Source organism: Allobosea sp. CRIB-10 (genome assembly GCF_900112185.1).
Taxonomy (GTDB): domain Bacteria; phylum Pseudomonadota; class Alphaproteobacteria; order Rhizobiales; family Beijerinckiaceae; genus Allobosea.
Window position 1 is genome coordinate 111375 of sequence record NZ_FOKP01000012.1, and the last position, 55800, is coordinate 167174.

General features: G+C 64.7%; 55 protein-coding genes and 4 pseudogenes (2 of these 59 running past the window's edge). 27 read left to right on the forward strand and 32 right to left on the reverse strand.

Annotation, left to right across the window (positions count from 1 at the left end; all coding sequences use genetic code 11):
* The 20 genes and pseudogenes from BMZ69_RS16345 to napE all read right to left on the reverse strand — a co-directional run.
* Window positions 1-818, reverse strand: partial view of a hypothetical protein gene (locus BMZ69_RS16345; RefSeq protein WP_092158435.1) — the 5' portion only. 547 nt of this gene lie to the left of the window's left edge; 818 of the gene's 1365 nt are visible here — the first part of the coding sequence; it begins with the start codon at window positions 816-818; the stop codon falls past the left edge of the window.
* 11 nt (window positions 819-829) lie between these two features.
* Window positions 830-1077 (reverse strand): annotated as a pseudogene (locus BMZ69_RS16350) (IS3 family transposase); the annotation flags it as partial.
* A gap of 250 nt (window positions 1078-1327) precedes the next feature.
* The gene (locus BMZ69_RS16355; RefSeq protein ID WP_092158437.1) at window positions 1328-1756 is read right to left on the reverse strand and encodes an Rrf2 family transcriptional regulator; all 429 of its coding nucleotides are present in this window, start codon (window positions 1754-1756) and stop codon (window positions 1328-1330) included.
* Between the two features lie 679 nt (window positions 1757-2435).
* Complete coding sequence (locus tag BMZ69_RS16360; RefSeq protein ID WP_092158439.1) at window positions 2436-2768, reverse strand: cupin domain-containing protein; 333 nt, start codon at window positions 2766-2768, stop codon at window positions 2436-2438.
* Between the two features lie 411 nt (window positions 2769-3179).
* Window positions 3180-3431 (reverse strand): hypothetical protein, encoded by a 252-nt coding sequence (locus tag BMZ69_RS16370; RefSeq protein WP_092158441.1) that lies wholly within the window; start codon window positions 3429-3431, stop codon window positions 3180-3182.
* A gap of 239 nt (window positions 3432-3670) precedes the next feature.
* A pseudogene (gene ccoS / locus BMZ69_RS32130) lies at window positions 3671-3811 on the reverse strand (cbb3-type cytochrome oxidase assembly protein CcoS); the annotation flags it as partial.
* On the reverse strand, window positions 3808-6072 hold the full coding sequence (locus BMZ69_RS16380) for a cation-translocating P-type ATPase (protein WP_092158445.1): 2265 nt from the start codon (window positions 6070-6072) through the stop codon (window positions 3808-3810). The gene BMZ69_RS16380 and the pseudogene ccoS, both read right to left, overlap by 4 nt.
* Entirely contained in the window at window positions 6069-6854 is a 786-nt protein-coding gene (locus BMZ69_RS16385) for a DUF2189 domain-containing protein (protein ID WP_092158447.1), read from the reverse strand. The genes BMZ69_RS16380 and BMZ69_RS16385 overlap by 4 nt, the downstream gene beginning before the upstream one ends.
* Window positions 6855-6867: 13 nt before the next feature.
* A complete protein-coding gene (locus BMZ69_RS16390) occupies window positions 6868-7077 on the reverse strand; it encodes a hypothetical protein (RefSeq protein ID WP_092158449.1) in 210 nt (69 codons plus the stop codon).
* Entirely contained in the window at window positions 7074-7952 is an 879-nt protein-coding gene (ccoP, locus tag BMZ69_RS16395) for a cytochrome-c oxidase, cbb3-type subunit III (RefSeq protein WP_092158451.1), read from the reverse strand. The genes BMZ69_RS16390 and ccoP overlap by 4 nt, the downstream gene beginning before the upstream one ends.
* A gap of 3 nt (window positions 7953-7955) precedes the next feature.
* Complete coding sequence (locus BMZ69_RS16400; protein ID WP_092158453.1) at window positions 7956-8126, reverse strand: cbb3-type cytochrome c oxidase subunit 3; 171 nt, start codon at window positions 8124-8126, stop codon at window positions 7956-7958.
* Window positions 8127-8130: 4 nt separating this feature from the next.
* Complete coding sequence (gene ccoO, locus BMZ69_RS16405) at window positions 8131-8862, reverse strand: cytochrome-c oxidase, cbb3-type subunit II (protein ID WP_092158455.1); 732 nt, start codon at window positions 8860-8862, stop codon at window positions 8131-8133.
* 5 nt (window positions 8863-8867) lie between these two features.
* Window positions 8868-10517 (reverse strand): cytochrome-c oxidase, cbb3-type subunit I, encoded by a 1650-nt coding sequence (gene ccoN / locus BMZ69_RS16410; protein WP_092158457.1) that lies wholly within the window; start codon window positions 10515-10517, stop codon window positions 8868-8870.
* A 4-nt stretch (window positions 10518-10521) separates the two neighbouring features.
* Window positions 10522-11013, reverse strand: a complete 492-nt coding sequence (locus BMZ69_RS16415; protein ID WP_175506831.1) for a hypothetical protein — start codon at window positions 11011-11013, stop codon at window positions 10522-10524.
* A gap of 221 nt (window positions 11014-11234) precedes the next feature.
* The gene (locus tag BMZ69_RS16420; protein ID WP_092158546.1) at window positions 11235-11948 is read right to left on the reverse strand and encodes a cytochrome c3 family protein; all 714 of its coding nucleotides are present in this window, start codon (window positions 11946-11948) and stop codon (window positions 11235-11237) included.
* A 12-nt stretch (window positions 11949-11960) separates the two neighbouring features.
* Entirely contained in the window at window positions 11961-12464 is a 504-nt protein-coding gene (locus BMZ69_RS16425) for a nitrate reductase cytochrome c-type subunit (protein WP_092158459.1), read from the reverse strand.
* Window positions 12431-14932, reverse strand: a complete 2502-nt coding sequence (gene napA, locus BMZ69_RS16430) for a periplasmic nitrate reductase subunit alpha (RefSeq protein WP_092158461.1) — start codon at window positions 14930-14932, stop codon at window positions 12431-12433. The genes BMZ69_RS16425 and napA overlap by 34 nt, the downstream gene beginning before the upstream one ends.
* On the reverse strand, window positions 14929-15216 hold the full coding sequence (locus tag BMZ69_RS16435) for a chaperone NapD (RefSeq protein WP_092158463.1): 288 nt from the start codon (window positions 15214-15216) through the stop codon (window positions 14929-14931). The genes napA and BMZ69_RS16435 overlap by 4 nt, the downstream gene beginning before the upstream one ends.
* Entirely contained in the window at window positions 15209-15772 is a 564-nt protein-coding gene (gene napF, locus BMZ69_RS16440; protein ID WP_348272478.1) for a ferredoxin-type protein NapF, read from the reverse strand. The genes BMZ69_RS16435 and napF overlap by 8 nt, the downstream gene beginning before the upstream one ends.
* Window positions 15727-15921 (reverse strand): periplasmic nitrate reductase, NapE protein, encoded by a 195-nt coding sequence (gene napE, locus BMZ69_RS16445; RefSeq protein WP_092158467.1) that lies wholly within the window; start codon window positions 15919-15921, stop codon window positions 15727-15729. The genes napF and napE overlap by 46 nt, the downstream gene beginning before the upstream one ends.
* Before the next feature lie 241 nt (window positions 15922-16162).
* On the opposite strand from napE, the gene BMZ69_RS16450 reads away from it, so the two are divergent.
* The 16 genes and pseudogenes from BMZ69_RS16450 to BMZ69_RS32135 form a co-directional block, all read left to right on the forward strand.
* Complete coding sequence (locus BMZ69_RS16450; RefSeq protein ID WP_244543407.1) at window positions 16163-16864, forward strand: Crp/Fnr family transcriptional regulator; 702 nt, start codon at window positions 16163-16165, stop codon at window positions 16862-16864.
* A 137-nt stretch (window positions 16865-17001) separates the two neighbouring features.
* On the forward strand, window positions 17002-17454 hold the full coding sequence (locus BMZ69_RS16455; protein WP_092158469.1) for a c-type cytochrome: 453 nt from the start codon (window positions 17002-17004) through the stop codon (window positions 17452-17454).
* Window positions 17455-17476: 22 nt separating this feature from the next.
* Window positions 17477-18841: a cbb3-type cytochrome c oxidase subunit I gene (locus tag BMZ69_RS16460; protein ID WP_092158470.1), complete on the forward strand. Its 1365-nt coding sequence runs from the start codon at window positions 17477-17479 to the stop codon at window positions 18839-18841.
* 95 nt (window positions 18842-18936) lie between these two features.
* Window positions 18937-19731, forward strand: a complete 795-nt coding sequence (locus BMZ69_RS16465) for a CbbQ/NirQ/NorQ/GpvN family protein (protein WP_092158548.1) — start codon at window positions 18937-18939, stop codon at window positions 19729-19731.
* A gap of 10 nt (window positions 19732-19741) precedes the next feature.
* A complete protein-coding gene (locus BMZ69_RS16470) occupies window positions 19742-21634 on the forward strand; it encodes a nitric oxide reductase activation protein NorD (protein ID WP_092158471.1) in 1893 nt (630 codons plus the stop codon).
* A gap of 10 nt (window positions 21635-21644) precedes the next feature.
* Window positions 21645-21800: a hypothetical protein gene (locus tag BMZ69_RS31620; protein ID WP_092158472.1), complete on the forward strand. Its 156-nt coding sequence runs from the start codon at window positions 21645-21647 to the stop codon at window positions 21798-21800.
* Between the two features lie 104 nt (window positions 21801-21904).
* Complete coding sequence (locus tag BMZ69_RS16480; RefSeq protein WP_092158473.1) at window positions 21905-22213, forward strand: DUF2249 domain-containing protein; 309 nt, start codon at window positions 21905-21907, stop codon at window positions 22211-22213.
* Between the two features lie 26 nt (window positions 22214-22239).
* Entirely contained in the window at window positions 22240-23637 is a 1398-nt protein-coding gene (locus BMZ69_RS16485; RefSeq protein ID WP_092158474.1) for a hypothetical protein, read from the forward strand.
* The gene (locus tag BMZ69_RS16490; RefSeq protein ID WP_092158475.1) at window positions 23600-24139 is read left to right on the forward strand and encodes a DUF2249 domain-containing protein; all 540 of its coding nucleotides are present in this window, start codon (window positions 23600-23602) and stop codon (window positions 24137-24139) included. The genes BMZ69_RS16485 and BMZ69_RS16490 overlap by 38 nt, the downstream gene beginning before the upstream one ends.
* A 2-nt stretch (window positions 24140-24141) precedes the next feature.
* On the forward strand, window positions 24142-24426 hold the full coding sequence (locus BMZ69_RS16495) for a metal-sulfur cluster assembly factor (protein ID WP_092158477.1): 285 nt from the start codon (window positions 24142-24144) through the stop codon (window positions 24424-24426).
* Between the two features lie 108 nt (window positions 24427-24534).
* Window positions 24535-25662 carry a copper-containing nitrite reductase gene (nirK, locus tag BMZ69_RS16500; RefSeq protein ID WP_092158479.1) on the forward strand — a complete coding sequence of 376 codons (1128 nt, stop codon included), beginning with the start codon at window positions 24535-24537 and terminating at the stop codon, window positions 25660-25662.
* Window positions 25663-25724: 62 nt separating this feature from the next.
* Window positions 25725-26612, forward strand: coding sequence for an SUMF1/EgtB/PvdO family nonheme iron enzyme (locus BMZ69_RS16505; protein ID WP_244543401.1), 888 nt, complete (start codon window positions 25725-25727; stop codon window positions 26610-26612).
* Window positions 26609-27166, forward strand: coding sequence for a cytochrome c oxidase subunit 3 family protein (locus BMZ69_RS16510; RefSeq protein ID WP_139219075.1), 558 nt, complete (start codon window positions 26609-26611; stop codon window positions 27164-27166). Before BMZ69_RS16505 ends, BMZ69_RS16510 begins: the two co-directional genes overlap by 4 nt.
* 1 nt (window position 27167) lies before the next feature.
* Window positions 27168-27431 (forward strand): hypothetical protein, encoded by a 264-nt coding sequence (locus BMZ69_RS16515; RefSeq protein WP_092158483.1) that lies wholly within the window; start codon window positions 27168-27170, stop codon window positions 27429-27431.
* Between the two features lie 109 nt (window positions 27432-27540).
* The gene (locus BMZ69_RS16520; protein WP_348272479.1) at window positions 27541-28233 is read left to right on the forward strand and encodes a Crp/Fnr family transcriptional regulator; all 693 of its coding nucleotides are present in this window, start codon (window positions 27541-27543) and stop codon (window positions 28231-28233) included.
* Between the two features lie 12 nt (window positions 28234-28245).
* A pseudogene (locus tag BMZ69_RS32135) lies at window positions 28246-28453 on the forward strand (sulfite exporter TauE/SafE family protein); the annotation flags it as partial.
* A gap of 672 nt (window positions 28454-29125) precedes the next feature.
* Here the strand turns inward: BMZ69_RS32135 and BMZ69_RS16530 are convergent.
* The 6 genes from BMZ69_RS16530 to BMZ69_RS16565 all read right to left on the reverse strand — a co-directional run bounded on the left by BMZ69_RS16530 (window position 29126) and on the right by BMZ69_RS16565 (window position 36328).
* Complete coding sequence (locus tag BMZ69_RS16530) at window positions 29126-30274, reverse strand: HlyD family secretion protein (RefSeq protein WP_092158485.1); 1149 nt, start codon at window positions 30272-30274, stop codon at window positions 29126-29128.
* A gap of 30 nt (window positions 30275-30304) precedes the next feature.
* A complete protein-coding gene (locus BMZ69_RS16535; RefSeq protein WP_092158487.1) occupies window positions 30305-31567 on the reverse strand; it encodes a glycosyltransferase family 2 protein in 1263 nt (420 codons plus the stop codon).
* Between the two features lie 5 nt (window positions 31568-31572).
* Entirely contained in the window at window positions 31573-32877 is a 1305-nt protein-coding gene (locus BMZ69_RS16540) for a TackOD1 domain-containing metal-binding protein (RefSeq protein ID WP_139219076.1), read from the reverse strand.
* Window positions 32878-33645: 768 nt separating this feature from the next.
* Window positions 33646-34851, reverse strand: a complete 1206-nt coding sequence (locus BMZ69_RS16555) for an NnrS family protein (RefSeq protein WP_092158495.1) — start codon at window positions 34849-34851, stop codon at window positions 33646-33648.
* A gap of 60 nt (window positions 34852-34911) precedes the next feature.
* Entirely contained in the window at window positions 34912-35328 is a 417-nt protein-coding gene (locus tag BMZ69_RS16560) for a pseudoazurin (RefSeq protein WP_244543403.1), read from the reverse strand.
* Window positions 35329-35701: 373 nt separating this feature from the next.
* Entirely contained in the window at window positions 35702-36328 is a 627-nt protein-coding gene (locus BMZ69_RS16565) for a TetR/AcrR family transcriptional regulator (protein ID WP_092158499.1), read from the reverse strand.
* A gap of 151 nt (window positions 36329-36479) precedes the next feature.
* On the opposite strand from BMZ69_RS16565, the gene BMZ69_RS16570 reads away from it, so the two are divergent.
* The 8 genes from BMZ69_RS16570 to fabI all read left to right on the forward strand — a co-directional run bounded on the left by BMZ69_RS16570 (window position 36480) and on the right by fabI (window position 48502).
* Window positions 36480-37835: an IS1380-like element ISKpn23 family transposase gene (locus BMZ69_RS16570; RefSeq protein WP_003168745.1), complete on the forward strand. Its 1356-nt coding sequence runs from the start codon at window positions 36480-36482 to the stop codon at window positions 37833-37835.
* Between the two features lie 339 nt (window positions 37836-38174).
* A complete protein-coding gene (locus BMZ69_RS16575; RefSeq protein ID WP_092158501.1) occupies window positions 38175-40475 on the forward strand; it encodes a DUF3141 domain-containing protein in 2301 nt (766 codons plus the stop codon).
* A gap of 8 nt (window positions 40476-40483) precedes the next feature.
* On the forward strand, window positions 40484-41470 hold the full coding sequence (locus BMZ69_RS16580) for a phosphate acetyltransferase (protein WP_092158503.1): 987 nt from the start codon (window positions 40484-40486) through the stop codon (window positions 41468-41470).
* 3 nt (window positions 41471-41473) lie between these two features.
* Window positions 41474-42688: an acetate/propionate family kinase gene (locus tag BMZ69_RS16585; protein WP_092158505.1), complete on the forward strand. Its 1215-nt coding sequence runs from the start codon at window positions 41474-41476 to the stop codon at window positions 42686-42688.
* Between the two features lie 122 nt (window positions 42689-42810).
* Complete coding sequence (locus tag BMZ69_RS16590; protein ID WP_092158554.1) at window positions 42811-43791, forward strand: HlyD family secretion protein; 981 nt, start codon at window positions 42811-42813, stop codon at window positions 43789-43791.
* Window positions 43791-46529, forward strand: a complete 2739-nt coding sequence (gene rbbA / locus BMZ69_RS16595; protein WP_092158507.1) for a ribosome-associated ATPase/putative transporter RbbA — start codon at window positions 43791-43793, stop codon at window positions 46527-46529. The genes BMZ69_RS16590 and rbbA overlap by 1 nt, the downstream gene beginning before the upstream one ends.
* 1 nt (window position 46530) lies before the next feature.
* Complete coding sequence (locus BMZ69_RS16600) at window positions 46531-47721, forward strand: ABC transporter permease (protein WP_092158509.1); 1191 nt, start codon at window positions 46531-46533, stop codon at window positions 47719-47721.
* Window positions 47722-47725: 4 nt separating this feature from the next.
* Window positions 47726-48502: an enoyl-ACP reductase FabI gene (gene fabI, locus BMZ69_RS16605; protein ID WP_066479676.1), complete on the forward strand. Its 777-nt coding sequence runs from the start codon at window positions 47726-47728 to the stop codon at window positions 48500-48502.
* A gap of 56 nt (window positions 48503-48558) precedes the next feature.
* Here the strand turns inward: fabI and BMZ69_RS16610 are convergent.
* From BMZ69_RS16610 to BMZ69_RS16630, 5 genes and pseudogenes are all read right to left on the reverse strand, one after another.
* Window positions 48559-48885, reverse strand: a pseudogene (locus tag BMZ69_RS16610) (CTP synthetase); the annotation flags it as partial.
* Window positions 48886-49016: 131 nt separating this feature from the next.
* Complete coding sequence (locus BMZ69_RS16615; protein WP_244543404.1) at window positions 49017-49388, reverse strand: hypothetical protein; 372 nt, start codon at window positions 49386-49388, stop codon at window positions 49017-49019.
* 27 nt (window positions 49389-49415) lie between these two features.
* Complete coding sequence (locus BMZ69_RS16620; RefSeq protein WP_092158513.1) at window positions 49416-50333, reverse strand: ubiquinone anaerobic biosynthesis protein UbiV; 918 nt, start codon at window positions 50331-50333, stop codon at window positions 49416-49418.
* 29 nt (window positions 50334-50362) lie between these two features.
* A complete protein-coding gene (locus BMZ69_RS16625) occupies window positions 50363-51340 on the reverse strand; it encodes a ubiquinone anaerobic biosynthesis protein UbiU (protein WP_092158515.1) in 978 nt (325 codons plus the stop codon).
* Window positions 51331-51885: a ubiquinone anaerobic biosynthesis accessory factor UbiT gene (locus BMZ69_RS16630; RefSeq protein ID WP_244543405.1), complete on the reverse strand. Its 555-nt coding sequence runs from the start codon at window positions 51883-51885 to the stop codon at window positions 51331-51333. The genes BMZ69_RS16625 and BMZ69_RS16630 overlap by 10 nt, the downstream gene beginning before the upstream one ends.
* Before the next feature lie 117 nt (window positions 51886-52002).
* On the opposite strand from BMZ69_RS16630, the gene BMZ69_RS16635 reads away from it, so the two are divergent.
* The 3 genes from BMZ69_RS16635 to BMZ69_RS16645 are packed head-to-tail and all read left to right on the forward strand — an operon-like array spanning window position 52003 to window position 55258.
* Window positions 52003-53517 carry a UbiD family decarboxylase gene (locus BMZ69_RS16635; RefSeq protein WP_175506834.1) on the forward strand — a complete coding sequence of 505 codons (1515 nt, stop codon included), beginning with the start codon at window positions 52003-52005 and terminating at the stop codon, window positions 53515-53517.
* On the forward strand, window positions 53514-54083 hold the full coding sequence (locus BMZ69_RS16640) for a UbiX family flavin prenyltransferase (protein WP_092158519.1): 570 nt from the start codon (window positions 53514-53516) through the stop codon (window positions 54081-54083). Before BMZ69_RS16635 ends, BMZ69_RS16640 begins: the two co-directional genes overlap by 4 nt.
* Before the next feature lie 14 nt (window positions 54084-54097).
* Window positions 54098-55258: an NnrS family protein gene (locus BMZ69_RS16645; protein ID WP_092158521.1), complete on the forward strand. Its 1161-nt coding sequence runs from the start codon at window positions 54098-54100 to the stop codon at window positions 55256-55258.
* Here the strand turns inward: BMZ69_RS16645 and hemN are convergent.
* Window positions 55242-55800, reverse strand: partial view of an oxygen-independent coproporphyrinogen III oxidase gene (gene hemN / locus BMZ69_RS16650; protein ID WP_092158523.1) — the end only. 785 nt of this gene lie beyond the right edge of the window; only the last 559 of its 1344 coding nucleotides appear in the window; the start codon falls outside the window, past its right edge — the gene reads right to left on this strand; the stop codon is at window positions 55242-55244. The two genes, BMZ69_RS16645 and hemN, sit on opposite strands and share 17 nt — an antisense overlap.

Below are 55800 nucleotides of genomic sequence, written 5' to 3' on the forward strand. Positions count from 1 at the left end.
TCGGGCGTGAGGATTGGATAGACAAGCGACCGATCGCGCTGCCCGACGAGCGTTGAAAGGTCTGCGCAATCTGAGCACACCTCCAGCATCGCGGTGTGCCTGACGAATTTCTCATTGCTGAAATCCGCGTAAAGCGTCAGTCGGTTGGCGATCGCATCCTCGTCGCGCTCGTCGGTGAACACCTGGATTTCGCGGATGCTGCCGCTCCACTTCTTCGCATTGCTCATGCGCAGGATCTGGCGCTTCTGTCTTGCACATATCGGACAGGTCCAGTTGTCGGGAGCTGCAGCCCAGCGCTTCGTGGTTGGACTGACGTAGGAGCGGTATTCCTCATCGGTAGGTTCACGGACCGGCGCGGGCTTCTTTCCTACTGGTACCAGGCGCGCGGAATCTTTGCTCGTCGAGCGCGCCAAGAACTCTGCTCGGAAGCTGCTAAGCAGGCCTGCGCGCTGAGTGTCCTCCGTTGCTCGGTGGAATGCCTGCGAAAGGAGCCCGGCGGAATCCATCGCCGACATCACCGCGTTGGCGTCGGCCAGCCCCTTGTGGTTCCTGGCGATGAGTCCGGAACGGGCGCTCGTGAGCAACTGGTCGATCAGCGATAGTCGGTGCTCAAATCCGGGTCTTTGCTCGTGCCAGATGGTTCGCGCCCGCCCGAAATCGACGACATGTTGCGCGTTGGCCTTGCTCGTGACGAAACGCCCGATTTCGTCTGCAGTGAAGGTGAAGCGCGAGTCGATCTCGTCGCGCAGTTGGGCTTTGGCTGCTGCATCGGCGGTGTTACATTCGGAGCAGATCAAGGCGAACGAGAAACGCGTCACTAGCTCGCCCGCACCTTCACCCCGATCGCCTCGTCGTCTTGGCTGCGCTTGCTCGGCGTTCTGGCGAGCCAGGCATGAAAGCCCGAGCGCGACACATCCAGCGCTTCGCAGAGCCACGCCACCGGCCAGATCCCCCGGTGCTTCGCAATGAACGCGAACCTCATGTCACATCCTTCGCGAAGTAGGCTGCGGCCTTTTTTAGGATGTCACGCTCCGCCTTGAGCTTGGCGACCTCCCGCCGCAGCTTCTCGATCTCGAGCGCACAAGGCGCTGGGATACCGTTCACCCCGAGAGTTCATCGCAGACCGTTCAACTGCGGAGGACGTGTCCGGTCTTTGAGGGGCAACAACAAACCTGGTGTGGGCGCGCAGTCCCTCACTAAATGCTAAAATGACGTCGCGCAGGCTGTCCTGGTCGACGCAGAGGGCCCTGTCGAATACCAGTCGCGTCACCTCCAGGCTCTCCTTTCCGCTGCCGAGCTCTAGGAGCCACCGGGAGCGTTGATGGCGTCAGGCCGCTGGCCGGATGCCGAAGTCCTCGGGCCCCAGCATCAAGTCGGCCAGGGTGTAACGGTCGATCGTGCTGAGGAAAGCGGCGAGCGCCTCGTGGAGAATGCCCTTGAGCCGACAGCGCGACGTGATCCGACAGCCATTGCCGCTGCCGAAGCACTCGACCAGGGCGAAATCTGGCTCTGTCAGGCGCAAGACCTCTCCGATTCTGATCTCTGTCGGAATTCTAGCCAGGACGAGACCGCCAGAACGCCCGCGGACCGCTCTGAGGAACCCGGCATTAGTGAGCAGATTGGCAACCTTCATCAGATGCGCGCGGGAGATTCCATAGGCGAAGGCTGTTTCCTCGATCGTAATCAGTCGCTCGCCCTGGGCCGCCGCGTACATCAGGATTCTAAGGGAATAGTCGGAGAAGCTCGTCAATCGCATCGTTGATTCCGGCTTCTGGCCAGTGGCCTCAGTTGGCCGCTCGCTTCCCCGCAAGATGTATCGCGCGCAATTTTCGCAAGCACGCGTCCATTCCGTTACAGCCAGGCCGCGTAGAGGGAATCCGCTTTCCGGGTTGCTCTGACCGGCGAGTCCAATTCCGTGGCCCGCGTCGCAGCTCCCTCATTCAGCACGCTGCTCCCGCCAAAGCCGAATGGCGCGCTCGTGCTAGACGAAGACCATGACGAGGGTCATTCCAATGACAATGAGGACGAGGGCCCATATCAGCATGGGCACCAACGTGCTGTCGGGGTTGGGGACCTTGGATATGTTCTGAGGTTGGTTGACCATAACTGCACAGCCAAAGGAAGGATTTCTAGCAATCTCATTACGCTATAAAAGATACATTGTATATGCATGTTTTAGCCAATTCGACATTTTCCGGCCGACAATGATTGCGACTCCAGTGCGCCTCGACTCGGTCAAAACCGCCTATGGGGCAGTTACGCGCATGCTGCACGGGTCGACGTACCGGAACGGCTGCACCTCATTGAGGCGCTCGACTCGGCTCCATCGAGAGAAATCGACCTCAGACAGGAATGACCTCGGCAATACTCACCTACGATTCGCGCCGAACGGACAGCATGTCGCTTTGTCGTGGCTAAACCGGAATTCATCCGATCTAGCTGTGGTTAAGGAGGATCGTCAGAAGGAGAGAGGAATCCTCGATACCCTCCAAGGAGTGAATCTCGCCGCCGGCGAGATAAACCCATTCTCCGGCACTCAATAGGACCGGCCTATCTCTGAGGCCGAGCGAGATGCACCCTTCGAGGCAATGCAGCATGATATTGCCCGGCACCTTATGCGGCGGGATTTTCGTTCCGGCTAGGACGACCAGCCGGACGGCCTCAAAATGTTTGGACTTGATGATCGCCGCCGTTTTGGCGAATTTCAAATTGGTACCGAACGGCCGCAAATCGACGACCTCTCCCGGTTTCGCGTGCTGCAATGCCACGGTACCCTCGCTCTGTTGTTGTTCAAGACCGTCCCGTTTGCGACGATCGCGGCCGCCCGATGCTCTCGGAAGGCCAGATGAGCGACCATCAGGGCGCAAGCCTCATGCCCGCAGCCCTGCCGCCAACCAAGCCCCTCATCGCCGACCGCGGCTATGATAGCGCCGCGTTCCGCTAGGCGCTGGTCGTTAAAGGCATCGAACCCTGCATTCCATCGAGCAGAAGCCGGAAAATCCCCTTCGCTTACGACCAGGCACTCTATCGCCAGCGCCACAAGGTCGAGAACCTCTTCGCCAGGCTCAAGGGCTGGCGGCGCATCGGCACACGATACGACCGATACGCCCACACATTCTTCTCGGCCATCTGTATCGCAGCGACCGTCATCTTCTGGCTCTGATCAAGGACTCCTAAGCCTAGTCCGTAGCTAGGGACTCAATCTTCGATACAATAAGTTCGAAGGTTTTCCTCTCCTCCAGCAGAGCCATATCTATGTCTCCATTCTTTAGTCCTCGCAGCATTCCCGCTTTAAATCTTGCGGCGGCTTCGACGCCTTCATGAGAGGAAATGTGTTTCATGGAGTAGCCAATACAAAGATATAACGCGTTCAGTGCGATTTTGATCTGCTCCATATTTGTGTCCGTTACACTTTCAATTTCCTCAGCCATTTTCTGCTCCTTAAAGCTGCTGCTCAAGCGGGCGCGATCCAGCTCCCCGTAGATGGAAATCCAACTCCGAATTCAACCGCCGACCAGCGAGGCTGTTCCGAAAATTGCCCTTAAGCGCAGAAAACGCAGATCCGACCTAAGGAGGTCATCGCCATCAGAAGCTAGGTTGCTCCGGAACCTTCCGATCGGTGATCGTTCTCGCGGCCATTCGACGAGTTGCTCGCGCCGGCGATCAGGTCGTTCTCTTCGTCGAGCAGAACGCGTGCGGCCGCGCCTTCGAGATCGTCGTACTGGCCGCTCCGTAATGACCAGAGAAAGGCTGCCAGTGCGGCTCCGCCAAGGACAAGCGCCAGAGGCACGAGGAAAACGAGGCTGCTCATCCGCCTGCCCGTAAGGTCGGAGCGAGAGCAATCAAATCTGGCTGCGCATCGCGCGGTCGAGAGCGCCTGCCCGCGTCAAGGCGCAGTGCGTTCGCAACGACGAGGATCGAGGACAGCGACATTGCCAACGCGGCGATCAGGGGCGTGACGTGGCCCGCGATCGCGATCGGAAGCGCGATGGCGTTGTAGGTAATTGCGAGTGCGAAGTTCTGCCGGACCAGCCGGCCGGCGTGACGCGATACGGCAATCGCCATTGGGACCGCATCAAGCCCTTCGCGCAGGAAAACGAAATCCGCCGCATTGCGACTAAGGTCCGCTGCCGACGCTGGCGCCATCGAGACGTGGGCAGCGGCCAATGCGGGCACGTCATTTAGCCCGTCCCCGACCATCAGCACCTTCCGGCCCTCCGCGGTCAACGCAGCGAGCCGCTCGACCTTTTGCGCTGGCAGCAAACTCGCAGCGACAGAGTCGATCCCGAGCTTTCTCGCCATGGCCTGCACAGCGTCTGGGGCATCGCCGGAAAGCAAGCTGACGTCCAACCCTGCAGCGTGCAAGGCGCCGACGGCCGGCCTTGCCTGCGGTCGCATTGCCTCCTCAAATGCAAAACGGGCGAGGAAGTCGCCGTCGCAGCTCAGCACCGTGCCGCTCTCTGCAGTCTGTGTCGGGGCTATTTCTATTGAGAGCGCCCATTCAGCCCGCCCGAGCCGAAAAAGGCGATCCAGAAGCCTGGCTTCGATACCGAGCCCCGGGTATTCACTCACCTCCGATAAAACCAGATCGCCCGCCGGCACCGCATCGGCAATCGCCCGCGACAGGGGATGATTGGAGCGGCGTGCAACTTCCGCCGCAATCGCCAGCATGTCCGGCGCGACATCCTTGCCATTGACGAGACGCGGCTGGCCTAGGGTCAGAGTTCCGGTTTTGTCGAAGGCCACGGCATCGATCTCAGCCATGCGCTCGATCGCCGAACCGTCCTTGACCATGATGCCGTTCTCGAACAGCCGCCGCGATGCCACCACCTGCACGATCGGCACGGCGAGCCCGAGTGCGCAGGGGCAGGTTATGATCAGAACGGCGATGGCGACTGTGATCGCCTGGTGCCACTCCCCGACCAACGCCATCCAGCCGAGAAAGGTCAGGCAGGCGGTGGCGTGGACGACTGGCGAGTAAAGCGTTGCGGCGCGATCGGCGATGCGACGGTAGCGGGCGCGCCCGCCTTCAGCGGCTTCCATCAGCCTGACCATCTCGGCAAGGAAGGAGCTGTCCGCCCGTGCGGAGGCAATGATGACGAGTGCGCCGGAAAGATTGAGCGTACCGGCCTGCACCGCGGCGCCGAGTTCGACGCGGCGGGGCGCGCTCTCGCCGGTGACGATGGCGCAATCAAGCTCGGAAACCCCGTCCTCGACCACGCCATCGACGGGGACACGCTCGCCCGCAGTGAGCGCGATGCGCATGCCGGGTTCGATCTCGTTGACCGGAAGATAGTCGCGGCCGCCGTCGGCGCGCAGCACCGTGGCACCGCGCGGTGCCAGGCGCATGAGACCGCGCACGGCGGCGCGCGCCCTTTCCCGCATCACATGTTCGAGGGTGCGTCCGATCAGCAGAAAGAAGATCAGCGAGGTCGCGGCTTCGAAATAGGCATGCGGACCGTCATGGACCGTGTCGTAGAGGCTGAGGCCGAAGGCGAGGGTGATGCCGATCGAGATCGGTACGTCCATGTTGGTTCGGCCATGCCGCAGCGCCGACCAGGCCGAGGCGAAGAAGACCTGGCCTGAATAAAGCAGGCAGGGCAGCGCCAGCGCCGCCGAGATCCAGTGGAAGGCGGCGCGCGTCTCCGGCTCGGCGCCAGACCAGACCGAGACCGAGAGGATCATGATGTTCATCGAACAGAAGCCGGCGACCGCGAGGGCCCGGATCAGCCGTGAGAATTCCGGATCCCGGACATCGGCGTCGATCTCGAAGAGATGGGCCGGATAGCCGAGGTGGGCCATGGCGCCCAGCAGGTCGGGTGGCGCCTCGCCGCGCCACTTCACCGCCACCCGCCGGGTCGAGAGGTTGACCCGGACATGTGCGACGCCGGCAAGCTTTGCTAGCCCGCTCTCGATGGCGTGGATGCAAGCGGCGCAATGGACGCCGGGCGCCGCCAGATCGGTCTGAAGGAGGCCGTCGCCGAGATACCGGCTCGCGAGCCGCATCTCCTCGCGCGAAGCCGCCGCCACCGTCTCGGCGTCGGCCGGCAGCGGCGTGGCGCAGCAGCTCATTTGATGGCCCGGTAGCTGTGCCAGGTAGCGTGTCCCAGCAACGGGAAGACGACGATCAGGCCGATCAGCCCCGTCGCCATGCTCGCGAGGATCAGAGCCAGCACGATCGCGCCCCAGGCCAGCATCACGGGCAGGTTATTCCAGACCAGCGAGATGCTGGTTCCCATCGCCGTGAAGGCATCGACCCTTTCATCGAGCAGCATCGGGATAGCAAAGGTGCTGATGGCGAAGGAGAAGGCGGCGAAGATGCCGCCGGCCACCGTGCCGACCAGCAGCATGCCCCATCCGACCGGCGTCGTCAGCAGCATGGTGACGACTTCTCCGAACCCCGGAAACGGCCGCAGGCCGAAGAACAGTGCGTAGATGATCACCGCGGCGCGCATCCAGACCAGCATCAGCAGGCACAACAGCGCGCCCGTGAACCAGACCTGGGCGCCAGAGGCCGCGCGCACGAAGATCATGCCGGCAAGGCTCACGCGCCGGCCGGCTTCGAGGGCGCGGCTCTTCTGATAGAGGCCGATCGCGATAAGTGGGCCGACCACCAGGAAGCCGGCCAGGGCAGGAAACAGGATGTAGTCGAGTTCCAGCCGGAACAGACCCCAGACAATGAACAGCGAGACGGCGAAGATGGCGAAGCCGTAGATCAAGCTCGGCGCCGGGCTCGTCCACAGGTCTCGCCAGCCGCTCGCCAGCCAGTCGAACGCTGCGCGTGCCGGCAGGTTGCGGCGGCGCTGCAGGTAGAGAGGGAGTGGGATGTCCCCGTCGGATTCGGTCGTGCCCATGCCGTCACTCCCTTCAGCAGGCCGAGCGGGCGGCCCGGAACATACCGGAACCCGCTGCTTTCTCATGCGGCACGCAATCGGGCTGCGACCCGACGGCGACATAGACCAGATGTGCATTGGCGAGGAGGAGCAGCGCCACGACGCCGGTCGCCAGCAGCCAGGCGAGGAGCCGCCCCTTCCTCTTGTGACTGCTGCCGGGGGCGCGATCGGCCGGGGCGCTCATCGCGCACCCTCCTTGAGCGTGCCGACATAGAGCGCGAGCAGCTTAATCTCGGCCGCGGACAACCGGCCCTCCCAATGTGGCATGTGCCCCTGACGTCCCGAATGGATGCTGGCGTAGACGGACTGCGCGTCGCCGCCATAGGTCCAAACGGTGTCGGTCAGGTCGGGTGCGCCGAGATCGCGCATGCCCTTGCCCTCCGTTCCGTGGCAAGCGACGCAATTCGCGGCGAAGACCTCTTTGCCGGCCGGCAGGCGCGCCTGCTCGGCTTCCAACAGCGTTTGCCCCGAGAGCGAGCGGGCGTAGGCGGTAACAGCAAGCACCTGGGCGCGGTCGAGCACGCCGTCGCGCCCGAAGGCCAACATCTGCGCGGCGCGCGTATCCTTGCTCGTCGAATTGATGCCGACGCGGATCGTCTGCGCGATGGTTTCGGGGTCGCCGCCCCAGAGCCAGGCGCCGGAGGCGAGATTGGGATAGCCCGGCCCGCCCTTGCCGTCGGTGCCGTGGCAGACGCCGCAATTGTCAGCGAAGAGGGTGCGACCCGTGTCACGAACATGACGCATCAGCGCCGGATCGGCGGCGATCTCGGCGAAGGAGGTCTGCTCGATCCGGCTCGTCCAGCTCGCGCGCTCCGCCGCCGCCTCCTGCACCTGCTGCGTCACGACCTGACGCTGGTCGATGCCCAGCAGCCCCTTGGTGTAGGTCCAACCCAGTGGCCAGGCCGGCATCAGCAGCCAGTAGCCGATCGCGAACAGCGTCGCGGCCGCGAGGAAGAACAGGACTACGCGCGGGACCGGCGTGTCCAGCTCCTCGATTCCGTTCCATTCATGGCCGGTCGTCATCCGCCCCGTGACGGGATCGCGTTCAGCATGGTCCATCGCTCAATCCCCCGGTCTGTCGTCCTTGTCGAGAATGCTCTTCTTGGCGCGGTCGAAGCGCTTTCGATTCGAAGGCCAGAAGGCGTAGATCAGCACACCGATCGCGAGGGCGATCAGGTAGAACAGCCCCCAGCTCTTGGCGAAGGCGACCAGCGTCTGGTGATCGAGGCCCATCGGCTCATTTCCCCGTGGCGGCGGTCTGCTTGTGGGCGGCATCGGTCAGCTTGCCGAGCACCTGCAGATAGGCGACCAGCGCGTCCATCTCCGTCAGGCGCCCGGGCTCACCGTCGAAGGCGCGGACATTTGTCGCCTCGCCATAGCGCTCGCCGACGCCACCGGCATAGGGGCTGTCGGGACTGGCCTGGCCATAGGCGTCGGCACTGGCATTGGCGATCTGGGTTTCGGTATAGGGCACGCCGAGCTTGCGTTGAGCTGCGAGGTGCTGGCCAAGGTCGGCCGTGTTGAGCTCGGTGCGCATGAGCCAGCCATATTTCGGCATGACCGATTGCGGGACGACGGCGCGTGGATTGATCAGATGCGCGACATGCCATTGGTCGGAATACTTGCCGCCCACCCTGGCGAGGTCCGGGCCTGTGCGCTTGGAGCCCCACAGCATCGGCTTGTCGTATTGAGATTCGACCGCCAGTGAATAGGGCCCGTAGCGCTCGACCTCGTCGCGCAGGGTGCGGATCATCTGGCTATGGCAGGCATAGCAGCCTTCGCGAATGTAGATGTTACGTCCGGCCGTTTCGAGCGGCGTATAGACGCGCATGTCGGGCGCCTTCTCGACCGTCTCCTGGATGGTGAAGAGCGGGGCGATCTCGACGAAGCCGCCGATCGCGGAGACGCCGATGATAGCGAGCACGAAACCGATGGCGCTGCGTTCGAGCTTGCGGTGGAAATTCGGCATGGCGCTCACTCTCCCGGCTGCAGGGCTGTGCCGGCCGGTATGTCCGCCTCGGCGGCGTGCTCCGGGGCCTGCGAGCGCGCCATCCGGATCGTCATCCAGACATTGTAGGAGGCCACGATCGCGCCGATTAGGAACAACAGCCCGCCGACGGTGCGCGCGATGTAGTAGGGATGCATCGCGACAAGGCTGTCGATGAACGAATAGGCGAGGGTGCCGCTGTCGTTATAGGTGCGCCACATCAGGCCCTGGATGATGCCCGAGTTCCACATCGCGAAGACGTAGATGATGGTCCCCGACAGCGCGAGCCAGAAGTGGACCTCGACCAGCTTGGGCGAATAGATCTGCTTGACCTTCCACATCCACGGCACGAGCGCGTAGATCGAGCCGAAGGTGATCATCGCCACCCAGCCGAGCGCCCCGGCGTGGACATGGCCGACTGTCCAGTCGGTGTAGTGCGACAGCGAGTTGACGGCGCGGATCGCCATGAACGAACCCTCGAAGGTCGACAGGCCGTAGAAGACGGCGGCGACCATCATGAAGCGCAGCGTCGCATCGTCGCGGACCTTGTGCCAAGCGCCATTGAGCGTCGCGAGCGCGTTGCCGGCAGAGGCCCAGGACGGCACCAGCAGCACCACCGAGAAGGTCATGCCGAGTGTCTGCACCCATTGCGGCAGGGCCGTGTAGTGCAAGTGGTGCGAGCCCGCCCACATGTACATGAAGGTGATGCCCCAGAAGCTGATGATCGACAGCCTGTAGGAGAAGATCGGCCGCCCCGCCCGCTTTGGCAGGTAGTAGTACATCATCCCGAGGAAGCCGGCGGTCAGGAAGAAGGCGACGGCGTTGTGGCCGTACCACCACTGCACCATCGCATCCTGGACGCCGGAATAGACCGTGTAGCTCTTGGCGCTGCCGAGCGAGATCGGGAGGGCGAGGTTGTTGACGATGTGCAGCACCGCCACGACCAGGATGAAGGCCATGTAGTACCAGTTAGCGACGTAGATGTGCGGTTCCTTGCGCCGCTGCAGCGTGCGGATGTAGATCAGAAAATAGGTCACCCAAACAACGACCAGCCACAGGTCGGCGTACCATTCCGGCTCGGCATATTCTTTGGACTGGGTCAGTCCCATCAGATAGCCGCTGGCGGCGATCACGCAGAACAGGTTGTAGCCGATCAGCACGAACCACGGGCTGAACTGGTCGGGCAAGCGAGCCCGCGAGGTGCGCTGCAGGACATGGAAGGAGGTGGCGATCAGCGCATTGCCGCCGAAGCCGAAGATCACGCCCGAGGTATGGACCGGCCTGATCCTGCCGAAACTCGCCCAGCCCGCGTCGAAGGTCAGGTCCGGCCAGGCCAGCAGCGCCGCGACCCAGACGCCGAAGAACATGCCGACGACCGCCCAAGCAAGGGAGAGCACGATGCCGACCTTGGTCGGGTCGTCGTAATAGCGGGTCAGGCGCTCATCCGACGGCTCCGGCTCGAAATATTTCGACAGCACCAGGAATATGCCGCCAATCCCGAAGAGAAGGACGATGGCGCCGTGAACGCCCAGCAAGTCGTCGCGCCCGGCGATCGCCATCGCCAGGCCGCACAGGGCGAGCAGCAACGAGACTGCGATTGCGAGTTGGCGTTCCGCCAGGGTGAGCGCTGATATCATCTGGTCAATTCCCCTGGAAGCGGAGCGCCGCCGGATCGGACGGGAGTGAGGCGACAGATGCAGGAGCAGATCGGCCGCAACCGGCGTTTCGCCCAGAGAGGCTCCATAGCGCCTCGCCCGACAGTGTCAGCAGCGCCAGCGCCTTGGCAAGTTCCGCAACGACGTAAAGAAGGTGGTGGTTAGTGGGCGCCACCGCGCCCCCGGCGAGAATTGCGGCGACGCGCGCATCCAGCGCCGGCAGCAGCCAGAGCGCCTGGACGAGCAGGACCAGCGTCAACGCTCCAAAACAGGACCAGCGCAGCAGGCGCGGCGGCGGCGATAGCAGGATGGCGACTACGATAGTCGCGGTGAACAGCCATTCCACCTTGGCGAGTAGCGCGAAGGTGACGCGCCCGACATCGAGCGCTACCGGAAGAGCGAGCGAAACGGCCTCGAACTTGACCGGCGTCGCCAGAAACGAGACGCCGAGCAGCAGGCCGAGCCAGAGGATCGCCACAAATGGCAGGAAAAGCCTCTGAACGCCTCTGGCGGCCTCAATGCCTGGCTGAGGCACGGAACCGTCGTTCTGGAAGGGGCCACGGCTCGGCCCTAGGTTCCCATGCTGGTGACTCATGATGAGAGTATCGAGCCGGAGGCGCATTCAAACATTGATTTGGATCAGAGCCCGGTTGATCGAGCCGTGCCAGGCTTATGCGGAGCACCTTCTGTCATTCCCGGTCAGCGTGCCTCGATACTGGCGAGATAAGACTGCAAGGCTCGCTCCGGCCCGTGCCAGGATGCGCTGCCCTTGCCTTGCAGTTCTGGTGCCTCCTTCCAGCCCGGCTCGATCCCGGTCATGTTCGGCAGGAGATGGGCGATGCCCTTGTGGCAGTCGATGCAGGTCTTCTCGCCCGTGGTCAGGAAGCGGCTGTGAATATCGGCTGCCCGGCGCGTCTGCTTGGTGAAGTCCATCGCCACGGAAGAATGGCAGTTGCGGCATTCGAGCGAGTCGTTGGCCTTCAGCCTGGACCATTCGTGCTTGGCGAGCTCGAGCCGCATGTCGAGGAACTTCTCGCGCGTCGAGATCGTGCCGAAGATCTTGCCCCAGACCTCCTTCGACGCCTGCATTTTGCGGGCGATCTTGTCCGTCCAGTTGTGCGGCACATGGCAGTCCGGGCAGCTCGCGCGCACGCCCGAGCGGTTGGAGAAGTGCACCGTCTGCTGCAGCTCCTGATAGACGTTGTCGCGCATCTCGTGACAGGAGGTGCAGAACTTCTCGGTGTTGGTAACCTCGAGTGCAGTGTTGAAGCCGCCCCAGAAGAGCACGCCGCAGACGAAGCCGCCCAGCGTCAGGAAGCCGAGCGGCAGATAGGCGCTCGGCCGGCTGATGATGCGCCAGAAGCGCACGACGACGCCCCAGCACCACAGCACGAATGATTTGAGCCTGGCCATCATCTCGCCCCGCTACGGCTTCCGGCCGACATCTTTGGCGTCCTGGAACAGGTTCGGCACGAGCGGCGGCACGTCAGTTTGCTGGACATGGCAGGCAGTGCAGAAATAGCGCCGCGGCGTCACGTCGGAGAGCACCTGCCCGTCCCGGTCCTGGAAATGGGTGATGCTGATCATCGGCGCACCCGAGCCTTCAGTGAACTCGCGCTTGTGGCAATCCATGCAGCGATTGGTGTTGAGCGTCAGCTGATAGCCGTCGATCGCATGCGGAATGACCGGCGGCTGTTCCGGGTAGTTGCGCATGCGCCTGACATCGTCGACCACCGGCCGGCCGAGCGCCGGCACCCGCTCCAGCGTCATCGGCTGCGGCGTGCCGGTGAGCCGTGGCACATTCTTGACTGACGCGCCCTCTTGCGAGAGGGCTGCGCCGAAGGCGAGGACGAGGCAGGCCGCGAGCGCAGCCCCAAGGACGGTCGGCGCGCGCATCAGGCGGTGACCGAGAGGATCTTGACCGCGCATTTCTTGAAATCCGTCTGTTTGGAGATCGGATCGGTCGCGTCCAGCGTCGTCTTGTTGATCAGCTGGCTCGCGTCGAACCACGGGACGAAGACCACGCCCGGCGGCATGCGGTTGCGCCCGCGCGTCTCGACGCGGGTGCGCATCTCGCCACGCCGGGAGATGATGCGGACTTCGGCGCCCTGGTTGAGCCCGCGCTTGCGGGCATCCTCCGGATGCATGAAGCAGCGTGCGCCCGGAAACGCCTTGTAGAGCTCCGGCACCCGCATGGTCATCGAGCCGGAATGCCAGTGCTCCAGCACACGGCCCGTGACCAGCCAAAGATCGTATTCGCCGTCGGGGCTCTCAGCCGGCGGTTCGTAGGGCACCGCGATGATGCGGGCCTTGCCGTCCTTGTTGCCGTAGAACTCGACGCCCTTGCCGGGCTTCACATAGGGGTCGAGACCCTCGCGATAGCGCCAGAGCGTCTCCTTGCCATCGACCACCGGCCAGCGCAGCCCGCGCACCTCGTGGTAGAGATCATAGGGTCCGAGATCATGGCCGTGGCCGCGGCCGAAAGCGGCGTATTCCTCGAACAGACCCTTCTGCACATAGAAGCCGAACTGCTTGGCCTCGCGATTCTCGTAGCCCGGGTCCATCTCGGAAAGCCCAAAGCGGTCGACTTGCCCGTTGCGGTAGAGCACGTCGAACAGGCTCTTGCCGCGGAAGTTCGGATTGGCGTTCAGAATCTCGGCCGGCCAGACCTCGTCGGTGGTGAACCGCTTGGAGAATTCCATCAGTTGCCAGAGATCGGAACGCGCTTCGCCAGGTGCGTTGACGAGTTGGTGCCAGACATGGGTCCGCCGCTCGGCATTGCCATAGGCGCCCTCTTTCTCGACCCACATCGCCGCAGGCAGGATCAGGTCGGCCGCCATCGCAGTCACGGTCGGATAGGCGTCGGAGACGACGATGAAGTTGTCGGGGTTGCGATAGCCCGGATAGGCTTCGTTGCTGTTGTTGGGCGAGGCCTGCAGGTTGTTGTTGACCTGGATCCAGTAGAAATTGAGCTTGCCGTCCTTGAGCATCCGATCTTGCTCGACGGCATGATAGCCCGGCTTTTCCGGGATGATGCCGTGCGGGATGCGCCAGATCTCCTCGGCGTGCTTGCGGTGCTCGGGGTTGGTCACCGTCATGTCGGCGGGCAGGCGATGGGCGAAGGTGCCGACCTCGCGCGCCGTGCCGCAGGCCGAGGGCTGCCCGGTCAGCGAGAACGGGCTGTTGCCGGGCTCGGAGATTTTCCCGGTGAGCAGATGCAGATTGTAGACCATCTGGTTGGCCCAGACGCCCCGCACATGCTGGTTGAAGCCCATCGTCCAGAGCGACATCACCTTGCGCTTCGGGTCGGCGTAAAGCTCGGCGAGTTGCTCCAGGAAGCCGGTTTCGACTCCAGTCAGGGCCGAGACCTTCTCCAGCGTGTAATCCTTCACGAAGGCGGCGAAGGCCGCAAAATCGATCGGCGTCGTTGCGGTGACGTCGGCAGCCTTGCGTGCTTTTACCTCGCGCGGATCGTCCGGCCGCAGGCCGTAGCCGATCTCGGTCGCGCCTTTTACGAAGGTGGTGTGCTTGTCGACGAAGTCCTTGTTCACCCGCCCGGTCGTGATGATGTGGTTGGCGATGTAGTTCAGGATGGCCAGGTCCGTGCCCGGCTTGAACACGATCGGGATGTCGGCGAGGTCGGAACTGCGATGGGTGAAGGTCGAGAGCACAGCGACCTTCACATGCGGATGCCCAAGACGACGGTCGGTCAGCCGCGTCCAGAGGATCGGGTGCATCTCCGCCATGTTCGAGCCCCAGAGCACGAAGGCGTCGGCATGCTCGAAGTCGTCATAGCAGCCCATCGGCTCGTCCATGCCGAAGGTGCGCATGAAGGCGTAGGCGGCCGAGGCCATGCAGTGGCGGGCATTGGGGTCGAGATTGTTGGAGCGGAAGCCGGCTCGCATCAGCTTGGTCGCGGCATAGCCCTCGAAGATCGTCCACTGGCCGGAGCCAAACATGCCGAGCGCGGTTGGCCCCTTTGCCTTCAGCGTCTCCTTGGCTTTGGCGGCCATGGTGTCGAAGGCCTCCTCCCAGGAAACCGGCGTGAACTCGCCGTCCTTGGCGTAGGCGCCATTCTTCTTGCGTAGCAAAGGCTGGGTCAGCCGGTCGGCGCCGTACATGATCTTGGAGAGGAAATAGCCCTTGATGCAGTTGAGGCCGCGATTGACCTCGGCCTTCATGTCGCCATGGGTGGCAATGACCTTGCCCTCCTTGACGCCGACCATGACGCCGCAACCGGTCCCGCAGAAGCGGCACGGCGCCTTCGACCATTTGATCTGCAGAGCGTCGACGCCGCCGGAAACCGGCTGAGCCTCGGCCGGAACGCTCATATTGGCGGCGAGCGCGGCAACACCGGCCGCCTGCGCCTTCAGCATCTCGCGACGGGTCAGGGTCATGGCTCTACTCCAGGGTCGTCGAGGTCTGCGAGGTCTTCGATCTGCTCGAACACCATGTTGGCCGAGAGCACGCCGTCGATCAGGCCGATTGTGGCGAGCCGATCGCCGATTACGCCCGTGCTAGAACCTTCCAGCACGATCACGATCTTGCCGTTCTCGACCCGGTGCACCTCCGTCTCGGGCAGCTTGCGGATGCGGGCGAGCACGGCGTTGACCTGCGCCGGCAGGGCCGAGACGACGGCGCTCGAAATATGATGGAAGCGCTGGGCCGGTCGCTCAGCCATGGGCGGCCTCCGCGACGCGGGGGGAAACGGCAACGGCCTGCGCCGGGCAGGCGGCCATGCAAGCGCCACAACCAATGCAACGATCGGCTGCCAGCTCCGGCAAGGCAGGACCGCCGAGCCGCGAGCGGAAGCGGATCGCGCTTTCCGGGCAGGCATCGCCGCAGCTCTGGCAGACGATGCCGCGACTGGCGAAGCATGCCGGACCGATCGTCGCCACATGGTCGAAGGCGGCGATGGCGCGGTCAAAGACCGGCTCGGGGCAGGCATCGGCACAGGCGCCGCAGAAGCTGCACTCGTTCCCCGTGAAATCGAGGGCAGGCCGGCCGGACTCGTCGAGTGCGATGATGTGCTGCGGGCAGGCGGGCACACAAGCGCCGCACCCGCTACAAGCCGCAGCGATCGACCCGGCGCGGGACCACGGCGGGCGAACCCTGTCGGGCAATGAGAGGCGCCGGCCTGTCAGGAGGTTACGGCGGCCGCGATTGATAGCGGTGCGTTCCATGGCCGACCTCAATGTGGAGGCCCGGGCGGACCGAGAACGATCTGGCTCATCCATACCAGAAAGCCATAACCGCCCACGATGCCGACCGCGACGATGGGCCAGATCAGCACCGCCAAGGTTAGGAAAGCCAGGAACTCGGCTCGTCTCGTCGGCTTTTCCGAAGCGGTTTCCGGGCCCCTCGCTCCTGCAGTCTCGGTCGTCATCTCTCGTCCTTTCGCGCGCGGGGGCGTTTACGAATCGCGCCGTCGCCAGATTAGAGATCGAGAAAGGAAAATAGATTCCCGGCCGGGTTTGTCCACCCAAAGCCGAGCCACCGGCCTGCTTTTCTGCGCCATATTTGACGCAGTGCAAATAAGGCCGCGCGAACACCCGGTATTGGATGGCTCGACGTCGCCGCAGCAGCGGTGAGGGCGATCCGGATTTCTTGTGATCATGAATATGGCGATGCTCAGCCCTTTCCCGGCTTTCGCAACCCTCTCAGCCCAAGAAAGAAAACTAATCGCGACCGCATCGTCGCCAAAGATCGTGGCAGCGGGCCAGCCAGCCTTCTCAGAGGGAGACCCAACGAACCACTGCTTTCTTAGCCTCTCAGGGCACCTCAAGCTTGTGCGGACAGCCAGCAGTGGGGAAATCGTAATCTTGGGCTTCGTCGATCCCGGCGAGCCTTTCGGTCTCGGCGTGACGCATGAAATTCGTCGCCCGGCGTCTGCCATCGCCTTGCGCGAGAGCAAACTTGCCGTTTGGCCGATAGCGATCTGGCGAGAACTTCAAAATGAGATCCCGGGCTTAACCCTCAGTGTGAATCACATTCTCGAAAAACGACTCTTTGACCTACAGGAGCGTTTCGTGGAAATGGCCTGCCTCGACGTTCCTCGGCGGGTCGCGCTTGCAGTTCTTCGCCTTATCGACCGAGCCGGACGGCGGGAGGCAGACGGGGTGCGAATCGCATTTCCGGTTTCCCGGCACGACGTGGCTGCCCTTACTGGAACAACGCTTCATAGTGCGTCGCGCATTCTAGTGCGTTGGAAGAGGCAGGGTGTGATCGCCGGCGGCAGGCGAACGCTTCTGGTTCGCGACGTTCCTGCGCTAATCCGCCTGGCAACTGACCCAGAGGCCGACGTGAGCCCCTGGGGGCAACGGCGCTAGCGTGTCTTCACCCACTTTGCCAATTCGCAAAGAAGCGTTTCGAGCGCCCCGCTAACAGCGGGTTCCCTGCCTCGTCGGCGGGGATTCAAGCTGGGACACCGGCTTCGCCGCGAGCACTCGCAAGGGAGGGGAAACGTATGGTCGAACGTCTGACAAAGGCGGGAGCGCGAAATGTCTTCTACGGCGGATCGATCTTCTTCTTCGCCATCTTCGTGGGGCTCACCGCCCACAGCCACTGGTTCATGCGGACGAAATCCACCGACGAGTCGACGCTGACCCCAGCAGTGGCCCGCGGCAAACATGTCTGGGAGCGCAACTCCTGCATCAACTGCCACACGCTCCTCGGCGAAGGTGCCTATTTCGCGCCCGAACTCGGCAATGTCTGGAAGCGCTATGGCGGCGACAAGGACCCAGCTGGGGCACGCGAAAGTCTGAAGGCCTGGATGGCGGCCCAGCCGACCGGAATCGAAGGCCGGCGTCAGATGCCGCAATTCAACCTGACCGAGCAGGAACTCAAGGATCTGGCCGACTTCCTCGAATGGACAAGCCGGATCAAGACCCAAAACTGGCCGCCGAACGATGCCGGCTGAGACCTCGCGACAGGAGAGAGCCATGCCAGGCTACAATACAACGAGATACCAGACCCAGAACGTCGCGATGCTCTACTTCTACGGGGCGCTCGCCCTGTTCATGGCGCAGGTCGCCTTCGGGCTGGTGGCGGGGTTGATCTATGTGCTGCCCAACACGCTGTCGGAGCTTCTGCCCTTCAACATCGTGCGTATGATCCACACCAATGCGCTAGTGGTGTGGCTGCTGCTCGGCTTCATGGGCGCGACCTACTATCTGCTTCCGGAGGAGGCGCAGACCGAACTCTACAGCCGCCGGCTCGCGGTCATCCAGTTCTGGCTGTTCTTTATCGCGGCTGCCGTCGCTGTCGCCGGTTACCTCTTTCGCATCCATGAGGGGCGGGAATTCCTTGAGCAACCGTTCGCGATCAAGGTTGGCATCGTCGTCGTCGCCCTGATCTTCCTGTTCAATATCACCATGACCTCTCTCAAGGGTCGCAAGACCACGGTCACGAACGTCCTCCTCTTCGGTCTGTGGGGGCTGGCGATCTTCTTCCTCTTCGCCTTCTACAACCCGGCCAACCTGGCGCTAGACAAGATGTATTGGTGGTACGTCATCCATCTCTGGGTGGAGGGCGTTTGGGAGCTGATCATGGCCTCGGTGCTGGCCTTCCTGATGATCAAGCTGAACGGCGTCGACCGCGAAGTCGTCGAGAAGTGGCTCTACGTCATCGTCGGACTCGCCCTGTTCTCCGGCATCCTCGGCACTGGCCACCACTATTACTGGATCGGCGCGCCGGGATACTGGCAGTGGATCGGCTCGCTGTTCTCGACGCTGGAGGTCGCTCCCTTCTTCTCGATGATCCTCTTCACCGTCCATTTGACCAGGAAGGCTGGGCGCAACCATCCCAACCGTGCTGCACTGCTGTGGTCAGTCGGCTGCTCGGTCATGGCATTCATCGGCGCCGGCGTCTGGGGCTTCCTGAACACGCTGTCCTTCGTCAACTACTATTCGCACGGCACGCAGCTCACCGCCGCGCATGGCCACCTAGCCTTCTTCGGCGCCTATGTGATGCTGAACTTGGCGGTCATGGCCTATGCCATTCCCGAGCTGAAGGGCCGCGCGCCGTACAACCAGTGGCTGTCGATCGCTAGCTTCTGGATTATGTGCTCGGCAATGATCGTGATGACCTTCGCCCTCACATTTGCGGGCGTGATCCAGATCCACCTTCAGCGCGTGATGGGCCAGTCCTACATGGACGTGCAGGAGCACCTCGCCCTGTTCTACTGGATCAGGCTCGGGTCGGGAATCGCGGTGGTGATCTCGGCGCTGATGTTCATCTGGGCTGTGCTGGTGCCCAGCCGTGAACGCCGGGCCGAACAGGTCGCGCTCGCCCTGCCGGCGGAATGACGCCCTTGGGCCCGGCGGCTTCGGCCGGCGGGCTGCCGCTCGCATCTGTGTCAAGGACGTTCCAGATGAACATGATTCCGCGCCTACCCGTCGAAATGCCCTCGGCCGACTTGGTCGACATCCCGGCCTACACCGCCTCCGGCAATGAGCGCTTCCTGTTCGAGAAGGCGTGGGAGCGGCGCCTGCCGCTGCTGCTCAAGGGGCCGACCGGCTCAGGCAAGACCCGCTTCATCACCCATATGGCGGCGCAATTGGGCCTGCCGCTCTTCACTGTCGCTTGCCACGACGATCTCTCAGCCGCCGACCTGACCGGCCGCCATCTGCTCAAGGGTGGCGACACCGTCTGGGTCGACGGACCGCTGACGCGGGCCGTGCGCGAAGGCGGACTGTGCTACCTCGACGAGATCGTCGAGGCCCGCAAAGACGTCGCGGTGGTGCTGCACCCGCTGACCGACGACCGACGCATCCTGCCGTTGGAGCGCACCGGCGAGCTGCTCACCGCGCCGCCCTCCTTTATGATCGCGGTTTCCTACAATCCCGGCTACCAGAACCTGCTCAAGAACCTGAAGCCGTCGACCCGCCAGCGCTTCGTCTCGATCAGCTTCGACTTCCTGCCTCGCGAGGCGGAGATCGCCGTGGTGGCGCAGGAAAGCGGGCTCGACGAGGCCGCTGTCGCTCCGCTGGTCGACCTCGCCCGGCGGCTGCGCACGCTCAAGGGGCAGGATATCGAGGAAGGCGTCTCGACCCGCCTCGTCGTCTATGCCGCGAGCCTGATCGCGGCCGGCCTGCCTCGGCAGGAGGCCGTGATCGCTGCGATCATCGAACCCCTGACCGACGAGCCGGAGGTTCGAGCCGGACTGGTCGAGGTCGCCCGCGCGGTCCTCGCCTAGGAGGCTTGCGATGCTGGACTTTCTTGAGCTGGAAGAGACGGTCGGGCGCTTCTGGCACCGGCTGGTCGGCGACACCGCGAGCCTGCCGCATCATCCGCAGGCGGCGGTGACGCTGGCGAGCATGGCGACGACGCTCGCGGTCTGCTTCCGCGGCTTCGGCGGCGAGGCCGGTGTCAGGATCGTCCCGGCGCGCGAGCGCGCTGCCGGGCACCGGCTCAACCTGCGCCAGCGCGTCGGCCTCGGCGAGGAAAGATTGTCGCAGGCACTGCGCACGCCGGACAGCCTGCAGCTTCCGGCGCAGATCTCATTGTTCCCGGAGACCGGCCTCAACCGCGATCTCTATGTCTGGCTCGCCGCGTGCATGGCCGCGATGCCGCCCCGGCCGGTGACGGAGAACGACCCTCTGCAGCGCGACCTCGCGCTCATTGGAGCTGCGCAGCAGCTGATCTCGAGGGTCCTCGCCGCCTTTCCTGGCCTCGTCCCGGTCTATCGCCGACTGGCCGCGGCTTTGCTCGCGAGCCGTCATCGCAAGGGGCTGCCCGCGACTGAAGCCAGGGTGGAAGCCATGATCCGCACGCTGTTAGGCGGCGGGGCCGCCGACATCGCCGCCGGAGATTGGATAACCAAGGCACCCCCTGGCTATCTGCCTGCTCTCGGCGTTCCGCTCTGGCCGCTGGCCAGCGCGGCCACTCCCGCCCGCAAGCGCCGGCGTGACGACGACCAGCCGCCGCCGGCCTTGGCGAAGGTCGAGGAGCAGATGAAAGCCTATGCGGCGAGCCGCGACGAGACGGCCGAAGAGTGGCGGGAGCGCAGCCCCTTTATCCTCAATCGTTTCGAGAAGATCCTGGCGATGTCGGAGATGGTGGCGGTCGACCGCCCCTCCGACGACAGCGAGGAGCACGATCCTGAGGCAGCCGACGAGCTCGATGACATGGTGCTGAGCGAGCGCAAGGGCCGCCCGGCCTCGCGCTTCCGCTTCGATCTGGACCTGCCGCCGGAAGCGATGGACGAAACGACACTCACCGGCGCACTGACCTACCCGGAATGGGATTTCCGCAGCGCCTGCTACCGCGAAGACCATTGCCGCGTCCTTGCCGCCACGGCCCGGCAGGAGCTCGACCCTCCGGCGCAGGACGCCGCGACGCGCGCGCTGGTGCGCCATGTTCGCCGCCAGTTCGAAGCGCTGCGCCCGCAGCGCGAACCGCAGCGCGGTCAGATCGACGGCCCCGATCTCGACCTCGACGCGGTGGTGCGCCGCCAGGCCGACCTCGCCGCCGGCGGTTCCGGCAGCGACCGCATCCATCTTGCGTCACGGCCGCAGGCGCACGACCTTGCAGTGACGACGCTGATGGACGTCTCGCTTTCGACCGATTCCTGGTTCGATGATTTGCGCGTCCTCGATGTCGAGAAACAGGCATTGACGGTCTTCGCCCACGGGCTAGCCGCCTGTGGCGACCATCATGAGATCATGACCTTCACCTCGCGCCGGCGCGACTGGGTTCGGATCGAAACGGTCAAACGCTTCGACGAGGTGATGGGACCGGCGGTGGAGGCGCGCATCGCTGCGCTTAAGCCCGGCCACTACACCCGCATCGGCGCCGCCATCCGCCACGCTGCGGCAGGGCTCAAGGCGAGGCCGGACCGCCGCAAACTCCTGCTCGTGCTGACCGACGGCAAGCCGAACGACATCGACCACTACGAAGGCCGCTTCGCCATGGAGGACACGCGCATGGCGGTGATCGAGGCGCGCCGTGCCGGCATCTGCGTCTTCGCCGTCACGGTCGACCGCGAGTCGCGCGCCTACATCCCGCACCTCTTCGGCCGCAACGGCCATGCCGTGGTGTCCCGGCTCGACCGCCTACCGGCCGCGCTGCCGGCGATCTATCGCGTGCTGGCTGCCTGAGGAGATCGTCATGACCGATGCTCAGATGGGCCTTGCCGTCGCCACGCCCGCCATCATCGTGATGGCGCTGCTGCTCTATCGTATGGGCGTTCTGCAGAAGGGCGGCGTCGCCGCAGCCGTGCTGATGTCGCTCGCCATCGCGGTCATCCTTTTCCTGGAACAATGAGGCGGACAGCGGCGCGCTGTTTGCGCTTCGGCAAATTGCCGCCAGAGCGCGTCCGCTAGGCTGGACATCAGCCCGCAGCAGGGTCGCAACCGGAGCCGAAAGCCATGACCATCCAGCCTCTCGAACCACTCGACGTGCGCGCGATCCCGCCGGTCGTACGCCATGCCACGATCTTCGGCATCCTGGAGCGGCTGGCTCCAGGCGACGCCTTCAGCATCGTCAACGATCATGACCCCGCTCCGCTGCGGCGTCAGATGGAGGCGCGCTATCCCGGCACTTATTCCTGGACCTACGTCGTGCAGGGGCCCGAGATCTGGCAGGTCGAGATCGGCCGCAACGACGCCGATGCACAGGCCGATACTGCCGATTGCGGTGGCCACGACGAAGGCCATTCCTGCACCTGCGGCCACTGAAGCCGCCACACCGGGAGACCGCAGCCATGCTACTGGCATCGCTGTCCCGCTGGACGATGAGCTATTTCGCGGCAGCGCTCGCCTTCCTGATCGCGGCCGAAGTCCTAGCCGTCGCCGGGCTTGGCTATCCTGCCGCCGGCCTCACCGAGCCTGCAACGCTCATCCTCGTCCATCTCGTGGCGATCGGCTGGCTCAGCCTCGCCATGGCGGGGGCCCTGCTCCAGTTCGTCCCTGTTCTGGTCTCGCGCCCCCTTGCTTTCCCGCACCTTGCGCTGCCCGCACTCGCGGCCCTCGTCGCCGGGCTGTTCCTGCTCTGCTCGGGATTCGCCGTGCTCGCCGGTTGGTTCGACGGGCCGCTGGACCTGCTACCACTGGCGGCGGCAACCCTGCTCATCGGCTTTGCCCTGCTTGGGCTGATGCTGCTCGCGACGCTCCTGAGTGCGCGACCGGTCGGGCTCTTTTCCCGCTTCATCCTCATCGGCCTCGCCTGCCTCGCCGCCACGGCGCTGAGCGGCTCGGCCTTCGCCGCGATCCTATCCGGTCGCGGGGGCTGGTTGGACGCGCTGTCCCTGCTGCCGGACGGCCTGCCCTTCCATGCACTTCTCGGCTTCGGCGGCTGGCTCGGGCTCATCGCCTTCGGCACAAGCTATCGGCTCTTGGTGATGTTCATGCTGGCTCCGGATCCGGCGCCACACCGGGTCCGCACGGTGCTCGTCTCCGCCGGGTTGGCGCTCGGGCTTGGATTCTCCGGGCTTGTCGCCCCGCTTGCCGGTTTGCAGCCCGGGGGCGCCTTCATCACGACGGCGCTCAGCGTACTGGCGCTCGCGAGCGCCTTCTATGGCCGGGACATACTCGCTCTTTATCGCACGCGCCGGCGCAAGGCGCTCGAAATCAACATGCTCGCCAGCATTCCGGCCTTCGCCTCGCTCGGGCTCGGCATCGCGCTGCTACCGGTCGCCATCGCGGCCGGTGCGGGGGAAGGCATCGTCGCGGCGCTCGCCTTCCTGCTGGCTTTCGGCTGGCTCGGCGGCCTGACGCTCGCCCAGCTCGTGAAGATCGTATCCTTCATGACCTGGCTCGGAACCTATGCGTCGCGGCTCGGGCGTGGCCCGGCACCACGAGTCGGGGATCTGGTGGCGATGCCGCGCACCGGCTGGTGGTTCCTGTTCTACTATGCCGGGGTCGCACTGGGTGTGACCATGCTTGCTGGCGGTTTTGCCACGGGCTTCCGATGGGCCATGTTGTCCTGCCTGGTGGGAACCGCCGGGATCGTCACCGAACTGGTCCGCGTGCGCCTGCTATCCGAGATCAGGGTCGGCGACCGCCCGCCAGTGCATGAACGCCCGCGGCTGCTGCTGGCCCGAGCCGATGAAAGGAGTTCCTCCCATGCCGACCACCGACGCGTTGCCAGCCCGCGAGCTTGACGTCCGACCGATGCTGCGGGCCGGCGAGGAGCCGTTCCAGGCGATCATGGACGCCGTGAGTGCCCTGGCGCCGGGCCAGTGCCTACGCCTCATCGCGCCGTTCAGACCGGTGCCGCTGTTCTCCGTGATGGCCAATCGCGGCTTCGCTGCAAACGACCGCGATCTTGGCGGCGGCGACTGGGAAGTGATCTTCTCGCCCTTGGCGACGGACGCGGAAAGCGAGGAGGTCGCGATCGGCAGCAGTTCCTCCGCCGTATTCTGGGGCGCCCCCATCCAGGAGCTCGACCTCTGCGATCTGGAGCCGCCGGAACCGATGGTACGCATCCTGGAAACACTGGAAGAACTGCAGCAGGGGGATGTGCTATTCGCCCTCCTGGCGCGCGAGCCGGTCTTCCTCTTCCCCGAACTGGCGAAGCGCCAGCACGAATGGGCCGGCAATTTCGACGCGTCCGGCACGACATACAGACTGCTCATCCGCCACGGCGGCAGCGAAGGGCATTGACCATGAGCGCGAATCTGGAGCGCCTGGTCGAGATCGCGCTGCGCGACGTGCTCGACCCGGAAATGGGTCGCAGCGTCGTCGATCTCGGTCTGATCTACGCAATCACGGCCATGCCGGGCGGAGCGATCGCCATCACCATGACCACAACGACCCGTGGTTGTCCGCTGACTGGTTTTCTAAAGGAAGCCGTGGCGATGGCTGCCGGAGCCGTGGAGGGCGTCACGGGCGTCGTGGTGGCTCTGACCTACGAGCCGGCCTGGCAGCCGGGGATGATCGCCGCCGAATAAGCAGCAAAGATCGCCAAAGATGTTGTGCTGCAACAAAGATCAGAATCGCCCTTGCCCTAAAGTCTTCATGGCCGGTCATTCACCGGTCGTTCGGCAAGGAGACAAGTCATGGGCGAAGAGCTCAACCTGACCCGCCGCAGCATTCTGGCCGGAGCGGCGGCCACTGGGGCAATAGTCCAAGCGGCCACGGCGCCGGCCCAGGCGCAGGCGGTCATGGACAAGGCCTCTGCCGCCGATGTCGCCAAGCTGCCACGAGTAAAGCCGACGCTGGTTGATCCCCCTTTCGTGCACGCTCACGAGCAGATCGTCACTGGCGGACCCAAAGTGGTCGAGTTCGAGATGACGATCCGCGAGAAGAAGATCGTCATCGACGACACCGGCACCGAAACCTTCGCCTTTACTTTTAACGGTACGGTCCCCGGCCCGATGATGGTCGTGCATGAGGGCGACTATGTCGAACTCACGCTGATCAACGCCGATACCAACGAGCTATTGCACAACATCGACTTCCATTCGGCGACGGGCGCGCTCGGCGGCGGCGCGCTGACCCAGGTCAACCCTGGCGAAAGGGTCGTCCTGCGGTGGAAGGCAACTCGGCCGGGGGTCTTCGTCTATCACTGCGCGCCCGAGGGCATGGTGCCCTGGCACGTCACCGCCGGCATGAACGGTGCGATCGCAGTGCTGCCGCGCGATGGACTGAAGGACCATCAGGGCAAGTCTTTGAAATACGACAAGGCCTATTACGTCGGCGAGCAGGACTTCTACATCCCGCGCGACGAAAACGGCAAGTTCAAGCGTTACGCCAGCCCCGGCGAGGCGCATGAGGACGTGCAGAAGGCGATGCGGACGCTGACCCCGACGCACGTCGTCTTCAACGGCAAGGTCGGCGGGCTCACCGGCAAGAATGCCCTGACTGCCAAGGTCGGCGAAACGGTGCTGATCATGCACTCACAAGCCAACCGTGACACCCGCCCGCATCTGATCGGCGGCCACGGCGACTATGTCTGGGCGACGGGCAAGTTCCGCAACCCGCCGGAGCGCGACCTCGAAACCTGGTTCATTCCCGGCGGTTGTGCGGGCGCGGCGCTCTACACCTTCCTGCAGCCTGGCATCTACGCCTATGTCAACCACAACCTGATCGAGGCCTTCGAACTCGGCGCAGCCGGACATTTCAAGGTCGAGGGTGAGTGGAACGACGATCTGATGAAGCAGCTCGTCGGCCCCGCCGCCATCTAGGCCACCATCTCGCCTCCCGCCGCCGGGTGGGAGGCGCCCCTCTCCGAGAAGGGACGATCATCATGGTCGCGACGCTGCGTCCTTCTTTGCCGGCGTTGACCACCTCGCTCGGCCTGCTGTTCATGGTGGGCGCCACCGCCCTCCTGCTGGCGGCCCCCGCGCAACGGCCGGTGCCGACCTTCCCGTTGCCGCAAACGGTCACTGTACCGCCTGCCACGCTGCTGCATCACCTCGACGGCGAGTACAGCCGGGCCGGTCGGCCGGTAGATGCCCCACGCGTCGCGCTCCGGATCGACCGGCCGCTCGAAATCATGCGCTATCAGGTCACTGCGGCCGATTACGCCCGCTGCGTTGCCGCCGGCGCTTGCAAACGCCTGGACAGCCTGGCGGCGCGCGGCGACCTCCCAGTGACCGGCGTCAGCCATGGCGACGCTACCGATTATGCGGCTTGGCTGTCGCGCCAGATCGGTACGGTCTGGCGCTTGCCGAGCGACCAGGAATGGGCGCATGCGGCCGGCTCGCGCTTCGTTGACGACGCGAAAGGCCTCGATCCCGAGGTCAACAACCCGGCTCTGCGCTGGCTCGCCGACTACGAGCGCGAGGCCAACCGCAAGGCCGCGCGAACTCCCACCCCGCGCCCAATCGGCAGCTTCGGGGCCAATGAACACGGCGTGCACGACATAGCCGGCAATGTCTGGGAGTGGACGCACAGCTGCCTGCGCCGCGTCGCTCTGGACGCCGCTGGTCACAAGATCGGCGAGACCACCAACTGCGGCGTCTACGTCGTCGAGGGCCAGCATCGCGCGATGATGACGTCCTTCATCCGCAATCCGAAGAGCGGCGGCTGCTCAGCCGGCACTCCGCCTGACAATCTCGGCTTCCGCCTCGTCAGGGAGAACGGCTGGCGCGGCTGGCTGCCAGCGGCCCTGCATCGGCTGCTGCCGGTATGAACGTCGCGCTACGCAGCCGCAGTCTGGACGACGCACGACCGGCGCCCGAGCCCGAAGGCGGCATGGAATTGCTGCTTTGGATCCTCGTCTGGAGCGAGTTCATCATCTTCGGCGCGTTGCTCGGCGCCTTCCTGATCATGGGCGTAATCGATCCGTCGGCGCTGGCAGTCCTGCATCGCGCGCTCGACCTGCCTCTCGCCGGCATCGCCACCGCGACGCTGCTCACCAGCGGCTGCTTCGCAACTCGTGCCACATTTGGGCACAACCCACGACCGAACCTTGTCGCTGCGGCGATGGGCGGCTTCGCCTTCTGCGCGCTGAAAATTGTATCCTTCGGCTATGAACTACCGACGCTCGCCGCCATGGACGGCCGCCTGCCCGAACTCTACTGGCTCATTACCGGCTTCCATCTCGCGCACGTGCTGTTCGTCGGGGCGCTGCTTCTGGTCGTCGCATGGCGCCCGGCTCCCCGCCAGGTCGCAACAGTTGCCACGGTCTGGCATCTGGTCGATCTGATCTGGCTCCTGATCTTGCCCGTCATCTATCTGGGCTGAGATGCAGCTTTCCCGCGATATTCCGTTCCCCGCCATCTTGCTCGCATTGCTGCTCGCGACGGGCGCGAGCCTGCTGGCCGCGGCAGCGTTCGCTCCTGGTCCGCGCGGCGTCGCCATCGCAATGCTGAGCTTGACCAAGGCGGCGCTGGTGGTGCTGGGCTTCATGCGTCTGCACCGGGAGAGCCCGACCCTCGCCACTGCCCTCATCGGCTATGCCGCGCTCCTGTGCATGCTTACCGGAATCAAGATCGCCCTCGTCGGCTGAATGTGACGCACTTGAACAGTCGGGGTGATTGAGGTCATATCCGGCGGCGCCAGCCGAGAACGACAGCCCGTCGCTGGTGGTTCGAGTCCGCCGGAAGGAAGACGATCTCGTGGGAATGGACCGCAGCGTCCTGCGCAGCATCCCGCTGTTTGCGACGATGGACGACGGGCAGCTCGACCGCATGACAGCGCAGGCCAGTGCGCGCCGAATCCCCCAGGGTGAAACGGTGTTCGAACAGGGCGACGCGGCAAAGGCCTTCTATCTTCTGCTGCACGGCCGATTGAAGGTAACGCAGGTCACGCGCGATGGTCAGCAGATCATCGTGCGTGTCGTCCATCCCGGCGATCTCTTCGGCTTTACGCGCGCGCTGAGCCGGAGCGACTATCCCGGCACGGCGACGGCGGCCGTCGACAGCCTGGTCGCGGCCTGGCCGACCGAATCTTGGGACAGCTTCGTCGAGAGCAACCCGCATCTGGCGATGAACGCGATCCGCACGATCGGTCAGCGCCTCGACGAGGCCCACACCCGCATCCGCGAAATGTCGACGGAGGAGGTCGAGCGCCGCGTGGCCCATGCCGTTCTGCGGCTGGTCGAGCAGGCCGGAAGGCGCGATGAAGCCGGCCTACACGTCGATTTTCCGATTTCTCGGCGCGACATTGCCGAGATGACGGGTACGACACTGCACACGGTTTCGCGCATCCTCAGTGCGTGGGAGACGCAAGGGTTGGTCGAAGGAGGTCGCCAGAAGCTCATGGTCCGCGACATCGCCGGCCTGAAGGGTCTGGCAGAGAACGCAGAATAGCGGCAGGGCCCTTTCACGCGCTTCAGCCGTGATCAGAGCTTTTCGGTCGTCGGCAAGAGCAAGACATTCGTGTTGACGATGGCTGCGGCTCCATTGTCGGCACGCTCTTGGGCGGACAGTTGCTGGCCTCGTTCCAAGTGGAGTCCTGCTACCGGGGCTCACGCTCATCCTCCTGGTATCTGCCGCGAAGGTGTGGAGACACCCGCACCTAGGAGCTTAGGTCAACGGAGGGGACTTCCGCTAAGGGACCGAACTCCCCCCGTTACTTTCCGGAGAGTGGCCATTCGAGGCCGACCACCGCATTGCCGTGGCCAAAAGGTTAGCCCGTTCTTTCCCTGATCTCGTCGGGAAGGCGCCTTTTTGGATTGTCGCGGGGGATTTCTCGACAAATATGAGAAGCTGGAGCGGATAACGGTCGAGGATAGGCGTTGGGTCCGGCAGTCGGCGCAGTCGCAGGTAATCGCCCATTCCCATAACTATCGAAATTGAGATGTATTTAAAACGAAAATACTGACAATATCTCTCTATTAAGGCTTGAAGATCGATCAGTTAGTCATATCTGAAGGTAAATTGTAGATCCCGCAATATTTAATAGCATAAAATTGTGATTTTGTTTCTATAGTATATTATGGAGAGTCACGTCAAAATAGAAGGTATTTCAAGGTAAGTGGATGAAATTGTTACGCTACCTGCTGGCCGCCGCGAATGCCGCCGTCTTTCTGCTTTTTCTCCGACTTTATGCGTCTGCCGGGTCGGGACAGCCCTCCCACGTCCTGCTAGGTCTAGCGGCACTTGCAGCAATCAACGCAGCGGCAGTCCTCCCGAAGCGCCCATCCTAGCCGTTCGGCACCAGCCCTGATCCAAGCTGCCTGGACGGCGCGCTGTGCCGCAATCAACGGATATTGATGGCAGAGAGCTCGCCGATCTCGCGCCAGAGCATCTTTAGGAATTCGTCAACCATTCGAGCCGCGGCAAGCCACTCGCCATCGGGCGGCATCTGGAGCGAGGCGAGCGCATGTTTCATGCGTGTCGGCAGTTCGCCGGCACTGCCGGGCGAGAGGACCGTGACCTTGGTCGAAACCGGGAAGGTTTCCGGTCCGGCATAGGCGATGCGCATCACCTGTTGTCGCTCACTCGGTTTAAACGCGTTCTGAAATTCCGGCGGGAGCGTGTCCGCGACATTCTCGATCCTTTCGATCCGGCCGCGAGCCGTGTTCACGCCATCGGTCACGACGACGGGCATGTCGGGGGCGACATCGTACAGACGTCCCGTCGGCAGATAGGCGAGCACGAACGGGGCGCCATGAAGAATCTCCAACATTGCGTCTCCGGACCGTGCGACAAAGCCGGGACTTGATACTTTTGCCGACACGATCCCGGCAACAGGTGATCGGATCAAACCGTCGGCGTAAGCGCGGTGGAGCTGCTCCAGAGCCGCCTCGATCCGCGCGAGCGGTTCCCGCAGGCCTCTCAGCTGATCCTCCAGGGCCGCGACCTCACCCTCCAGCGTCGCTTCCTCCCGCTCCGCTTCGTAGAGTTCGCGAATCGTCTGGGTTCGCGTGGAAAGCGGGATCAGGCCTTTGGTCTCCAGTCCGCCGATTTGGGCCGCAGTGCTTCGAGCCCGCGCTTTGCGCTCGCGTGCGATCGGCAGCAAGCGCGCCACGGTCGTCAATCGTGCTTTGGTCTGCAGGAGGCGATCATCCAGGCTGCTCTTCTGGGCCGAGAGCTTCGCCGCCGTATCGAGAACTTCCGGCGACTCGACATTGAGAAGCGGCGCGCCTGCCCTAACTTCGTCACCGGGCGCGACGTGCACGCGCGCAACGCGCGAAGCGTAGGCTGAGGCCACTGTGAAGCGCTCTGTCGTGACGATCCCACCAGATTGCAGTGTAACGAAGGGCCCGACCACAATCACCGAGAGATAAAATGCGAGCCCTACGACGAGGCCAAGATAGATGATGCGAAGCGGGCTCCGGCGAGCCGAACGAGCTTGGTTGACGAGAAGGTCCGGACGCGCCTTCGGGGCAAGGCTGCGGCGGATCATGAAGGCTTCCTCACGGCTTTCGACATTGCTTCATCGCCAGTTTGACCAAGCCCGCACCTTGGCGGGCACGTAATTGTCCTCCAGCGACCGCGAGAAGATGAGCTCGTCGAGATAGGCGCACAGGCGCAGGCAGCGCATGAAATATGCCTGGAATATTCCAAACAGGGGAATGAACAGGACGAGCGGCCAATACTCGTGGCGGCCCGAAATGACGATGGCGAGTGCAAAGGCGATCAGTTCGAAGAGCGTAATACCGATCGTTACGGCGACGATGAGAGTCGGCGCGAATCCCGGCATCATCAGCGCGAGGTAAAGCAGATAAGCCGGAAAGACGACCGTGGGAAGAAGCGTGAAGACGAGGAAATCCAGCTGGTTCGCCAACTCGCTAGGCCTGAAACGCTGGTGAAAGGGATTGAAGGCGTAACCGAATTTGCGCAACCGAATCCAGAATGCGTCTCGTTCCCAGCGAGCGCGTTGGCGAACGAACGCGGCAAGGGTGTCAGGCACGTCCGTGTAGCAGATTGCACTGCGGGCGAAGCGAATCTGGTGACCGGCGAGGCGGAGACGAAAGGTAAAATCCAGGTCTTCGCCCGGCCCCACGTCCTGGCCGCCGACAGCCTGCCAGGATTGCCGGCGGAAAGCGCCGAACGCGCCCGAGACACAGGTGACCTGGCCTAAGCCGTCTGCCAGAGTCTTGCCGAGCGAGATTGCGACCAGATACTCGATCGCTTGAAGCGAGGCGACGAGACTATTGCGCCAGTTGCGCGCCAGGATGTTGCCGCAGACCGCCGCAATCTCGTGATCAGCGAAAGGCGCTACGATCTCCCGCAGTGCGTGGCGATCGAAAGAGCAATCGCAGTCCACGACAATGAAGATATCCCCCGTCGCTAATTCGGCGGCAAGGTTGAGGGCGGCCGATTTGCCACCCCTCAGACTGAGGCGCACCGCGCGTTGAACAAGCCCCTGGCGTTCAAGACGGCGCATAATCGAAAAGGTGCGATCCGCGGACCCGTCATCGACGCAGACGATTTCAACGCCGCTGAGGCTCTGCTCGCGCAGCGAAAGGACGCAGCGCTCTAACGAGTGCTCCTCATTGTGGCCGACCACAAGGACGCTCACCTTTGCCGGCACCCCGCCGCGCCCCGAATGCGAGGGGATGGCGAAGAATTGCCACGCGATGACAGCCACAAAGCCGAGGAAGTAGCGCGGCAGGTCGAGCGCGAGAGCAACCCAAAACAGGTCGATGACCTGTTCCTCGCTCAAGGCTGTGAGAAAGTGATAGGCGTCGAGCATCACGACTAGCCCTGAGCCAGGCGCGTCATCGCATTTTCCGCTGCCGGCAAAACGCGCAAATCGTAAGTCATTCGGCCGGCAACGAAGGTTTTGAGCTTTCTTTCGAGTTCCGGCAGCTGCCGTTCGACGTCGTCGTAATGCGATGGAATGCGAACCTGATAGCCCCCTTGAGATTCGACGATGCTTGCGGCTCCGTCGAAATGTTCCTTTATCAGGCGGCCGATCAAGGCCCTGGTGCGGCTGTCGCCAGGCGAGCGAGGGCGCCACCAGCGCCAAGACGCGTGGTCGGCATGGACGCGGAGTTCAAGCAGGCTGGTGGGTTCGCCGTTTCTGACCGCCACCTCGTGGCGCGCCATCTGGTGGCGCTCCGGCCCGGCCAGATCAGCTTCGCGACTGAAGCGGGCGAGCCAGGCTGGGTCGTAGACGGCGGTCCGTCCCTGATGTTTCAGCTCATACGCATTAACGTCCCGGGCAATGAGACGCTCGGCGTCGTCCTTCATACCGCAATCGATGCAGCGAAAACCGATCGCGGGCTCCCCCGTCATGTGGCCGCAATCCCCACAAACAAGGGCCATGCCCGGTTTGTCGTAATCGACCGAAAAATGATTGAGTTGTTGCCGGCATTTGGGGCAGACAAGGTCGGCTCCTCGCTCAAAGCGGCTCTCCGCGGCCTGATAAGCGCAGCGAAGATGATGGATAATCGCCTCATCCTTGACCCGGCCGCCCCGGCAGGCCGAGCATTCCTCGCGCAGCAACAGGCGGGCGGACGAGCATGACGGACATGTATTCGTTCGGTCGAAGAAGCGGGCTTGGAGATAGCCAAGGTCCGATAAGTGGGCAGCATCGGCTACAATCGTATGCCCAAATCGGCTACCTGCGACGCCGTAGCCGACGACCTCTGGAAGGCCGGGATCGTAGCTGGGCTTTAGCGGTGCGTCACGAACGACGAGATAGGCCAGCAGCTGAGCCGCGTTATCGCGAAGCCGTGTATAGGCAAGCGGAAGCTGGGCTGCACGCTGGATCGATGGCTGCAGGATCCGAAGCGCATCGACGATCGCGGAGAAGGATGGCCCGACAACGAGGTCGGCACGATCGCAAAGCGCGTCATCGAGAGCGATCAGCGGCAGCACGGAATACACACTTGCCGGCAGCATCTGCGCCAGGCGCTCAAGGTCTGCCGCATGCCGGACAACAGCGGCGCCAGGCGAGGCCAATTCGCCCCCACCGATACGCTCGGCAGCGCTCCAGCGAAAGTTCAGCGGCAGCGGTGCCGATTGTCGAAGGGCGTCGTCGAAGCACAGAATACGCAAGGCGTCTCTACCAAAGCCTGTCAGAGGACGGCGAGCCGTCGAGCCGGTGTCTGTGACATGGACGCTAGGCGCCTTGCCGTCTCGTCTCCAGACACAGGGCACCACGAAGCAGGCTTAGCCACAAGTTTTTGCCTCCGCGCGCCGCCCGCGAGCCTCGATCATTAAAATTTGAGCGTATTGCCAAGGATGGCCTTAGAAATCGACACGTATCGTCGCATCGCGTCATGAATGAGGCGGGACGTTATGGGCGAATTGATCGAAATTTTATCGGTGCTGGCTGTCCAGGGCTTGCCCGGACCGCTTATGCTCGCCCTAGCGTTCCCACATACATTTGCTCCGCGGGGCGACCGGGCGCAGGCTGTTGCTCTCTACGGCGGGCTCTGGGTTTCGGCCAAAGCCGTACTTACAATCGGGATGGTCGTGGCCTAGGCGGTCGAGCCGACTAGAGAAGCCGCACGCCAACTTTCACACCTTCGCTGCACCTGCTTTCGGTCGGGGCGCTCGGGCTCGCGGTGATGGCGATCCTCGTGATCGCAGGGTTGTGTCACAGCGGGCGGGACCTGGTGCTGCCGCCGGCAGCCAAGCTGGCGCTGATGACCGCAGCCGAGCTTCTACGTGTCCTGCCCGAGCTCGACATCGGCACAAGCCTACTCGGGCTGCACCACAGCTGGCCAGTGGGCTCTGGTCGGCCTCCTTCGGCACCTGGCTGATCGGCTTCTGGCCGATCCTGAACGATCCGCAGCGCGATGAAGGCGGCTGCGGCTGAGTTCAGCCCCGCTGCGCGACGGGAGACGCCTTCGAAGCGAGGCGAGTACCGGTCAGCACCCGCCAGTACTCCGTCGCGAAAACCAGGAACGCAAGCGACCAACTCAGCCCGGCGACGTGCAGCAGCGCGACCGGGCCATGGCCGAGCGCCGAGCAGACCCGCGCCACCGCACCGATGACGACCAGCGCATAGCAAAGCTGGGTCGCGGCCGTGGCGACGAGAGGCCGGCCTGTGTGACCGAGGCTGGCACGAGACATCACGGCGAGCGTCATTGTGCCGAAGGCGCCGGCGGTCCAGGCATGGGTGCCGGCCGCGGGAGCGATGAGGCCGAAGCTCGCCATCGCCGTCAGCGCGAAGCCCACAGGCACGAAGAGATAGCCGACATGCAGGATGACGAGCAGGGGATTGCGCCATGAGCGGTCGCCCGCCCAGCGGGCGAGCCTGACGAAGTGCAGCCCAGCAGCGAGCGCTAGCGTCAGGCCAGTCGCAGGGATACCCGGCAGAGCTACCCAGAGACCGAGTGCGGCCGCGCTCACCGCCAGAACCACCTTGTCGTAGCGGCCGAACGGAATGGGCATCCGCCCCTGGCCCTGCTGCGCCAGCCAATTGCGCGTGAAGCTCGGCACGATGCGCCCTGCGATCAGCGCGACAAGCAGGAGAACGACGCCAATGGCAAAACGGCGCGCGAAATCGGCGCTCCCGGCCAGCCCGGCCTCGAGATGGAAGGCGATGTTGGAGGCAAGCAGCAGCCCGACCAGCACCACGACCTTGAGATTGCGCCAGTTGCGCCCCGTCATAATCTCGCGCGCGGCCGCACCGGCGAGCAGGAGGAGAAAGAGGCAATCGACGACCATGGCGAAGGGCCAGCCGATCAGGGCCGAGAACGTAACCGCGACGCGTCCCGCGAGCCAGGCGAGCAGGAGCACGAGCAACGGCGTCCCCTGCACGGGGAGCCGGCCCGTCCAGTTCGGGATGGCGGTCAGCAGGAAGCCGCCGATCGCGGCGGCCTGATAGCCGAAGAGCATCTCGTGGACGTGCCAGTCTACCGGCACGAAGGCCGTCGGAACGACGAGATGACCGGTGACGAAGGGCAGCCAGATCAAGATCGTCAGTCCGGCCTGCAGCGCGGCCAAAAGGAAAAACGGCCGAAAGCCATATGACAGTAAGGCGGGTCCCTCATAGGCCCGCAACCTCGGTATGGGTGCCATCGGAACCGTCCTCCCGCGGCCGGATTCAACCGGCCGCGCTGCAATCGTGAATGTTTAAGGCTACTGCGCCTTGGCGAGCTGGCTCACCTTGCCGACCAGATCGGCGAAGGCCTGCTTGGCCTTGCCGGGATGCTTAGCGGCAGCAGCTGCTTCCAGATTGGTCGGCTCGCCCACTACGATCAGGGCGACCATGCCCATGCCGTAGTGCGGCTTGCAGCGAACGCCGTACACGCCGTTTTCCTTGAAGGTCACCTCGACCTGCTCGTTCATCTTCCCGTTAAAGGGCTCCGCCCCGGCCGGCAGCATCTCGGGAATGCTCTCGGCATTGTGGCTCTTGTCGGTAGGAAGGAACTTCACCGTGTCGCCCGGCGCGATCTTCACAAGCGCCGGCTCGAACACCATGACTCCGGCAGCACCCTTGTTGAGCATCTTAACCTCAACTTCGGCGGCATTCGCGCCCACGGTCGCCAGCGTCATCAGCGCGCCGGCCAGAATGGTCCTGAACATCTGTCTTCTCCATCACGGTAGCGAGCTCAACAATCTCTCGCTGCACCGCAACATTATCGGATGCGGCTTGCCGGCACTTTGCGAAAACGCAACTTCGCGTCGAGTTCGAGCGATGTTCCTGAGCTGCGACCACCCAGAGCAAAGGCAGCAGAATGAAGACCTTATTCCCGCATTCAAGACGTATTGACCGTGGACGCCCCACGCTATGTAAGCGCGGCTCAGTGGCGAGCCAGGCGGTTCTTCAAGCACCACCACGTTGCCATATCCGAAGCCCGCCGAGCCGTGCGGGGCGGGGGCATCGGTGCGGCGGGCGTCGGCGGAGTCCAGAGCCGTGATCTGATGCTCAAAGAGAGATTACGCCAGAATGACCCGCTGCATCTGTGAAGAGCATGCGGGCGATCATTAGGCGGAGGGTGCTGCTGTGAGCCTCGGGGTGAAAGTCTGGGTCAACACCGACGCGCAAAAATATCCCGTCGATCAGGGTGGCGATCCATGTGGCGGTATCGGCGGAAGGAAGCGCTCTACCAATCTGGCCGCGCTCCTCGGCTGCGATGATAAGAGCCTGAAGTGCGCTACGAAGTTCGATGTCGTTTCGGGAGACCCGCACGCCGATCGCCGGATCTCTCGTTGCTTCAGCCGCGATCTCGAGGGCCAGTCCCGCGAAGGCCTTGTCGGCTGCCAGGCCTAAAATCATGTCCGTGAATTCCAGGATTCCACCCAACGGGTCGGTCGCCTGTAGCGCGGATTTGAAGCACTCAGCGATGTCCTTGCGCACTCCATCAACGACGGCAGCAATGATGGCCTGCTTGTTAGGAAAATAATGGAATACATTGCCAGAGCTCATACCGGCTCGAATACAGATGAAAGCGGTACTTGTCTGATGAAATCCTTTTTCTGCAAAGCAAATGCGTGCAGCGTCAAGGATTTGCTGTACCCGAGCGCTATGTTTTTTGGGGTCAATTATTCGCATGCAACCTTCAATCTCAGCAAGGCGTCTATTATTATCAATCGGCTAGCATCATCTGATCCCACATTCCCCAAGTAAATCGCTGATTTTGCTGTCAGGATCTCAATATTTCCGATATAAATCATGGTGTTGATGGCCGTGAGGGGCGCGTTTGATGGATCACCCAGAGGGTGCGGGTTCGAAGCGGGCAGATCGGGTCGAGTTCGACCGCCGGGTGCATGTGGAGTTCCGAGGTGCGCAGCTCAGTTCCGACGGCGGCCTGCTGGTGATGCGCGAGCTGGATGACGCGCTCGGGCTGTCCGATCTGGCGGCAAAAGCATTGCGCGACACCCGGCGCGGCAAGAACACGGTCCACCGGCTTGACGGGTTGTTCCGGCAATCGGTGTTCGGGCGACTGGCCGGATACGAGGATGTGAACGACGCCGACCGCCTGGCCCTCGATCCGGTGATGCGCCAGGTCGTGGGTGGAAGGGCTGTCGATGCGCAAGCGGCCTCGGCCTCGCAGATGGGACGGTTCGAGACCGAGACACTGGCACAGCCCGAGAACCGTGCCGCGCTGGCCGACCTGAATGGCCAATGGATCGACCGGTTCCATGACCGTAACGGGCTGAAGTACATCGTTCTGGACATGGACAGTTCGGTCAGCCCCACCCATGGCGATCAGGAGGGCGCGGCCTGGAACGGGCATTTCGACTGCACCTGCTATCACCCGAACTTTTTGTTCAACCAGTTCGGCATGCTGGAGCGCTGCGCCTTGCGCCATGGCAACGTCCACAGCGCCGATGGCTGGCGGGACGTTCTCGACCCCGTCATCGCCCGCTACGCGGAGCGCGACCTTTGCGGCCGGTTCTTCCGGGCTGACGCCGCCTACGCGATCCCCGCGATCTATGAGCGGCTGGAAGAAGCCCGATTCTTCTACGCCATCCGGCTGCCTGCGAACAACGTCCTGCGCGAGAAGATCGCGCATCGGCTGACGCGCCCTGTCGGGCGACCTTCGCTGACCAAGGTCAAGCGCTTCTACGAAGACTTCGAGTATCAGGCGGCATCCTGGGACAAGGAACGCCGGGTGATCGCCAAGATCGAATGGCATCCGGGCGAACTGTTCCCGCGTGTCGGCTTCATCGTCACCAACCTGCCGATGGAGCCCGACTGGGTGGTGCGGTTCTATAACCAGCGCGGCACCGCCGAGCAGCACATCAAGGAAGGTAAATATGCCTTCCACTGGACGCGGCTGTCATGCCGGAAGTTCCGCGACAATGAGGTGCGACTGCAACTGCATGCGCTGGCCTACAACCTGGCCATCTTCTTGCGCTGCATCGAGTTGCCCGAGACGATGGCCGACTGGTCGTTGACCAGCCTGCAACTGAAGCTGATCAAGATCGGGGCACGTGTCGTCCGCCATGCCCGCGCCATCACCTTCCAGCTGGCCGAGGTGGCCGTCACCGGTCCGATGGTCCGCGCCATCCTCGCCGCCATCCGCCGATTGCGAGCGCCTCCGCTATGCGCATGACCGCCATCCACGCCCAAACTGAACGAAAACGGCAGGATGGGTCTGTCCGCTGCGCTGAAAAACACCGCCACCAGGGCACAACACGGCGGCTTCGCGGGCCGATCTGCCCTGTCTCAGCGCCTTGCGCGCCCGACGACGCCGCTCGGGACGGAAAATGATTGTCCTGCGGTCGGATTCAGGCGAAACTCACGTCAGACGGCATGCCACTTGGGGAATGTATGTTGAGGCGGGCAGCGGCCAGGGTCGTTGCTAAAGCGTCTTACGCTGGCGATAGTGCAGTGCGGCAAGCTGCTGCGACGCTCCAACGTACAAGCCCTGTGGCGCGTAGGGAAAAGCGATATGACCGGCCCCTTCTCGGTGAACCCATCCGCCGGTGCAAAGGCGGAAGCGCTGTTTCGCTCCGATCTCGGCGACTATCTGATCGATGTCGCCCAGCGCAATGTCCTGATGCTCGATGTGCTGCGAAGGCGCGGCGACAATTATCTCGAGCATGTGGCGATGATCGCCCCGCATGTCCTGGGCTTCAGCTTCGAGCCCGTGATGAGCGGCCGCAACCTGCCGCGCCCGGTGAACTACTGGCTGGTCCGGATCGTTCCGCCGGAGGGCGTCGTCACCAATGAGGCGTCGCGCCCCTTCATCGTCGTCGATCCGCGCGCCGGCCATGGGCCGGGGATCGGCGGGATGAAACCGGACAGCGAGATCGGCGCGGCGCTTGCCGCCGGCCATCCCTGCTATTTCATCGGCTTCCTGCCCGATCCGGTGCCGGGCCAGACGATCGAGGATGTCGGCTGCGCCGAGGCCGCCTTCATCGAGGCCGTGATCAAGCGCCATCCCGATTATCCCGGCAAACCCTGCGTGATCGGCAACTGCCAGGCCGGCTGGGCCGTGCTCGGGCTCGCCGCCGCCCGCCCCGATCTGATGGGGCCGATCATGGCGGCGGGCGCGCCGCTGGCCTATTGGAACGGCAAGGACGGCCTCAACCCGATGCGCTATTCGGGCGGCATGCTCGGCGGCTCCTGGCTGGCCTCGTTGACGGGCGATCTCGGCGCCGGCATCTTCGACGGGGCCTATCTCGTCCAGAATTTCGAGAGGCTGAACCCGGCCAACACCTGGTGGAGCAAGCTCTACGATGTCTGGTCGCAGGTCGACACGGAAGCCGAGCGTTTTCTCTCCTTCGAGAAATGGTGGGGCGGCCATGTGCTGCTCAACCGCGTGGAGATCGAATTCATCGTCGAGGAGCTCTTCGTCGGCAACAAGCTGACCAAGGGCGAGGTCAGGCTGTCCTCCGGCAAGACGATCGACCTGCGCGAGGTCACCTCGCCGATCGTGGTTTTCTGCTCCTGGGGCGACAACATCACTCCGCCGCAGCAGGCGCTGGGCTGGGTTACCGATCTCTATGCCAGCGATCTCGCCCTGATCGCGGCCGAGCAGACCATCGTCTACTGCATCCACCCGCAGGCCGGCCATCTCGGCGTGTTCGTCTCGAGCTCGGTCGCAAGGAAGGAGCATACCGAGCTCACCGAGAACATGGACCTGATCGACATCCTGCCCCCCGGGCTATGGGAGGCGGTGATCACCCCGCGCGAGCCCGGGCAGGACTATGCCGACCTCGCCGCCGGCAAGCATGTGCTGCGCTTCGAGCCGCGCAAGCTCGACGACATCCGGGCATTGGGGCTGAACACGGCCGAGGATGACCGGCGTTTCGCGACCGTTGCAAAGCTCTCGGAGATCAATGCCGATCTCTACAAGACCTGGCTGCGTCCCTGGGTGAAGGCCGTCGCCAACGCGCCTTCCGCGGAATTGTCGCGCCGGCTCAATCCGCTGCGCTCGCAATTCGAGGCGTTCTCGCACAACAACCCGTTCCTGCGCGGCGTTCCGGCCTTGGCGGAGCAGGTCCGCCGCAATCGCCGTCCAGCGGCTGCCGGCAATCCGTTCCTCGCCTGGCAGCAGATGGCTTCGCAGAACCTCGCCGCTTCGCTCGACCTGTTCCGTGACATCCGCGATTCCGCGACCGAACTCCTGTTCAAGCAGGTCTATGGCTGGCCGGCCCTGCAGCAGGCGCTCGGCGTCAGCGACGAGACGGCGCGCCCCGTGCCGGCCGACCGCGAACGCGGCGTCGCCGAGCTGGAGGCCGGGCTTGCCGGCTTGCGCCAGCGGGTCAGCGATCTCGAGGCGAACATTGCCGTGCTGCGTGCCTTCATGTTCGTCCTGGCGGCAGGCAAGAGCCTGGACGAGCGCATCTTCGCCGCTCTTCGGCGCCTGCAGAAAAAGCACCAGAGCCTGGAAGGCACGACGCTCTGGCAGTTCAAGGCCAAGGTCCGGGAGCAGTTCTTCATGCTGCGCTTCGACCGGGAGGAGGCTGTCGCCGCGATTGAGCGTGCTCTGCGCACGCAGGCACCGCCGATCTCGCTGGAGGAGTTCCACGGCATCCTGACCGCCGCCGGCCCGCTCGAAGGGGAAGCGCTCGCTCGCTACGAACGCGTCAGCAGGATGTTCCCGGATCACGCGCCGGGGCGCGAGCCGCCGGCGCCGGCGGCGGGAACGCCGCCCCCGACGGTTCGCGCAGCTCCGCCCAAGCCGGCAGCGCAGCGGCGCAGGCCCGGCACCGAAACGCGCCGTCGTACCGCCCCGCAGAAGTGAGCCCAACGATGGCCCAAACCTCCACGCTCGCCGCCGAAGCCGGTCAGTCCCGGCGCTCCGCTGCCAATGGCGACAAGTATGAGCGCCTGATCGCCAAGGCGCGCGAGATCCCGCCGGCATTGACCGCGGTCGCGCATCCCTGCGACGAAGCCTCGCTGAGGGGCGCGCTCGACGCGGCGGCGCAAGGCTTGATCACGCCGATCCTCGTCGGCCCCACCGGCCGGATCATCGCGACCGCGAAGCAGGCCGGCCTCGACATCGCCGGCTTCGAGATCGTCGACACCCCGCACAGCCATGCCTCGGCCGCCAAGGCGGTCGAGCTGGTGCATGCCGGCAAGGCGGCGCTGCTGATGAAGGGTAGCCTGCACACCGACGAATTGCTGGCCGAGGTGACCAACAAGGAGACCGGGCTAAGGACCGGCCGGCGCATCAGCCATGTCTTCATCATGGACGTGCCGACCTATGCCGAGCCGCTCTTCATCACCGACGCCGCGGTCAACATCTTCCCCGATCTCGAAGCCAAGCGCGACATCATCCAGAACGCGATCGACCTTCATATCGGGCTCGGGCTCGGCACGCCGCGGGTCGCGATCCTGTCGGCGGTCGAGACCGTGACGACCAAGATCCCGAGCACGCTGGAGGCGGCTGCCCTCTGCAAGATGGCCGATCGTGGCCAGATCTGTGGCGGCCTGCTCGACGGGCCGCTCGCCCTCGACAATGCGATCAGCCCGGAAGCCGCCAGCATCAAGGGCATCGTCTCGCCGGTCGCGGGCAAGGCCCAGATCCTGGTGGTGCCGGACCTCGAAGCCGGCAACATGCTGGCGAAGAACCTGACCTTCCTGTCGGGCGCCGATGCCGCCGGCATCGTGCTCGGCGCGCGCGTGCCTATCATCCTGACCAGCCGTGCCGACAATGTCCGCACCCGGCTCGCCTCCTGCGCCGTCGCCGGGCTCTACGCCCATGCGCTGGCCCAGACGCGTCCGATTGGAGGCTAGGCGGTGAGCGAGGTCCTGTTCGTCGTCAATGCCGGCAGTTCGAGCATCAAGTTCAAGCTCTACCGGGTGATCGGCGATGATATCGCGCTGGTCTTCGGCGGTGCCGTTGATGGCATCGGGACGAGGCCTCGGCTCAAAGCGAAGGACCATGCCGGCGAGACACTGATCGAGCGTAGCTACGCCGCGGATGAGGTCGCGAACTCCTCACAGGCGCAGCGCATCATCGCCGACTGGGTCGGCGGCGAGATGAAGGACGCGCAGCTCATCGGCATCGGCCACCGCGTCGTCCATGGCGGCCCGGTCTACTCCGCGCCGGTGCTGGTCGACGACGCCGTGATGCGGACGCTCGAGACCTTCATTCCGCTGGCGCCGCTGCACCAGCTCAGCAATCTCGACCCGATCCGCGTCCTGCGCGAGCGCCGGCCCGATCTCCCCCAGGTCGCCTGTTTCGATACCGCCTTCCATCGCGGGCATCCCGAATTGTCGGACCGCTTCGCCCTGCCGCGCGGGCTCTATGACGAAGGTGTCCGGCGCTACGGCTTTCACGGCCTCTCCTACGAATACGTCTCGCAGGCGCTGCGCGGCATCGCGCCGGAGATCGCCGACAAGCGTGTGATCATCGCCCATCTCGGCTCCGGCGCCTCGGTCTGCGCCCTGGAAGGCGGCCGCAGCATCGAGACGACGATGGGCTTCACCGCGCTTGACGGCTTGCCGATGGGGACGCGCTCCGGCTCGCTCGATCCCGGCGTCGTACTGCATCTGATCGAGCAGAAAGGCATGAGCCCGGCGGAAGTCGGGCATATGCTCTACCATGAGAGCGGCCTGCGCGGCCTGTCCGGGATCAGCAATGATGTCCGGGCGCTGCTGGAGAGCGACCGGCCGGAAGCGGCGATGGCGATCGACTTCTTCAGCCTGCGTGTGGCGCAGGCCTTCGCCAGCCTCTCGGTCTCGCTCGGCGGCCTCGACGCGCTCGTCTTCACCGCCGGCGTCGGCGAGAATGCCCATCAGGTCCGCCGCAATGTGGTCGAACGCCTGCATTGGGCCGGGTTGGCGCTCGATGACGGGGCTAACAGCCGCAACGATAGCAGGATCGAGGCCAGCGACAGCCGCGTTCCGATCCTCGTCGTCCCGACGGATGAAGAACGCATGATCGGCCAGCACACGCTACGCCTCTTGCGGCAACCGAAACTCGCAGCCGGTCTCGCCGCTCGGCCGTAGGATTGCATGACGAAGCAGGCCGGGGCCCCGCGCCGGCCCGAGCTCGGAGAACGAAAATGAGATTCGCAGGCTTATCGACCGCGACGGCCCTGGCCGTGACGCTCCTGACCTTCGGCAGCGTCATGACCCCGGTCTCTCACGACGTCTCGCTGAGCACCTCGGCGCAGGCCCAGCCGCGGATCAAGGAGTTCCTGCAGCGCCTGCGCAGCGGTTCACTCCCCGCCGGCATCGCCAAGTCGAACGGCCGTATCGAGGCGACGCAGATCGACGTCGCGGCGAAATATGCCGGGCGCCTGTCGCAGGTGCTGGTCAATGAGGGCGATGACGTCACCGCCGGGCAGGTCGTCGCGAAGATCTCCTCGCCGGAATACGAGGCGCAATTGCGCGGCGCGCAATCGCAGGTGCTGAAGGCCAAGCAGGGGCTGGCCGAGGCGAACGCCCTGATCGTCCAGCGCAAGAGCGAGATCACTCTCGCCCAGGCAGAGCTGGAGCGCGGCCAGCAGCTCGTCGACAAGGGCTATCTGACCCGCCAGACCTTCGACCAGCGCGTCGCCAAGGCCGATACCGCAAAGGCAGCGCTCGTCGCGGCTGAGGCCCAGCGCGACCAGGCCGCGTTCGCGATCAAGAGCGCCGAGGCCGAGGTCGACCGGATCGAGGCCGTGCTGGTCGACATGACCCTGGTCGCCCCGCGCAGCGGCCGCGTGCAGTACCAGCTCGCCCGGGCCGGCGAGGTCGTGGGCGCCGGCGCGCGCATCCTGACGCTGCTCGATCTCAGCGACGTCTACATGACGATCTATCTGCCGGCCGCCCAGGCGGGGCTGCTGGCGCTCGGCGACGAGGCGCGGATCACCGTCGATCCGCTGCCGAACTACGTCATCCCCGCCAATGTCAGCTTCGTCGCGGCCGATGCGCAGTTCACGCCGAAGAGTGTCGAGACCGCGGATGAGCGCGAAAAGCTGATGTTCCGCGTCAAGCTGCAGATCGATCCGCGCGTCCTGAAGAAATACCACCGGCAGGCCAAGACCGGCGTGCGCGGCATGGGCTTCGTCCGCACCAGCGCCTCGATCCAGTGGCCCGAAGACCTCAGCGTGAAGCTCCCCTGATGAGCGACGGTTACATTGCCAGGGTCGAGAACGTCTCGCACCGCTACGGCAAGACGGTCGCGCTCGACGACGTCTCGATCGCGTTCCCAGCGCGCCGCATGGTCGGCGTCATCGGTCCCGACGGCGTCGGCAAATCGGCGCTGCTCGCTCTGGTCGCCGGGGTCCGCCAGATCCAGACCGGCGTCGTCACGGTCTTCGATGGCGACATGGCCGACAAGGCGCATCGTGAGCAGCAGGGCGCGCGCATCGCCTATATGCCACAGGGCCTCGGCCGCAATCTCTACCCGACGCTGAGCGTCTTCGAGAACATCGACTTCCATGGGCGGCTGTTCGGCCAGGGCGAGGCCGAACGGCGACGGCGCATCGACGAATTGCTGCAGGCGACGGGGCTCGACCCGTTCGAGGACCGCCCGGCCGGCAAGCTCTCGGGCGGCATGAAGCAGAAGCTCAGCCTGTGCTGCGCCCTGATCCACGATCCCGATCTCCTGATCCTCGACGAGCCGACCACCGGCGTCGATCCGCTCTCGCGCGGCCAGTTCTGGGACCTGATCAACACGATCCGCGGCAGGCGTCCTCAGATGAGCGTCATCGTCGCGACCGCCTATATGGACGAGGCCGAGCGCTTCGACTGGCTCGCCGCCATGGATGACGGCAAGGTGATCGCCTCCGGGCCGGTCGACGAAATCCTTGCGAAGACCGGGCAGAAATCGCTGGAGGCGGCGTTCATCGCGCTGCTGCCCGAGGCGAAGCGGGCGCATCACCAGGAGGTGGTCGTGCGACCGCGCCCGGCCAGCGACACCGATGTGCCGGCGATCGAGGCCGAGGGGCTCACCCGCCGCTTCGGCGATTTCACCGCTGTCGACCATGTCAGCTTCCGGATCCAGCGCGGCGAGATCTTCGGCTTCCTCGGCTCGAATGGCTGCGGCAAGTCGACGGTGATGAAGATGCTCACCGGCCTGCTGCCGGCGAGCGAGGGCACGGCCAAATTGTTCGGCAAGCCGATGGGCTCGAACGACATGGAGACGAGGCGGAACGTCGGCTACATGTCGCAGGCCTTCTCGCTCTATACCGAGCTGACCGTTCGCCAGAACCTCGAGCTGCACGCCAAGCTCTACCATCTGCCGAGCGAGGAGATCGAAGGCCGCATCGCCGAGCTGCTCGAGCGCTACGATCTCAAGGACGTGGTCGATGCCCGTCCCGACAGCCTTCCGCTCGGCATCAAGCAGCGTTTGCAGCTCGCCGTCGCGGTGCTGCACCGACCGGCCATGCTGATCCTCGACGAGCCGACCTCGGGCGTCGACCCGATCGCTCGCGACGCCTTCTGGCGCACGCTGATCGACCTCTCGCGCGATGACGGCGTCACGATCTTCCTCTCGACCCATTTCATGAACGAGGCGGAGCGCTGCGACCGGATCTCGCTGATGCATGCCGGCAAGGTGCTCGCCGTTGGCACGCCGGAGGAGCTGGTCAAGGAACGGGGCAGTGCCTCGCTGGAGGACACCTTCGTCGACTATCTCGCCGAGGCTGCCGGCATCGACCGCGCGGCCAAGACCGAGGCGCCCGATCCGGACGCTCCGATGCCGGCGCCCGAGCCGATCCGCCCGCCGCGCCGCTTCGATCCCAAGCGGCTCTGGGCCTATTCGCGGCGTGAGACGATGGAGCTCTTGCGCGATCCGATCCGGCTCGCCTTCGCCTTCCTCGGCCCGCTCGTCCTGATGATCGCCTTCGGATTCGGCATCTCCTTCGATGTCGAGAACCTGCGCTTCTCTGCGCTCGATCACGACAACACGCCCGAAAGCCGGCAACTGATCGAAGCCTTTTCCGGCTCGCGCTATTTCGACGAGCGCCCGCCACTACGCAGCTCCGGCGAACTCGACCAGCGTCTGCGCACCGGCGAATTGCAGCTCGCCATCGAGATCCCGCCGGGCTTCGGGCGCGACCTGCAATCGGGCCGGAAGCCCGAGGTCGCGGTCTGGCTCGACGGGGCGATGCCGTTCCGCGCGGAGACGACCAAGGGCTATGTCACCGGGCTCGCCGCGCAATACGCCAAGGAATGGCTGGTCCAGAACAGCACCGGCACGAGCGCGGCCAGCCTGATCAATATCGAGACGCGCTTCCGCTACAACCAGGCCTTCAAGAGCGTGAATGCCATGGTGCCGAGCGTGATCATGCTGATGCTGATCCTGATCCCGGCGATCATGTCGGCCATCGCGGTGGTGCGCGAGAAGGAGACCGGCTCGATCGCCAATTTCCAGTCGACGCCGATCACGAAGTTCGAGTTCCTGTTCGGCAAGCAGCTGCCCTATATCGCGATCGCGATGATCAGCTTCGTGCTGCTGGTGCTCCTCGCGCTGTTCCTGTTCGGCGTGCCGATCAAGGGCTCGGCCGCGCTGCTGGCCCTGGGAACGCTGCTCTATGTCACGGCGACAACCGGCTTCGGCCAGCTGATCTCGACCTTCACCAAGACGCAGGTCTCGGCGGTGTTCGCGACCGCGATCCTCTCGATCATCCCGGCGGTGAATTTTTCGGGGCTGCTCGTCCCCGTCGCCTCGCTCTCGGGCGGGGCGCGGCTGATCGGGCTCGGCTTCCCGACGGCCTGGTACCAGCCGATCAGCGTTGGCGCCTTCACCAAGGGGCTGGGCTTCGACGACCTCGCCTTCAACCTCGTGATGCTCGCGGGCTTCGGGCTGCTCTTCCTCGCGCTATCGCAGCTGCTGCTGCGCAAGCAGGAGCTCTGAGATGAGCGCCGAAACCTCCAGGGCGACCCCGGCCCCGGCCCCGGCCCAGCCACGGCTTTCCGGCTTGCGTGTCCATCTGGCCAATATCTGGCAGCTGGTGATCAAGGAGCTGCGCAGCATCCGCGCCGATCCGGTGATGCTGATTCTCCTGGTCTATTCCTTCAGCATCGCCGTCTACACGGTGGCGACCGGTGCCTCGACCGAGGCGAAGAACCTCTCGGTCGGTATCGTCGACGAGGATCGCTCGGACCTCTCCCGCCAGATCCGCAACGCGCTGAACCCGCCGCTGTTCAAGAGCGCGGTGCTGATCAGCGCGCGCGAGATCGACGAGGAGATGGACCATGGCAGGCTAGTCTTCGTGCTGGAGATCCCGCCATCCTTCCAGGCCGATCTGCTCTCCGGCCGGCGCGCCTCCGTGCAGCTCAATGTCGACGCCACCGCGATGACGCAGGCCGGCAACGGCGCGGTCTATATCCAGTCGATCATCGCGCAGGAGGTGACGAACTTCCTGGCCGGCCGCGAGACGGTGACCAGCGCCCCGGTCAATGTGGTGATCCGCGCCAAGTTCAATCCGAACCTGGATTCCGCCTGGTTCACCTCGGTGATGCAGGTGATCAACAGCATCACCCTGCTGACGGTGATCCTGACCGGCGCCGCCCTGATCCGCGAGCGCGAGCAGGGCACGGTCGAGCACCTCCTGGTGATGCCGGTGGTGCCGACCGAGATCATGCTGGCGAAGATCATCGCCAACGGGCTCGTCATCCTGGTCGCGGCCGGGCTGTCGCTGGCGCTCGTCGTGCAATGGTGGCTGCAAGTGCCGATCGCCGGCTCGCTGACGCTCTTCCTGGCCGGTGCCGGGCTCTATGTCTTCGCCGTCGCGGCGCTCGGCATCATGCTCGGCACGCTCGCGACCACGATGGGGCAGTTCGGGCTGCTCGCCATTCCGATCCTGGTGCTGATGCAGCTGCTCTCGGGTTCGAGCACGCCGATGGAGAGCATGCCGGTCTGGCTGCAATATACCATGCAGGTGATCAGCCCGACGCCGCATTTCGTGGCATTCGCGCAGGGGGTGCTCTATCGCGGCGCCGGGCTTTCGGTGGTCTGGCTGCAGCTCGTCGCGCTGATCGTCATCGGTGGCGTCTACTTCACCTACGCGCTCAGCCGTTTCCGCCGCGTGATCTTCGGAGACTGATCCCATGACGCCGATCGGTGAACTCGTCCGTGGCAAGAAGGGTCTGATCGTCGGCATCGCCAATGAAGGCAGCATCGCCTTCGGCTGCGGAAGGGTGCTGCACCGGCTCGGTGCCGAACTCGCCGTGACCTATCTCAACGCCAAGGCCGAGAAATGGGTGCGACCGCTCGCCGAGGAACTCGCCAGCCCGATCATCATGCCGCTCGATGTCGAGGTCCCCGGCGAGCTCGATGCGGTGTTCGCGGCGATCGCACGGCAATGGGGCAAGCTCGACTTCGTCATCCATTCGATCGCCTTCGCGCCGCGCGACGACCTGCATGGCCGTGTCGTCGATGTCTCGCGCGAGGGCTTCGAGCAGGCGATGCGGGTGTCCTGCTACTCGCTGATCGAGATGACGCGCGCCGCCGAGCCGCTGATGGCGGCGGGCGGCACGATCCTGACCATGAGCTATTACGGCGCCGAGAAGGTGCTGGACAACTACAACATCATGGGACCGGTGAAGGCCGCGCTCGAGAGCACGACGCGCTATCTCGCCCATGAGCTCGGCCAGAAGGGCATCCGCCTGCATGCGCTCTCGCCGGGGCCGCTGAAGACGCGCGCCGCCGGCGGCATCGCCGGTTTCGACGAATTGCTGTCTCAGGCCGCCGCCCGGGCGCCGCAGGGGCGCGTCGTCACCATCGACGAGGTCGGGCAGGTCGCCGCCTTCCTGATCAGCGACGCGGCCACGGGCATGACCGGCAATACGATCTATGTCGATGCCGGCTACCACATCATGGGGTAGGCCATCGGATCGAAAAGCGGGATCCGCTTTTCGATTGAATCCGATGTTTCCGCATTGTAAGCGTCCTTGTGGGCGTACTTTGCCACGACACCGACTGTCACCGTGCCTGTCGGAGCGTGGACGGCATCGGCGATCTCTTGCCAACGGCTCAGATCGATTTCGACCGAGTCGGTGATCCCGAACTGGCGTAGCACCTCGATGTCGAGACCCTCCCGATGATAGGCGAGCGGGACGTCGTAAATGCTCGCTGCGTCGAGGGCCTCAATAACGGACGAGGGTGCGACGCTGCAGAATGACGCGAGCTTCCGCCGCTCTTCCGCCGGGATGTGGCGATCGCTTCTGCAAAGCAGGATGTTCGGTTGAATGCCGATGGATCGCAGCTGATGTCTCTCGGATCAGGGTTGGATCTCGTGACCACACATTTGACCGGCAGCTGCCGAGACCACCTCAACTACACCGCGCTACGAGACACGTCGCATAGTTCTCGGCGCAGCAAGCCCAAGCCCGCCCTGCGTCACAATTCGCGCAAAGCAGCCGCACCGGCCTCGGCGCTGCTTGCGATCTCGATGAAGAGAAGCGCCAGCTCCTCGAAAACGCTGCGATCGCTTTCGGCTTCAGTCAGCGTATCGAGCTCAGAGAGGAAGGCGAGCAGCGCAAAAATCCGCTCCTTATGGTCGCGTGCGGCTGCAAGGCGCCGGCGCGACTCGCGCCGGCGCTCAAGTTGATCGAAGCGATCGAGGGCGCCGTCCAGGGTCTCTCGGCAGGCACAATTGAGTTCTTCAGGCCGCAGTACTCTTCGCAGCCGGCTGATAAGCTCACTTGCCGGCGTCGCCGGAGCGCCTCGTTCGGGAGCACTGCATGCTCCCCTGTCGTACCCACCATTCATGAGCGGCCCACTTCCTTCTCCGGCGGTTCAACGCAATTCGCCCAAACTCCCGCCACCTTCGCCCGTGCGGACGTGGCCGGGGGCCGCGTGCAGGAAGCCATTGGCAAACGGCACATCCGGATAGATCCCGCCGAGCCGGCGCTCGCCTTCCTCCGGGTCGAGCAGGCCGTCGACGACGTCGCGGAACAATCGTGCCACCGCCACCATGTCGCAGTTCTGCGGCGAGAGGCGCAGGGAAGCCACTCCGGCCCGCCGCAATGCGGGGATGTCGCGCAGCAAACTGGCGCAGCTATGCGACAAGGTTTGCACCCCGTTCACCGAAAGGAAGCCAGCACCCTCAAGCGTTTTGACGGGCATGCCGTCAGGGTCCTGCTCGCAAACGAAGCGGCAATTGTCCTTCGTCAGGTTGTGCGCGCGGGCGTGGTAGCAGCGGGCAGAGATTGCCAGCGGTACCTTTCCGAAGGCGAAGACTTCAGTCGCAACCTGCGGCAGCGCGGCAGAGATGGTCGCGACAGCGGACAGTGGCAGCTCAGGAGGCAGGCAGATGCGCATCGCCCCGCGCTCCGCCAGAAAGCCCGCCGTCGCTTCATTGTAGACATTGACGAACGGGCCGACCGCAAAGCTCTTCCCCGCCAGGGTGGCGAGGCAGGTCAAGTCGTTGATCTCGACCTCTGCCTCGTCGGCCTGCATCAGTTCGCCGGTCTGGCGGCGCTCGCGCGGCAGCGAGACCAGAATCAGGCTGGCATGCAGCACCCGCTTGCCGGCCGCTTCCAGACGCTCGACCACGGCGGGGATATGGTCCTGCTTGAACGGCGCGCGCTTGGAACAGACGGCCTCGCCGACCACGACGGTGCTGACGGGCGCCTCATCAGCGATCCGGTAATGGAAATCGCGCCAGCGTTCCGGCGACCAGTGATAGAGGACAGGGCCGAGGGTGAGCTGCATCGCCTTTTCCTTCGTTTGATCCCGACGTGCTAGCGCCAGCCCTTGCGATAGGCACCGACCGTGCTCATCTGCCCTTCCGTCATGGCCGCGAGGCCGGCCGGGGGAGCACTGCGACCTTCGTCGATTGCCGCCAGAATATTGCGGAAAGAGCGCACCACGCCCGCGATATAGGCGCGCCCGCGCTGGCGGCCCTCGATCTTGAATGCGGTCACGCCCGCATCGCGCAGCGCCGGCAGCATCAAGGCTGCATCGAGGCTGACCGGCTCCTCGAAGATGTAGCCGGAGCCCTTGGGCGTAGTGAAGCGGCCCTTGCACAGAGTGGGATAGCCGGCCGGCTCGTCCTTGCCGAAGCTGTTGATGGTGAACCCGCCCAGCGTCGAGACGACACGCCCGTCGCGCTCGGCATAGGCGACATGACTCGCCGGCGAGCAGACGCCGTTCATGTTCGGCGACTGGCCGGTCGCATAGGACGAGAGCGAGCAGCGACCCTCTTCCATCACGCACAGTCCGCCGAAGACGAAGACCTCTGTCTCGCAGGCGCTCTCCCGCACGATCGAGGCGATCTCCATCACGCTGAGCACACGCGGCAGCACGATGCGCCGCACACCGAAATTCTCGACATAAAAGCGGATCGCGTCGGGATTGGCGGCTCCGGCCTGCACCGAAACATGCAGCCTTTGGCCGGGGTGCCGGCGCGCCGCATAATCGAGCGTGGCGAGGTCGGCCAGGATCAACGCGTCGGCACCGGCCGCAGCCGCATCGTCGATCGCTGCCTGCCAGAGCCCGAAGGCGCCGGCCCGCGCGAAGGTGTTGATCGCGACCAGCACCTTGACGCCATGCCGATGCGCAAAGGCGATGCCCTTGCGCAACTCGTCGCGCGAGAAGTTGAGGCCGGGGAAGTTGCGTGCATTGGTCTCGTCGCGGAAGCCGCAATAGACAGCATCGGCGCCCGCCTCGACGGCGGCCTCAAGGCTTGCCGGCGTCCCGGCCGGGCAGATCAGCTCCACGTCCGGCCCCCCGAGGAGGTCACAGGCAGGGATTGCAGCTGTCTACGAAGGGCGTCCGCAAGTCGCTGGCCCAGCGGCCCGAGGCTTCCGAAGATGACGGTGCCGAAATCGATCCGCGCATCGTCGATGGCGTTGCGCAGGGCAAGCACTGCGGCGACATCGCCCTCCACCCAGAGCACCCGGGAGAAGAACAGCGCATCGCCATCGAGCGTTCCCTCCGCCATGCCGACCAGCCCCGCCAGCGGGCCGCGAATGCAGGCGTCGAGACCCGCCGGCAGATTGCGGACGGCGCGCGCGCGGGGCCGCAGCGGCTTCGGCTCCAGGACGAATGCGAAGGGCAGGTCGGTCGGATCGATGCCGAAGCACTTCTCCGCATGCTCTCCCAGGCGACCATAGAGATCGGGGTGCGTCCGGCCGATGCGGTCGAGCATCAGCGCCAATGCCGGCTGCAGCGGCGCCAGCGGCAGCGGAGCCATCGCGCGCGCCAGCCACGGCGGCAGCGCCGGTGGCGTCACCGGTAGCTCGGTCATCTGCGGATCCGACATCGATCACCTCCGGAATCCGAGATTAGGCCGCGAGCCGCAACTCTCGTTGCTCCTGCGCAAAGACGGCCGCGAATGAAACGGCCCATGGTCCGGCAACCGGAGCCTCTGCCCTTGCCCATGCGCACCCTGCCCTGTTTTCGTGATCTCAGTGCCTTCCTTGCCCATATCGAGGCGGCCGGGCAGGTGAGGCGCATCGCCGAGCCGGTCAGCGTGGTGCACGAGATTACCGAGATCCACCGGCGCGTCATCGCCGAAGGCGGGCCGACGCTGCTGTTCGAGCGGCCCGTGCGTCCGGACGGCACGGTCTCGCCCATCCCACTGCTGACCAACCTGTTCGGCACGGTCGAGCGCGTCGCCTGGGGGCTCGGTATCGACCTCGATAACCTGCCCGCCCTCGGTCGGACCCTCGCCGAATTGCGCGAGCCTCGTCCGCCGAAGGGGCTCGCCGAGGCCTGGAAGGCACTGCCGCTGGCGCGCGCCGCGCTGTCGATGCGCCCGCGCGAATGCAAGCGCGCGCCGGTCCAGGAGCTGATCTTCCGGGGCGAGGCGATCGATCTGACGGCGCTGCCGGTGCAACTCTGCTGGCCGGGCGAACCGGCGCCGCTCATCACCTGGCCGCTGGTGCTGACAGCGCCGCCCGAGCCCTCACCCGGGGACGAGGGTAATCTCGGCGTGTACCGGATGCAGGTGCTGGGACGCGACCGCGCCATCGTGCGCTGGCTCGCCCATCGCGGCGGGGCGCGCCACCATGCGCAATGGCGCCGGCTCGGCCGGGACATGCCGATCGCGGTGGTAATTGGGGCGGATCCCGCTACGATCCTCTCGGCCGTGCTGCCGCTGCCGGAAACCGTGTCGGAGCTGCGCTTCTCCGGGCTGCTGCGCGGCGAGCGGCCGGCGCTCGTTCCCTGCGTCAGAGTTCCGCTTGCCGTGCCGGCCGAAGCCGAGATCGTGATCGAGGGGCTGGTCTCGCCCGACGAAACCGCTCCAGAAGGACCATACGGCGACCACACCGGCTACTACAACGCCGTCGAGCCCTTCCCGGTGATGCGGGTGAGCGCGGTAACGATGCGGCGGAAGCCGCTCTATCTCTCGACCTTCACCGGCCGTGCGCCGGACGAACCCTCGCGCATCGGCGAGGCGCTCAACACCCTGTTCCTGCCCTTGCTGCAGCGGCAATTTCCGGAAGTCGTCGATTTCTGGCTGCCGCCGGAGGCCTGCTCCTACCGGATCGCCGTGGTCGCCATCGCCAAGCGCTATCCCGGCCAGGCGCGCCGGTTGATGCTCGGTCTGTGGTCGATGCTGCCGCAGTTCAGCTACACCAAGCTCGTCATCGTCGTCGACGTTGACATCGACCCGCGCGACTGGGCACAGGTGATGTGGGCGGTCGCGACCCGCGCCGACGCCAGCCGCGATCTCGTCACGCTGAGCGACACACCGATCGACTATCTCGACTTCGCTTCGCCCAAGCCCGGGCTCGGTGGCAAGCTCGGCATCGACGCCACCAACAAGCTGCCGCCCGAAACCGAGCGGGAATGGGGCCGGCCCATGGCGATGGGCCCGGAGGTCAGCACGCGCATCGACGCACTCTGGCCGGTGCTTTGGCTGGCAGCCTCCCCCGGAGCTTCCCCATGAATCCGCCGCTACGCGTCATTGTCGGAATCAGCGGTGCCTCCGGCGCGGCGATCGGGTTGCGTGTGCTGGAGAGGTTGGCCGAGACCGGCGGGGTCGAGACGCATCTCGTCATTTCGCCGGCAGCAGAGCGGACGCTCGCGACTGAGATCGGCCCCGGCGCGCAGGCGCAAGCGCGCAGCCTCGCCAGTCACTGCCACGACCATCGCGACATCGGCGCCAGCATCGCCAGCGGCTCGTTCCGGACCGCCGGGATGATCATCGCGCCCTGTTCGATCCGCACCCTCTGTGCCATCGCTTACGGCCAGCTCGCGGACCTGCTGGTGCGCGCCGCCGACGTTCAGCTCAAGGAGCGCCGCCGGCTCGTGCTGCTGGCGCGCGAGAGCCCGCTGCATCTCGGCCATCTGCGGGCGATGGCGCAGGTCACCGAATACGGCGCCATCGTCGCGCCGCCGGTCCCCGCCTTCTATCTGCAGCCGCGCGACATCGCCGCAATCATCGACCAGATAGCCCTACGCGCCATCGGGCTGCTCGACCTATCGCTGGAAGGCCTGCCCGTCGTCGAATGACGCGGTGGGGACGCATGAGCGAGTCCGAGCCGCTCGCCCGTTCGCGGCAGCCTTTCCGCTCCTTCTTCGCCCTGGCTGCGCTCGACGCCATCGCCGGCGTCCTGCTCTGGCTCCTGCCCTATGACTCGCCGAGTGTGAACGGGCATCGCGAGGAACTCCTCTGGGGCATGGTGCCGGCCGTCATGGCCGGTTTCCTGCTGACGGCATTGCCACGCTGGACCCACGCGCCGCCCATCCAGGCCGCGCTCGTCGATGCGCTCCTTCTGCTGTGGCTCGCAGGCCGCTTCGCCCATTGGTGGTGGCCGGATCACGGCAGCCTGCTCGCCGGAGCCTTCATCCTCGGACTTGCCGCGACGCTCGGCGTCAGGGTGGTCGCGGCCGGCAAGACGCGCGAGTACAAGATCGTCGCGCTCCTGGTCCTGCTCGCTCTTGCGGCCGTGCTGCCGAGCGTCGCGATGGATCGGCTTCCGGCGGGTTTTTCGCATCGGCTCGCACTGGCATCCGTGCTCGCGCTGGTCGCCATCATATCCGGTCGGATCATCCCTGCGCTGACCGCGACCTGGCTGTGCCTGCACGACAAGGATCCTGCCCGGCGCCTGCCGCCGCTCTTCGAACTTGCCTCGGCCGTCGCCCTCGCGGCCGCGCTGGGCTGCTGGTGTCTCGGCCTCGGCGTCGGCACCCCAGCCAGCGCCTGCGCAGCCATCCTGCATTCGGTGCGGCTGCTCTCCTGGCGACCCCTGGACGCGCTCGATCATCCCGGCCTGCTTGCGCTATATCTCGCCTATGGCTGGCTGCCAGCTGGCTTCGCGCTCCTTTTCCTCCATCAGGCCGGACTCGGCCCGTTCGGCGAAAGCGCCGCGATCCATGCCTGGGCGGTCGGAGCGATCGGCCTGATGTGCCTTGCCGTGATGGCAAGCATGATCCGCCGGCAGACGCGCCGCCCCTTCTCGAAGAGCGGGACGCTGACAGCGGCACTGGCCTGTGGCGCTGCGGCGGTTCCGTCGAGGCTCATGGTAGAGGTCGCGGGCCGCACCTGGCTGCTGCCGGCCGTGGCATGCTGGATCGGCGCCTTCCTGCTCTTTCTCCTGGCTTTCCGGGCGGAACTGCTATGGCCGCTTGGCCCGATCGCGAAGCCAGCGGACCGGCCCCGGGTGGAAGCTAGACCGCCCGGCTGAATTGCCGGCCGGGCTGGTCGAGATGCGCATCGAAGGCGGAAGCGACCTTGCGGACGAACAGGCGCGCATCCTCCGGGAGCAGCACCCGGCTGCCATCGAAGCTGATCAGCCCAGCGCGCGAAAGATCCTCGAGCTTGCCTAGAGACGGAGCGAGGACCCGCCGGTCGACCGGATGCTGATCGCAGACGGCATCGATGTCGACCGCGAGATCGCACATCACCCGCTCGATCAACTCGGCGCGCAGGCGGTCCTCGGCTGTCAGGCGATAGCCCTTGGCCGTAGGGAGGTCGCCATTGGCGACGTGCTCGGCATAGCGCCCGATCACCACCTCATTCTGGACATACCCTTGCGGGAGCCGCCCGATCGCCGAGGCGCCGAGGCCGATCAGCGCCTCGCAGCGATCGGTCGTGTAGCCCTGGAAATTGCGATGGAGCCGGCCCTGCGACAATGCCTTGGCCATCGCATCCGCGGGTCTGGCGAAATGATCGAGCCCGACTCGGATATAGCCGGCCGCGACGAGCTGCTGCGCCATCGTCTCCGCC

What these genes read in the sequence shown, in the direction of transcription:
- BMZ69_RS16535 (WP_092158487.1), bottom strand. Translation starts at nt 31,567, where the DNA reads ATGCTCGACGCCTATCACTTTCTCACAGCCTTGAGCGAGGAACAGGTC.
- ccoP (WP_092158451.1), bottom strand. Translation starts at nt 7,952, where the DNA reads ATGGACCATGCTGAACGCGATCCCGTCACGGGGCGGATGACGACCGGC.
- BMZ69_RS16565 (WP_092158499.1), bottom strand. Translation starts at nt 36,328, where the DNA reads ATGCGAATAATTGACCCCAAAAAACATAGCGCTCGGGTACAGCAAATC.
- ccoO (WP_092158455.1), bottom strand. Translation starts at nt 8,862, where the DNA reads ATGCCGAATTTCCACCGCAAGCTCGAACGCAGCGCCATCGGTTTCGTG.
- BMZ69_RS16480 (WP_092158473.1), top strand. Translation starts at nt 21,905, where the DNA reads ATGACCATCCAGCCTCTCGAACCACTCGACGTGCGCGCGATCCCGCCG.
- BMZ69_RS16435 (WP_092158463.1), bottom strand. Translation starts at nt 15,216, where the DNA reads ATGGCTGAGCGACCGGCCCAGCGCTTCCATCATATTTCGAGCGCCGTC.
- BMZ69_RS16490 (WP_092158475.1), top strand. Translation starts at nt 23,600, where the DNA reads ATGCCGACCACCGACGCGTTGCCAGCCCGCGAGCTTGACGTCCGACCG.
- BMZ69_RS16530 (WP_092158485.1), bottom strand. Translation starts at nt 30,274, where the DNA reads ATGATCCGCCGCAGCCTTGCCCCGAAGGCGCGTCCGGACCTTCTCGTC.
- BMZ69_RS16370 (WP_092158441.1), bottom strand. Translation starts at nt 3,431, where the DNA reads ATGGCTGAGGAAATTGAAAGTGTAACGGACACAAATATGGAGCAGATC.
- BMZ69_RS16645 (WP_092158521.1), top strand. Translation starts at nt 54,098, where the DNA reads ATGAGCGAGTCCGAGCCGCTCGCCCGTTCGCGGCAGCCTTTCCGCTCC.
- BMZ69_RS16485 (WP_092158474.1), top strand. Translation starts at nt 22,240, where the DNA reads ATGCTACTGGCATCGCTGTCCCGCTGGACGATGAGCTATTTCGCGGCA.
- rbbA (WP_092158507.1), top strand. Translation starts at nt 43,791, where the DNA reads ATGAGCGACGGTTACATTGCCAGGGTCGAGAACGTCTCGCACCGCTAC.
- BMZ69_RS16460 (WP_092158470.1), top strand. Translation starts at nt 17,477, where the DNA reads ATGCCAGGCTACAATACAACGAGATACCAGACCCAGAACGTCGCGATG.
- BMZ69_RS16355 (WP_092158437.1), bottom strand. Translation starts at nt 1,756, where the DNA reads ATGCGATTGACGAGCTTCTCCGACTATTCCCTTAGAATCCTGATGTAC.
- BMZ69_RS16465 (WP_092158548.1), top strand. Translation starts at nt 18,937, where the DNA reads ATGCCCTCGGCCGACTTGGTCGACATCCCGGCCTACACCGCCTCCGGC.
- BMZ69_RS16635 (WP_175506834.1), top strand. Translation starts at nt 52,003, where the DNA reads ATGCGCACCCTGCCCTGTTTTCGTGATCTCAGTGCCTTCCTTGCCCAT.
- BMZ69_RS16505 (WP_244543401.1), top strand. Translation starts at nt 25,725, where the DNA reads ATGGTCGCGACGCTGCGTCCTTCTTTGCCGGCGTTGACCACCTCGCTC.
- BMZ69_RS16575 (WP_092158501.1), top strand. Translation starts at nt 38,175, where the DNA reads ATGACCGGCCCCTTCTCGGTGAACCCATCCGCCGGTGCAAAGGCGGAA.
- BMZ69_RS16515 (WP_092158483.1), top strand. Translation starts at nt 27,168, where the DNA reads ATGCAGCTTTCCCGCGATATTCCGTTCCCCGCCATCTTGCTCGCATTG.
- BMZ69_RS16630 (WP_244543405.1), bottom strand. Translation starts at nt 51,885, where the DNA reads ATGTCGGATCCGCAGATGACCGAGCTACCGGTGACGCCACCGGCGCTG.
- BMZ69_RS31620 (WP_092158472.1), top strand. Translation starts at nt 21,645, where the DNA reads ATGACCGATGCTCAGATGGGCCTTGCCGTCGCCACGCCCGCCATCATC.
- BMZ69_RS16555 (WP_092158495.1), bottom strand. Translation starts at nt 34,851, where the DNA reads ATGGCACCCATACCGAGGTTGCGGGCCTATGAGGGACCCGCCTTACTG.
- napA (WP_092158461.1), bottom strand. Translation starts at nt 14,932, where the DNA reads ATGACCCTGACCCGTCGCGAGATGCTGAAGGCGCAGGCGGCCGGTGTT.
- fabI (WP_066479676.1), top strand. Translation starts at nt 47,726, where the DNA reads ATGACGCCGATCGGTGAACTCGTCCGTGGCAAGAAGGGTCTGATCGTC.
- BMZ69_RS16425 (WP_092158459.1), bottom strand. Translation starts at nt 12,464, where the DNA reads ATGCGCGGTCAAGATCCTCTCGGTCACCGCCTGATGCGCGCGCCGACC.
- BMZ69_RS16455 (WP_092158469.1), top strand. Translation starts at nt 17,002, where the DNA reads ATGGTCGAACGTCTGACAAAGGCGGGAGCGCGAAATGTCTTCTACGGC.
- BMZ69_RS16450 (WP_244543407.1), top strand. Translation starts at nt 16,163, where the DNA reads ATGCTCAGCCCTTTCCCGGCTTTCGCAACCCTCTCAGCCCAAGAAAGA.
- BMZ69_RS16560 (WP_244543403.1), bottom strand. Translation starts at nt 35,328, where the DNA reads ATGACGCTGGCGACCGTGGGCGCGAATGCCGCCGAAGTTGAGGTTAAG.
- nirK (WP_092158479.1), top strand. Translation starts at nt 24,535, where the DNA reads ATGGGCGAAGAGCTCAACCTGACCCGCCGCAGCATTCTGGCCGGAGCG.
- ccoN (WP_092158457.1), bottom strand. Translation starts at nt 10,517, where the DNA reads ATGATATCAGCGCTCACCCTGGCGGAACGCCAACTCGCAATCGCAGTC.
- BMZ69_RS16640 (WP_092158519.1), top strand. Translation starts at nt 53,514, where the DNA reads ATGAATCCGCCGCTACGCGTCATTGTCGGAATCAGCGGTGCCTCCGGC.
- BMZ69_RS16615 (WP_244543404.1), bottom strand. Translation starts at nt 49,388, where the DNA reads ATGAATGGTGGGTACGACAGGGGAGCATGCAGTGCTCCCGAACGAGGC.
- BMZ69_RS16590 (WP_092158554.1), top strand. Translation starts at nt 42,811, where the DNA reads ATGACCCCGGTCTCTCACGACGTCTCGCTGAGCACCTCGGCGCAGGCC.
- BMZ69_RS16400 (WP_092158453.1), bottom strand. Translation starts at nt 8,126, where the DNA reads ATGGGCCTCGATCACCAGACGCTGGTCGCCTTCGCCAAGAGCTGGGGG.
- BMZ69_RS16620 (WP_092158513.1), bottom strand. Translation starts at nt 50,333, where the DNA reads ATGCAGCTCACCCTCGGCCCTGTCCTCTATCACTGGTCGCCGGAACGC.
- BMZ69_RS16420 (WP_092158546.1), bottom strand. Translation starts at nt 11,948, where the DNA reads ATGGCCAGGCTCAAATCATTCGTGCTGTGGTGCTGGGGCGTCGTCGTG.
- napF (WP_348272478.1), bottom strand. Translation starts at nt 15,772, where the DNA reads ATGGATGAGCCAGATCGTTCTCGGTCCGCCCGGGCCTCCACATTGAGG.
- BMZ69_RS16390 (WP_092158449.1), bottom strand. Translation starts at nt 7,077, where the DNA reads ATGAGCGCCCCGGCCGATCGCGCCCCCGGCAGCAGTCACAAGAGGAAG.
- BMZ69_RS16385 (WP_092158447.1), bottom strand. Translation starts at nt 6,854, where the DNA reads ATGGGCACGACCGAATCCGACGGGGACATCCCACTCCCTCTCTACCTG.
- BMZ69_RS16510 (WP_139219075.1), top strand. Translation starts at nt 26,609, where the DNA reads ATGAACGTCGCGCTACGCAGCCGCAGTCTGGACGACGCACGACCGGCG.
- napE (WP_092158467.1), bottom strand. Translation starts at nt 15,921, where the DNA reads ATGACGACCGAGACTGCAGGAGCGAGGGGCCCGGAAACCGCTTCGGAA.
- BMZ69_RS16600 (WP_092158509.1), top strand. Translation starts at nt 46,531, where the DNA reads ATGAGCGCCGAAACCTCCAGGGCGACCCCGGCCCCGGCCCCGGCCCAG.
- BMZ69_RS16470 (WP_092158471.1), top strand. Translation starts at nt 19,742, where the DNA reads ATGCTGGACTTTCTTGAGCTGGAAGAGACGGTCGGGCGCTTCTGGCAC.
- BMZ69_RS16570 (WP_003168745.1), top strand. Translation starts at nt 36,480, where the DNA reads ATGGATCACCCAGAGGGTGCGGGTTCGAAGCGGGCAGATCGGGTCGAG.
- BMZ69_RS16495 (WP_092158477.1), top strand. Translation starts at nt 24,142, where the DNA reads ATGAGCGCGAATCTGGAGCGCCTGGTCGAGATCGCGCTGCGCGACGTG.
- BMZ69_RS16580 (WP_092158503.1), top strand. Translation starts at nt 40,484, where the DNA reads ATGGCCCAAACCTCCACGCTCGCCGCCGAAGCCGGTCAGTCCCGGCGC.
- BMZ69_RS16380 (WP_092158445.1), bottom strand. Translation starts at nt 6,072, where the DNA reads ATGAGCTGCTGCGCCACGCCGCTGCCGGCCGACGCCGAGACGGTGGCG.